Below are 54,324 nucleotides of genomic sequence, written 5' to 3'. Positions count from 1 at the left end.
AGGACGAGGAACTCGCCATCTCCGACCTCGAGGTTGAGCTTGTCCACAGCGGGGCGCGTGCCCCCGGGGTACAGGCGGGTTGCGTTGTCGAACGTGACGGACGCCATTTTGTTCTCCTTCACCGGCAGGTACGTGCCGGACGATCCGTAGTGAATGGAATGAGCGGGGGCTTTCCCGCGCGCCCACCGTCGGGCGTATCTCTCAGTATTACACGGCAACCTGACGGTTCCGTAAACGAGGGTGGACTTCGGGATGCTGTCACCCGCTGTGCGGGCCTGTCTGGGTTTTTCCCAGCCTGGATCGTTAGCATCGTCAACGGCCGCCTCCCCGGTGCGGCCGGGCCGGATCGGCCTCCGTCTGCCAAAGGGTTCCATGTCGAACGACGAGTCACAGAGCGCGCCCATCACGAGCGACCGCCGTGAAGCGGTGCGTGAGAAGGCGCTTCAGGTCCAGGCGCAGCAGTCCAGGGCGCGTGTCATCCGCACCGCCGCGATCGCGATCGCGATCGCGGCCGTCGTCGCTGTGACCGCGCTCGTCGTGACGTGGACGGTCGGCTCCGCCGCGTCCAAGCCGCTGCTGGATCCGGACAACGTGACCGACGACGGCGTCGTCGTGACGTCGGTGACCGGCACCACGATGGCCGACAGCTCCGCCGAGATGGGCGCGCCCGGCGCCGGGACCTCGAGCGAGACGCCGACCCCGACGCCGACCGAGACGCCGTCCCCCGAGGCATCCGCCACCGCCGCTCAGTCCGCCGTCGACATCCGCGTCTACGTCGACTACCTCTCGCCCGGGTCGCGCGACTTCCAGCTCGCGAATGCGCCGCAGCTGTCCTCGTGGGTCACCGAGGGCGCCGCGACGCTCTCGTACTACCCGGTCGCGATGCTGACCTCGAAGTCGAACGGGACGAAGTACTCGCTGCGGGCCGCGAGCGCCGCCGCCTGTGTCGCGACGCACTCGCCCGACACGTTCTTCTCCTTCACGCACACGCTGCTCGAGCAGCAGCCTGCCGTCGACTCCGACGGGCTCACGGACGAGGAGCTCGCCACGATCGCGCAGGCCGCCGGCGCGACCTCGCCCAAGGTCGTGCGGGCGTGCATCGAGGACGAGGACTTCGCCGCGTGGGCGAAGTCGGCCACGGACCGCGCGCTCGAGGGCATCCCCGGCACGGACGGCGTCGCGCTGCAGAGCACGCCGATGATCCTCGTCAACGGCAAGCCGTACGTCGGCGCGCTGGACGACCCGGCCGAGTTCTCGCAGTTCGTCCTGACGATCGCGAGCGACAGCTACTACAAGACGGCCAGCCCTACGCCCACGCCGACCCCCTGAGCCGCGCGTTCCCCTCGCGGCCGCCCGGCTAGACTGGGCGCTCTGCCGACCTGGCGCAATTGGTAGCGCACCCGACTTGTAATCGGGCGGTTACGGGTTCGAGTCCCGTGGTCGGCTCCATTTCTCGCCGGATGGGCAGTCGGCGCCGGACCGACATCCCTACCGCTCGACCATGAGCGCGCTGCCCATGAGTCGCTGCGGAGCGATGTGGATCGCGACGCGTCGCGGGTTCTCGCGCGGCTGGCGATACCGCGACGCGTAGAGCGCGACGGCCTCGGCCACAGCTTCCGGGTCGGTGTGGATGGTCGCCGTGCCTTGAAAGGTGATCCACTCGGGCCCGCCGAGCTGACTGACCGTGGCCGCCTCGTTCCGCTGGATGTTCCGCACCTTCTGGGAATCGCCCGACGTGATGATGCGGAGGATACCGCCGTGGTAGGTGAAGCCCACGGGCACGGAGTGGATCCCACCCCATGGCGCGAGGGTCGAGAGAGTCGCGAGGTGGCGCTCGCGGATGAACTCGAGTCCGGCAGACGTCAGTTCGCGCATGGTCTCACGGTAACCCGCGGGATTCTGGTTCACTGATGCGGGGATGCCTCGCTCCGCGCGGGGTCCGCGTCGACGAACCGGAGGGGACATGGTGCGAGCGACTCGACACCGGGCCCGCCGGCGTGGCCTCGATGCCGCGCAGAGCGAGTGGCGGCGAATGTTCTCGGGGTCGACCATCGCCACCCTCGTCATCGCGTGGGTCACGACGATCGTGTTCCTCACGGTCGGGCACGAGTGGGTGGTGCATCCGGCGAATGCGACGTTGGCGGTCGTCTGCTTCGTCGTCATCCTGGGCGCGATCATGGTGGCCGCGTTCGGAGTCGTCCACCATGCCGAGCACCTCGCCGAGAAGGTCGGCGAGCCGTTCGGAACGCTGATCCTCACACTGACGGTCGTGGTGATCGAGGTCGTCCTGATCGCATCGATCATGCTCGCGCCCAGCGGGTCGGCGACGATCGGACGCGACTCGCTCTTCGCGGTCATGATGATCATCGTCAACGGCGTCTTGGGCCTCACCATCCTCCTGGGCGCGCTGAAGTTCGGACCTCAGCGGTACAACATGGAGGGCGCATCGATCTATATCGCGATGATCGCCGCACTGTCGCTCGTGACTCTGGTGCTGCCCAGCTTCCTCACCTCCACCGGCGACGGCAGCCTCGTGCCGCTCCAGTCGATCGGCATCGCGGTGCTCTCGGCAGCGCTGTACGTCTTCTTCCTCTTCATGCAGACCGGTTCAGACCGGGCGCTGTACCTTCAGCCGCTTCCCGAGCGGGTGACGGCGGGCCTGGCCGGCGCCCCCGAGCCCGAGCATCCGAAGGTCACACGGGGCGAGCTGCTCACGCGTTCGGCCCTGCTCGTCGCCACGGTGCTGCCCATCGTCCTGCTCGCGCACGATCTCGGCATCCTGGTCGATCGTGGCATCGAGCTCACCGGAGCCCCGGCTGCCCTGGGCGGCGTGATCATCGCGATCATCGTGTTCACGCCGGAAGCGATCACCGCCGTCCGTGCCGCGCTGGCGAACGAGAATCAGCGCGCGCTCAACCTCGGCCTCGGCGCGTTCGTCTCGACTGTCGGCCTCACGATCCCCGCGATCCTCGTGATCGGCCTCGTGACGGGCCAGCCCGTGATCCTGGGGGAGTCGCCAGGCAACATGGTGCTCATCTGCATCACGCTCGTGATGACCGTGATCACGTACTTCGCGCCACGGACGACCGCCGTTCACGGCGCCGTGCACCTCATGCTGTTCGGGGTCTACGGTGTGCTGCTGTTCGCGCCGTGAGTGACCCGGCCGGGTGCCCTGCTCACGCGCGCCACGGCGTGAGACGCGGCCACCACCCCGGGACGTTGCGCCGGTACTCGAGATACTGCTCGCCGTAGGCGCGGGTGAGGGTCGGCTCCTCGTAGCCCTTCACGAAGGCGACGACCGCAGTGAGCGTGACAGCCGCGTAGACCACGAGCCACCCGCTCCCGAACAGGAGCGCCTGACCCAGGATGATCGCGAGCACTGCGAGGTACATCGGATTGCGCACGAAGCGGTACACCCCTCTCACGACCAGCGTGCGGGTCGGGGCGACGGGGGCAGGCGTTCCGCCGTGGACGGCGAACAAGGCGAACGCGGAGAGGAGGAACGCGACGCCGACGATGATGGCCGCCCACGCGATCGGCAGGACGAGCCACCCGGCACCGCCCCACTCGTGCGGCTGCCAGTCCGTGATGAGCCAGGGGATCAGACCCGCGACGATGCCCGGTGCGAGGAAGAGGAACACGATCGTCCCGATCCAGGCGCGCGCGAGCGAGGCGGAGTGGGCCACGCGCGCCAGACTAATCCCGAGGACCGGGCGGCGCGACGGTCGCGTCTGCGGCACTCGATGCCGAGGGGGAGCCCGCGGCCGTGATGCGTGCGACGGCCTGTTCGACCTCACGGGGATCGCGAGGCTCGGCGTCGAGGGCGCGGTGGATGGTGAGTCCTTCGACGAGCGCGTCGAGCATGCGCGCCGTCTCGGGGTCGAAGTGACGCTCGAGCGCCCAGCGGCTTCGTTCCATCCATGCGCTGGTGATCGAACGGAATGCGGGTTCGCGGGCGGCGAGGGTGTACAGCTCGTGGGACAGGACGAGCTCCCGATCGTCGCCGAACACATCCTCGAGGATGATCGCCACGACCGCCTGCCGCGCGGCGTCGACGTCGGGTGCGGCGGCCATACGGCGCTCGAATCTGTCGCTGATGGTTCTGGCGAACCGGGTGAAGGACTCCCGCAGGAGGTCGTCCATGCCGTCGAAGTAGTACGTCATCGCGCCGAGGGGGACCTCCGCTCGAGCGGCGACCTTGCGGTGCGATGTGCCGGCGACCCCGGAGGCCGAGATGACCTCCAGGCATGCGTCGATGATCCGGTCGCGTCGGTCGGGATCGTTCCGGCGGCCGAGCCGCGACCCGGGTGCGCGCTGATCGACGGGCATCGGACTACTCGATCGAACGGATGACGCGGGCGGGGTTGCCGACGGCGACGACGTTCGCCGGGATGTCCTTGGTGACCACCGAGCCGGCGCCGATCACGGAGTTCTCCCCGATGGTGACTCCTGGGCAGACGATGACGCCACCGCCGAGCCAGACGTTGTCCTCGATCGTGATGGGCTCTGCGGCCTCGAGCTTGTCCCGCCGCGGCTGCGGGTCGATCGGATGTGTCGGCGTAAGGAGCTGGACGTTGGGCCCGAGCTGACAGTCGGCCCCGATCGTGATGGCGGCCACGTCCAGGGCGGTGAGGTTGTAGTTGACGAAGGTGCGGTCGCCGACGTGGAGGTTCTCGCCGTAGTCCACGAACAGCGGCGGGTTGATGTGGGCGTCCTCGCCGAGCGTGCCGACCAGATCGGCGAGGATCGCCCGGGCCGCGGGATCGCCCGCGACCTCGGCGCGGTGGTAGTCGTCGGCGAGTCGGACTCCTCGTCTGTGCAGCCGTTCACTCTCCGGATCGTCGGCGATGTACAGGTCTCCCGCCAGCATCCGCTCCCGGTTCGTACGGGGATCCCCGGCGAAGTAGTGCGCTGTCATGCGATCAACCTACCTCAGACTGTGTACGGACGTACAGATAGTGTGTACGATCGTACCTGCGCGACCAGGTCGGTCGCGATCTCTCTGCCGACGCCCTGGGAAAGGCAACGTACCGAGCCGTGTATTCGCTCCTTCTGGCGATCATCTACGTCGCCTTCATCAGCCTCGGACTGCCCGACTCTCTCGTGGGCGCCGGCTGGCCCGTCATGCATCAGGACCTCGACGTGCCGGTCGCCTACGCCGGCATCATCACCATGATCATCGCCGGCGGAACGATCTTCTCGAGTCTCGCGTCCGAGCGCGTCACCCGTCGATTCGGCGCGGGCGTCGTGACGGCCGTCAGCGTCGGAATGACGGCGGCCGCGCTCGTGGGCTTCTCCACCAGCGGTTCGTTCTGGATGCTGTGCCTCTGGGCGATCCCGTACGGCCTGGGTGCCGGCGCGGTCGACGCGGCGCTGAACAACTACGTAGCCGTGCACTACGCCGCGCGACACATGAACTGGCTGCACGCCTGTTGGGGGCTGGGTGCGTCGATCAGCCCCTTCGTCATGAGCTTCGCCCTCTCGTCGGGCCTCGGCTGGTCCAGCGCCTACCTCATCATCGGGCTCATCCAGGTCGTCCTCACATTCGTGCTGCTGATCGGCATCCCGCTCTGGGGCAAGGTGAACCCCATCGTCCCGAGCGAGCCCGCGGACGCGTCCGACGGAGCGCACGAGGACGGCGATGAGCCTCCCGGACCCAGGAGCGCGCATGTCCCGCTCGCTCAGGCGCTGCGGATTCCCGGCGTCAGGCTGATCCTGACCGCCTTCTTCGCCTACTGCGCGCTCGAGAGCACGGCGATCCTCTGGGCATCGACGTACCTGGTCAGCGATCGCGGAGTCGCCCCGGCCACGGCGGCGGCTTTCGCCTCCCTGTTCCTGCTGGGCATCACGGCGGGGAGATTCCTGGCCGGCTTCGTCGCTGACAGGATCGGCGATCGGCAGATGATCCGCGGCGGCTTCGCGACGGTAGGGGTCGGCGTCGTGATGCTCGCGCTCCCGCTCGAGACGGATGTGCTCGCGCTGGTCGGACTCGTGGTCGCCGGGCTCGGATGCGCGCCGATCTACCCCGCCATCATCCACTCGACCCCGGTGAACTTCGGCCGCCGCAACTCGCAGGCCATCATCGGCATCCAGATGGCCGCCGCCTACACCGGCTCGACTCTCGTGCCTCCGCTGTTCGGTGCGATCTCGACGGGCACCGGAATGTGGATCTTCCCGGTCTTCCTCGGGGCGCTCGTGGCACTGGGCCTGCTCATGTCCGAGCGGCTCAACCAGCTCGTCGCGAGCCGCGCGCGCGTCAGGCAGCTCGACCAGCGGTGAGGCGCTCCGTCGCGCGGCATGACGGGATGCTGTCGCCGAGGACCGTCAGGGTTCGGACTCCGCCGTTTCGCCGCTACCCGCTGCCGTGACGGCTGCTCCCTCGATGAACGCGACATCGGAGTGGATGCCGACGCATAGCCGCGCCGCGCAGACGGAAGACCTTCTGCTCATCGGCGACGCCCAGATCCCCGTTCAAGAGCCCGGCCGGCGGCGCCGCCCGACCTAGGCTTCGGGAATGACGACGTCGAAGAAGGCGTCGCGCGGCTGGTCTGGGTCGGGGCCGCCGCGGACGCCCGTATCGAGGGAATCGATCCGTGTCAGCTCTTCGGCAGAGAGCTCGAAGTCGAAGAGGTCGAGGTTCTCCGCGATCCGCGCCGGGTTGGTGGACTTCGGGATGACGGACCGCCCCTGCTGGATGCCCCACCGCAGCATGACCTGTGGGGGAGTCTTCCCGTGGGCACGTGCGATCTCGCCGATGGCGGCGTCCTCCATGACGCTGCGGCGCTCATCGCCCCAGCCCGGATAGAACGTGATGCCGCCGATCGGCGACCAGGCCTGCGTGAGGACGCCGTGCGCGGCATCCGCCTGCTGGACGTCGGGCTGCGTGAAGTACGGATGCAGCTCCACCTGGTTGACAGCCGGAACGACGTCCGTCTCACGCAGCAGCGCATCGAGGTGGTGCGGCATGAAGTTGCTCACACCGATGGCTCGCAAGCGGCCGTCTGTCAGGAGGGTCTCGAGGGCTTTGTATGCGGCGATCGTCGTGTCGAATCGCGTCGGTGCGGGCTGGTGGAGGATGAGCAGATCCAGCGTCTGGACTCCGAGCTTGCCGACCGCCTTGTCGAAGGCGTGCAGGGTCTGGTCGTAGCCGTAGTCGCTGACCCACACCTTCGTCTCGAGGAAGATGTCGGCTCGGTCGAGGCCGGATCGCCGGATGCCTTCGCCGACCTCCCGCTCGTTGCGGTAGGCGGCAGCGGTGTCGATGTGGCGGTAGCCGACCCGCAGGGCCTCGGCGACGGCGGCCGCCGTCTCCGCGGGGGCGCTCTGGAAGACGCCGAGTCCGATGGCGGGCATCGTGACGCCGTTGTTGAGGGTGAGTTCGATCATGAGTCCTGCTCCTCCTGGGCGGATCGCCGAGTTTGCGGAATCCATGCAACCGCGGATCGCTCGACGACGGCAGTGACGGACGTTCCGGGTACCGGCAGTGCCCCTCACAGGCCCGCCCCGCCGAGATCCGGGCGGAGACCCCCGCTGAACGGGCCCGGCGCCTACGCTCGGGGTGTGCTCACCGATCGTGACATCGCCCGGTGGCGGCTGCGCTCCCAGCATCTGGCGGCACCTCTCGACCAGGCCGAGGACGTCGTCCGCTCTCTGCTGGCCGTGCAGGCGGAGAACCCGTCGCAATCCGCATGGGCGGTCGCGACCCGCACCCGCGAACCCAGCCGGCACGACCTCGCGGCACTGCTGTCGAGCGGGCAGGTCCTGCGGACGCACGTGCTCCGGCCGACGTGGCATTACGTGCACGCGGAGGACGTGGTGTGGCTCATCGAGCTGACGCGAGACCGGGTGCTGCCGACGGTGGACCAGCAGCTCAAGCCCCTGGCCGATCGCCTGCCCGCCCTGGAGGACGCGGTGGTGGACGTCCTGGGCGAATCGCCGGCCGGGACCCGGACGGAGCTCGCCGAAGCGCTCGCCCAGCGCGGGCACGAGCTGACCGGCATGCAGCTGATGCTCCTCGCGGCTCATCTCGAGCTGCACACCGTGATCGTCAGCGGTGCGCCCCGCGACGGCGAGCACACGTACGCCCTGTTCGCCGACCGCGTCCCCACCCCGCGTCGCCTCGAGCGCGACGAGGCACTCGTCGAGCTCGCGCTGCGCTACTTCACGTCGCACGGACCGGCCACCGAGCGAGACCTCGCGTACTGGGCGACGCTCACCCTCACCGACGTGCGGCGCGGGCTCGCGGGAGCCGCGGACCGGCTCGAATCGTTCGAGCACGACGACCGCACCTACTGGCACGCGCCGGGCGAGGCGCCGGCATCCTCGTCGCCCGCCGGCCATCTGCTCCAGGTCCTCGACGAGATGTACCGGGGCTATCAGGAGTCCCGCTGGGTCCTCGACGAGGCCGGGATGCTCGTGCGCGGGCGCGAGAGCGCGATCGGCATGGCACTCGTCGACGGCCAGCTGCTCGCGGGGATGAAACGGGCGGTCAACGCGAAGGCGGTCACGTTCGAGATCCGTCCCACGCGCCCGCTCGACCGCGGCGAGGCGGGGGCGATCGAGGGAGCCGCGGACCGCTACGCGCGGTATCTCGGCCTCGAGCCACGGATCCGGTGGATCGACCCCGCATGACGCGGTCAAGGACGGCATCCGTCCTCCGGCAGTATTGACGGGTGTCCCGCCGCCGCCTGCCCGCCTGGCTCGCAATCGGCGGCGCGGTCCTCGTCGGCGTCATGACGGCGGTGCAGGCCCGCATCAACGGCTCGCTCGGCGTCGCGCTCGGCGATGGATTCGTCGCAGCGGTCATCTCGTTCGGCTCGGGGCTCGCGATCCTCATCGTCCTGTGCGCCGTGCTGCCCGAAGGACGCGCCGGGATCGTCCGGCTCGCGAAAGGGGTCGGGAGCAGCATCCCGACCTGGGTGCTGCTGGGAGGCCTCGCCGGCGCGCTCACGGTCGCGACGCAAGGCCTGACCGTCGCCACGATCGGCGTGGCTCTGTTCACGGTCGGCGTCGTCGCGGGCCAGACCGTCAACGGCCTCGTGCTCGACCGCGTCGGGTACGGCCCGGCGGGGGTCGTCGCGGTCACGATGGGTCGCGTCGCCGGCGCAGGGCTCGTGCTGGTGGCCGTCGTGCTGTGCGTCACGGGGGAGGGCGTGTCAGGCGTGCCGTGGTGGATGCTGCTCCTGCCGTTCCTCGCGGGAGCCGGCATCGCCTGGCAGCAGGCCACCAACGGGCGGCTGCGGCAGGCCGTCGGGAGCCCCCTCGTCGCGACGTTCGTCAACTTCATCGGCGGCACGATCGCGCTGACCGTCGCGGCCGTGATCCACGTCGCGCTGGTGGGTGCTCCGGCGAGCGCCCCGACCGACCTGTGGCTCTACACCGGCGGAGCGATCGGGGTCGTCTACATCTTCCTGTCGGCCGCCCTCGTGCGGCACACGGGGGTGCTGCTGCTGGGGCTGGGCTCTGTCGTGGGCCTGCTCGCGACCTCGGTCGTGCTGGATGCTGTGTGGCCGCCGATCGCCGGGCCCTCGCTGCCGCTCGCCCTGGCGGCGGTCTTCGTCGCGCTGACGGGTGTCGTGACGGCCGTCGTCCCGTGGTCGCGACTGCGGCGGCGGACGCGCGGCTGATCCAGGGCGCCGACGTCGAGATGCCGGAACTTCGCGCATCTCGACGTCGAGACGCCAGAAGTTCTGGCTTCTCGGCGGCCGGGAGCCTCAGTGCTGCTTCGAGCCCGGCATCCGCGAGACGAACTTCGCGGCGTCGACCGGCTTGCGGTGCCCGCTGCGCTTGCCGTGGGGCTTGCCGCCGACGTAGAGCCAGCCGAGGAGGTCCTCGTTCTTGTCCAGGCCGTGCGCCTTGGCGACCGCCTTGCTGCGCGTGTAGCCGCCCGTCCGCCAGAACACGCCCCAGCCGGCCTCGTCGAGCAGGAGGCTCAGCATGTGGGCGACGCCCGAGGCGACCGCCTCCTGCTCCCAGCGCGGCACCTTCGAGCTCTTGCGCGGGCTCGACACGACGGCGATGAGCAGCGGCGCGCGCATGGGCTTCGATGAAGCCCCTTTGTGGCCCTCCGCCTTGTTGATGGCCCGGCCGAGCGCCTTGCGGTCATCTCCCCGCAGCTCGATGAGCCGCCACGGCTTGAGCGAGGAGTGGTCGGCGACGCGGCCTGCGGCCGAGACGTACCGGAGCAGCTCGGCATGGCTGGGAGCAGCATCCGTCACCTTCGACCACGAGCGCCTCGCCCGGGCCGATTCCAGCGCGCTGCTCATGAGTCGGCCGTGAACTCGAGCGAGATCGAGTTCATGCAGTAGCGGTCGCCGGTGGGCGTGCCGAAGCCGTCGGGGAAGACATGACCGAGGTGCGAGCCGCAGTTCGCGCAGCGGACCTCGGTGCGGACCATGCCGTAGGTCCGGTCCTCGATGAGCTCGACGGCCTCGGGGCGGATCGACTCGTAGAAGCTCGGCCACCCGCAGTGCGAGTCGAACTTCGTGCCGCTGCGGAACAGCTCCGCGCCGCACGCGGCGCACGTGTACAGACCCGCGCGGCTCTCGTCCAGCAGCTCGCCCGTCCACGGACGCTCCGTCGCCGCTTCCCGCAGAACGGCGTACTGCTCGGCGCCCAGCTGCTCGCGCCACTCGGCGTCGGACTTGTTGACTGCGTAGCTCATGACTTCTCCTTCATGCCCCCTCCATTCAACCCGAGCCGGGCCGCGTGCGCTCCGCACCTTCCTCCGGGTTCCCCGACAATGGGACACGTGACGACGGATCGGGATGCCGCGACCGCCCCGTCCGGCGCCTCGCCGGCCGCCCTGCGCGAGGTGCAGGAGCGCTACGCGAGGTTCGCGCGAGACGAGGCCCCGGGCCGCTCGGCACTCTACGAAGACTGGGCGCGGGGAGTCGCCGGCGACGACGGCACCGCCGCGCTCCTCGCCCGCATCCCGGCCGGGCGCCGCCAGCCGCCGCTCGTCTTCGCCGTGACCCGCCTGCTGGGGGCGCCACTCGCTCCCTTTCCGCAGTGGTCGGCGTGGCTCGCGCGCCATGCCGACGCCGTCGTGGCCGAGAGCGAGCGGCGCGGCCTCCAGACCAACGAGCCGCTGCGCTGCGCGGCGCTCCTGCCCGCGCTGAGCGCGATCGACGGTCCCGTCGCCCTCCTCGAGATCGGTGCGAGCGCGGGCCTGTGCCTGTACCCCGACCGATACTCGTACCGCTACTCGGGCGAGCGGACGGTTGTGCTCGACCCGGCCGCCGGCCGCTCGCGCGTCGTCCTGGAGTGCGAGCTGCGCGGGCCCCTCGCCGACCTCGTCCCACTGCGCATGCCCGAGGTGATGTGGCGCGCGGGGATCGATCTCGCCCCGCTGGATGCGACGGATGCCGCGGACCGGCGCTTCCTCACGACCCTCGTGTGGCCGGGGGAGGAGGGTCGCGCGGAGCGCATCGACGCCGCGCTCGACATCGTCGCGGCCGATCCGCCCGAGATCCTCGGCGGGGACGCGACCGACCCCGACGTGCTCGCGGCTCTCGCGGCACGCGCGCCGCGGGATGCGAGGCTCGTCATCACGACACCGGGCGTCCTCCCGCATGTCCCGCGCGCGGGGCGCGAGCGCCTCATCGCGGCGATCCAGGCGACCGACGCCGTGTGGATCACGATCGACCCGCCGGGACTCCACGACGCGTGGCATCCGGCGATCGACGCCTCGACGTGGAACGGCTTCGTGCTCGCCCTGGACGCGCGTCCGCTCGCGGCGGTGGATCCACTCGGGGCGTTCGTGGAGTGGCGCACGGGGGAGTCGCGGGTGCGGGGCTAGCGTGGGCCCGTGCCCCTCACCGACCGCGACCGCGCCATCCTCGACTTCGAGGCGGAGTGGCGCCGGCACGCGGGTGCCAAGGAAGAGGCCATCCGCGCGGATCTCGGCCTCGCCCCCGCGCGGTACTACCAGCTCCTCGGCCGGCTGATCGACACCGCCGACGCCCAGCAGCACGACCCGATGCTCGTCAAGCGCCTGCGGCGCATGCGGGATGCCGCGCGTCACGCCCACGGCGCGCGTTCGGCGGCCGAGCCCCGCTGAACGGCCGCCATTCGTCCGACAGGTAGCATTCTCTGGTGCCGAAATCGACCTACCCGAGGGATCGCTTCGACGACCTCCCCGTGGAGTCCGGTCGAGTCGGCGCGCACCGCGCCGAGAACCCCCACATGCGGGGCTGGGTCGTGTTCCTGTGGGCCGTGCTCGCGACGATCGTCCTGGTCACCATCGGCATCTTCGCGACCCTCATCGCGTCGGGACGGATCGAGCTCAACCCGAAGCCCGTCGCCACCCCGACGCCCGTGGAGACCGTCGCCGGCGTCGTCGACACGAGCTATTCGGTCCTCGTGCTCAACGCGACGCCGGAGGAGGGTCTCGCGACCCAGATGAAGGACCAGATCGTCGCCGCGGGCTGGCCGGTGGACTCCGTGACGGCGAGCGGCGCGGGCGTGACCGACTTCGCCGAGACGACCGTCTACTACGCCTTCCCCGAGGACGAAGCCGCCGCGCGCGGCCTCGCCGAGACCGTCCTCGGCGGGGCGCAGGTCGCGCAGAGCGACGTCTACCAGCCCACCGACGACCCTGCGACGGCCGACGTCGACGAGAGCACGACGAAGCAGCTCGTCGTCGTGATCGGCCTCGACCGCACGAGCAATCCGCCCAGCCCCTCGGCCTCGCCGACCCCCTGACGCGCCCGTTCGACCGCCGGTGTTTCGGCCGGGTAAACACTTCGCGGCACCTGTGTCAACAGATGACCTCTGCGCGATTGCGCGCTCTGAGCCGACCATACGATGGGCCCCAGTACACGGCTACACAGGAGTGATTCGAAATGACGCAGGGCACTGTCAAGTGGTTCAACGCCGAGAAGGGCTTCGGCTTCATCACGGTTGCGGAGGGCCAGGACGTCTTCGTGCACTACTCGAACATCGACATGAGCGGCTTCCGCGTCCTCGAGGAGGGGCAGCGCGTGGAGTTCACGGTCGGCACAGGGCAGAAGGGCCCGCAGGCCGAGTCGGTCCGCGTCGTGGCGTGAGACGACGGGATGCCGCGGCATCCCGCCTCGCAACCTGACTCCGACACCCCGGAGGGCTTCGGCCCCCCGGGGTGTCGCCATGTTTCGGCGCCGCTCGCGCGGCTTGCACTCACCATGTGCGAGTGCCAGAATGGGTTAGCACTCAGTATCAGTGAGTGCTAAGACCAAGCCAACGTCCGGGAGGGACGACACACACATGGCAAAGATCATCGCTTTCGATGAGGAGGCCCGTCGCGGTCTCGAGCGCGGCCTCAACACTCTGGCGGACGCCGTCAAGGTGACGCTGGGCCCCCGCGGTCGCAACGTCGTTCTCGAGAAGAAGTGGGGCGCCCCCACGATCACGAACGACGGCGTCTCGATCGCCAAGGAGATCGAGCTCGACGACCCGTACGAGAAGATCGGCGCGGAGCTCGTCAAGGAGGTCGCCAAGAAGACCGACGACGTCGCCGGTGACGGCACGACGACGGCCACCGTCCTCGCCCAGGCGCTCGTCCGCGAGGGCCTGCGCAACGTCGCCGCAGGCGCCGACCCGATCTCGCTCAAGAAGGGCATCGAGAAGGCTGTCGCCGCCATCACGGCGGAGCTGCTCGCCTCGGCCAAGGAGGTCGAGTCCAAGGAGGAGATCGCCGCGACCGCGTCCATCTCGGCCGCTGACCCGACGATCGGCGACCTGATCGCCGAGGCGATCGACAAGGTCGGCAAGGAGGGCGTCGTCACGGTCGAGGAGTCGCAGACCTTCGGCACCGAGCTCGAGCTCACCGAGGGCATGCGCTTCGACAAGGGCTTCATCAACCCCTACTTCGTCACGGACCCGGAGCGCCAGGAGGCCGTCTTCGAGGACCCGTACATCCTCATCGCGAACCAGAAGATCTCGAACATCAAGGACCTTCTGCCCGTCGTCGACAAGGTGATCCAGGACGGCAAGGAGCTCGTCATCATCGCCGAGGACGTCGAGGGCGAGGCGCTCGCGACGCTCGTGCTCAACAAGATCCGCGGCATCTTCAAGTCGGCCGCCGTCAAGGCCCCCGGCTTCGGCGACCGCCGCAAGGCGCAGCTGCAGGACATCGCGATCCTCACGGGTGGCCAGGTCATCACCGAGGAGGTCGGTCTCAAGCTCGAGAACGCCACCCTCGACCTGCTCGGCCGTGCGCGCAAGGTCATCATCACCAAGGACGAGACCACGATCGTCGAGGGTGCCGGTGACGGTGCGCAGATCGAGGGTCGCGTGACCCAGATCCGCCGCGAGATCGAGAACACCGACAGCGACTACGACCGCGAGAAGCTCCAGGAGCGCCTCGCCAAGCTCGCCGGCGGCGTCGCCGTCATCAAGGCGGGCGCGGCCACCGAGGTCGAGCTCAAGGAGCGCAAGCACCGCATCGAGGATGCCGTCCGCAACGCGAAGGCGGCCGTCGAGGAGGGCATCGTCCCCGGTGGTGGCGTCGCGCTCATCCAGGCCGGCAAGAAGGCCCTCGAGGGCCTCGAGGTCTCGGGTGACGAGGCGACCGGTGCCAACATCGTGCGCGTCGCGATCGAGGCTCCGCTCAAGCAGATCGCCCTCAACGCGGGTCTCGAGCCCGGTGTCGTCGCGAACAAGGTGTCGGAGCTGCCGACCGGCCACGGCCTCAACGCCGCGACCGGCGAGTACGGCGACCTGTTCCAGCAGGGCATCATCGACCCCGCCAAGGTGACGCGCTCGGCGCTGCAGAACGCCGCGTCGATCGCCGGCCTGTTCCTTACGACCGAGGCCGTCGTCGCCGACAAGCCCGAGAAGGTCTCGGCTCCGGCCGGCGACCCGACGGGTGGCATGGACTTCTGAGTCCGCCTCGCGCCAGCGAACCGCACGAAGGCCCCCTCCTCACGGAGGGGGCCTTCGTCGTCTCGGGGTTCGGTGGCCGCGATTCCACGGATTGGCGGCCCACGCGGTGGATCAGCGCCCACTGAACGCCAGGATCAGCGGAACAGGGCCATCGATGCCTGCTCGGCTTCCGCGTACTGGCGACCGGCGACCGAGAGCGCGTGGTTGATGCCGGCGAGCGCCTCCTCCACCTGTCGCTGAGTCGCGCGCCACTGGTCGAGCGCGCCCTGGAACGCGATCGCGGCGCCGCCCGACCACGTGGATTGGAGATGGGTCAGCTGCGCGAGCATCGAGTGCGTCTCGCCCTGGATGCGCTCGATCGTGCCGCGCACCGAGCCGGTGGCGGCGAAGACGGCGTCGCTGTCGACGGAGAAGACGGCCATGGGAAACCTCCTGGGGTCAGGGTGAAGGGACCCGGGACACGCTACGGACGCGGGGAGCGGCATCCCGCCCCCGCGTCGAGGATGTGCGGTCGGGGACTGCCCGCGCGGCCTGTGGAGGAGACGGGTCAGGCGTCGTGGCGCAGGCGGGGGATCGGCTGCGTCGGGAAGCTCGCGCGCTCGGCGGCGATCGCCTCCATCGCGAGCGGCAGCGCCACGCGGAACGTCGCACCGCCGCCCGGCGTGTCGACGACGTCGACGCCGCCGTGCAGCGCCTCGACGATCGATGCGACGATCGAAAGGCCCAGGCCCGTGCCGCCGGTCTCCCTCGCGCGGGACGTGTCGGCGCGCCAGAAACGCTGGAAGATCTTCTCCTTGATCTGGTCCGGCACGCCCTCGCCATGGTCGATGACCTCGATCCAGCCGGTCTCGGCGCTGGGGTCGATGCCGATGCGCAGCTCGATGGGGGAGTCCTCGCTCGTGAAGCGCCGCGCATTGCCGAGCAGGTTGGCGACGACCTGCCGGATGCGGTTCTCGTCGCCGAGCACGAGGGGCGGCGTGGCCGGGTCGCCCATCGTCGCACCGAGGTCGACGGGGGCGACGGGAGGCGTCGGACCCGCCGAGGGCGTCTGGACGGCGGGGACCGGCTTCGGTCGCCTCCGCAGGAGCGACAGCGTGCCGCCTGCTCGGCCGATCGACGGCCGGCCCGCGCCTCCCCGTCGCGTCTTCGGGGTCTCGGGTTCGGGTGCCAGGGGCTCGGATCCGGCATCGCTCGCCGGCCGCGACTCCGGGATCGTCGTGTCGATGACCGTGACCGGGCGATGCGGAGACGCCGCGCGCACGTCCATCGCGGCATCCCGCGCGACGGGGCGCAGATCGACGGGGGCGATGACGACGTCACGGCGCTCGTCCAACCGGGCGAGAGCGAGAAGGTCCTCCACGAGCAGGCCCATGCGCTTGGCCTCCGACTCGATGCGATCCATCGCCTGCGCGACGTCGTCGTCGCCGTCGATCGCGCCCATGCGGTACAGCTCCGCGTAGCCGCGGACCGTCACGAGCGGCGTGCGCAGCTCGTGGCTCGCGTCGCCGATGAAGCGTCGCATCTGCCGGACCGTCGCATCGCGCTGCGAGAGGGCGCCGTCGATGCGGTCGAGCATCGCGTTGATGGCCGTCTTGAGCCGCCCGACCTCGGTCGTCGTGGGCTCGATGTCGGTCATGCGCTGACCGAAGTCGCCCGCCGCGATCGTCATGGCCGTCGACTCGACCTGGCCGAGGCTGCGGAACGTGAGCGTGACGAGCCACCGGGTCAGCAACGCGCCCGCGATGATCGTGATGAGGGCCAGGATGCTGTAGATGCCGAGGTAGGTCGTCACGACGCGGTTGATGGGTGCGATCGGCATCGCGACCAGCTGCGTGTAGAGGGCGCTCGCGCCGGCCGGCTGGAGGACGTCCGTGCTCGCGTGGAACACCGAGCCGCCGTCCTCACCGGGAATCTCGAACGGCGTGAGTCCCCGTTCCTGCGTGCGCTGGAGCGTGATCGTCTCGGGATAGTCGGGCTGGACGGCATCCTCGTCGCCGCCCGCGCTGATGATGAAGTCGCCCTCCGGCCCGTAGATCGCCACGAAGTAGTCCGTCGCGGCGTCGGGCTTCCTCTTGAACGAGACGTCGCCCGCGGAGACCTCGATCTCGAGGACGGCGTTGACCGCGACATCCGTCGATGTCAGCTGCTGGAGCTGCTCGTCGAGACTGACGATGAGGGCGTTGCGGAGGAACGCCATCGTGCCGATCCCCGCCGCGACGAGCCCTACGACGAGGAGGGCGACGGTGACGCCGGTGACCTTCGCGCGCAGGCTGATGCCGCGCCACCAGCGCGTGACGGCATCGGACTTCTTCGCCAGGGCGCTCGCCTTCCCCTCGCGCCGGTCAGGCGGTCTTGCCCGCCTTCAGCATGTAGCCGAAGCCGCGCTTGGTCTGGATGAGGGGCTCGGTCGAGTGCGGGTCGATCTTACGGCGCAGGTAGGAGATGTAGCTCTCGACGATGCCCGCGTCGCCGTTGAAGTCGTACTCCCACACGTGGTCCAGGATCTGCGCTTTCGACAGCACCCGGTTGGGGTTGAGCATGAGGTAGCGCAGGAGCTTGAACTCCGTGGGGGACAGGTCGATCGAGACGTCGCCGACGACCACGTCGTGGGTGTCCTGGTCCATCGTCAGCTCGCCGGCGCGGATGACCGATTCCTCGTCGGCCTGCATCGTGCGGCGCAGGATCGCCTGGATGCGCGCCACGATCTCGTCGAGGGAGAAGGGCTTCGTGACGTAGTCGTCGCCGCCGGCGTTGAGGCCCGTGATCTTGTCCTCGGTCTCGTCCTTCGCCGTGAGGAAGAGGATCGGAGCCGTGTAGCCGGCGCCGCGGAGCCGCTTCGTGACGCTGAACCCGTTCATGTCGGGGAGCATGACGTCGAGGATGATGAGGTCGGGCTCCTCCTCGAGAACGGCCGAGATCGTCTGGGCGCCGTTGGACACGGCCCTCACCTGATACCCCGCGAAGCGGAGGCTCGTGATGAGCAGGTCGCGGATGTTCGGCTCGTCGTCGACGACCAGGATGCGCGGTGCGGTCATGCGTTCATTATGGCGAGGTAATCACGCCGGGGTTGGGATATCGGGCGGGAAGGGCGGCTCCGCGTCACTGCGCACGCGGCCGCACGGCGACGCAGCAGTGGCCGTCGCGCGGCTCGAGGAGCGATTCGCGGGGGTCGCCCGCGCCCTCGGCGAGCCCCGAGACGAACGAGACGTTCGCGGCGCACACGAGCGAGGTGTGGGCTGAGGCGAGGGCGTGGAACGGGCAGTTCTCCAGCCGCACGCCGTGCGCGCCGTCGTCCGCGGGCTCGAACCCGCACCGCGTGAGCGCCTCCGTGAGATCGGCGCTGCGGGCGCCCAGCTCGACGCCCGTGGCGTGCGCCTCGGCTGCCAGCGCGTCGCGCACGGGCACGCCGTCGACCTCCGAGCGCTCGATCGCCGACGCCAGCAGGTCGCCCGCGAGCTCGTAGTGCCGCTCAGGGACGCTCCCCACGACATCGGCGGATGCCGCGGCGTAGAGCTTGGACGGACGCCCCGCGCCGGGACCGCTCCGACCCGAGAGACGCCGGTACGAGACCGTCACGAGGCCCGCGTCGGCGAGGCGGTCGAGGTGGAAGGCGGCGGTGCTGCGCGGGATGCCGACGAGATCGGCTGCCTCGTCCCGCCCCACGGGACGGTCCGTCGTCAGGCGATACAGGCGCCGGCGGACGGGGTCGTCGAGCGCCGCGATCGCGTCGATGCGATTGAGGGCCACCATGGGGCGAGTATAGCTCTAAAAGCAAGAGTCATTGACAAAAGAAACTTCCCGATCTAGCCTCGCGATCAACAGGCGAAGGGATCACCGATGACTCCGTCGGGCGCAGCGAGACTCCACCCGGTCGACTCCGCGATCGACGCCGATCGCGCCGCGGACGCCGTCGCCGATCTGCTGCGCGCGCTGGGGCGCGATCTCGATGACGAGCACCTCGCCGACACGCCTCGGCGCGTGGTGGCAGGACTGCTCGAGCTGCTCGAGCCCCAGCCCTTCGCCATGACGTCGTTCCCGAACGACGAGGGCTATCACGACCTCGTGCTGGTCCGCGGCATCCCGTTCACGTCGCTCTGCCGCCACCACCTGCTGCCGTTCCGGGGCGTCGCGCACGTGGGCTATCTCCCGGGCGATCGCATCGTGGGGCTGTCGAAGCTCGCGCGCGTCGTCGACTGGTTCGCACGCGACCTGCAGGTGCAGGAGCGGCTCACGATGCAGATCGCCGACCATCTCGACGTGACCCTCGCGCCGCGCGGTGTCGGGGTCGTCATGACGGCGGAGCACCTGTGCATGTCGGCGCGCGGCATCCGCGCGCAGGGCGCGGCGACCGTCACGACGGCGTTCACGGGCGAGGTGGCGGACGACCCCGGAATCCGGGCACGATTCATGCAGGCGGCGCACGAGGAGGACACATGGCGCACTACGTGATCGTGGGCGGAGGGCTCGCCGCAGGCACGGCGGTCGAGACGCTCCGCGACGAGGGCTTCGACGGCGACGTGACGGTCGTCGCGGCGGAACAGCATCCGCCCTACCAGCGCCCGCCCCTGTCCAAGGGGTACCTGCAGGGCGAAGAGGGGACGGATGCTGTCATCCTGCATCCCGCCGACTGGTACCGCGACGGGCGCGCCGAGCTGCGCACCGGCGTCGCGGCCATCGCACTCGACCCGGCGGCGCACCGCCTCGAGCTCGAGGACGGCTCGAGCCTGACCTACGACGCGCTGCTGCTCGCCACCGGCTCGTCGCCGCGGCGGCTGCCGCTCGAGGGGGCCGACCTCGCCGGCGTCCGGATGCTGCGGACGATCGACGACTCGGACGCGCTCGCCGCGGAGCTGCGCGGCGGCGGCAAGAGGCTCGTGCTCATCGGTTCGGGGTGGATCGGGATGGAGGTCGCGGCGACGGCCCGCAGCCTCGGCAACGAGGTGACGGTGCTCGAGCGCGATCCGATCCCGCTCGCGGCGGCGGTCGGCGACGAGATGGGGGCGGTCTTCCGCGATCTGCACCTCGAGAAGGGCGTCGATCTGCGGCCCTCGGTCCAGGTCGAGCGGATCACAGGATCCGACCGGGCCGAGGCGGTCGTCGTGGGCGGCGAGGAGGTGCCGGCCGACCTCGTCGTGATCGGCGTCGGCGCCGTGCCGAACGTCTCGCTCGCCGAGGACGCGGGGATCACGGTGGACAACGGCATCCGGACCGGCTCGGCGCTGCGCACGAGCGCTTCCGACGTCTACGCCGCGGGAGATGTCGCGAACGCCTACCACCCGGTCATCCAGCGGCACCTGCGCAGCGAGCACTGGGACAACGCCCTCAAAGCGGGCGCGGTCGTGGCACGGTCGATGCTCGGGATGCCGGCGTCCCACGATTCGATCCCGTACTTCTACACCGACCAGTTCGACCTTGGGATGGAGCTTTCGGGCTACCCGCCGCTCATGAAGGACGCGCAGCTCGTCACGCGCGGCGATGTCGCAGGGCGCGAGTTCATCGCCTTCTGGCACGACGGGAAGCGCGTGGTGGGCGCGATGAACGTCAACGTCTGGGACGTGCAGGACGACTTGCAGAAGCTCATCCGCGACGCGAAGCCCGTCTCGCCCGACGAGCTGCGCGACGAGTCGGTCGACCTCGAGCGGCTCGCGGCCTCGTGACGGGCGGGCCGCGCATCGACCATCCCGTGCGCACGTTCGGCGGGCGCACGATCGACTTCTCCCGGCGCATCGCCGTCATGGCGATCGTCAACCGCACCCCGGACTCGTTCTACGACCGCGGGGCGACGTTCGCGCTCGACGCGGCCGTCCAGGCGGGACGGGATGCTGCGGCCGCCGGCGCCGAGATCATCGACGTCGGCGGGGTCCCGTTCGCGCCGGGCGCGCCGCTGCCCATCGACGACGAGATCGCCCGCGTCGTCCCGGTCGTCGAGGCGCTCGCGCCCTACATCGCGGTGAGCGTCGACACGTTCCACCCGGAGGTGGCGCGCGCCGCGATCGACGCGGGTGCGAGCATCGTCAACGACACGACGGGGCTGCGCGATCCGCGGATGGCGGACGTCGTGGCCGCCGGCGACGCGACGGTCGTCATCGCCCACAGCCTCGCGGCGCCGAGGACGCAGCACCCGCTCCCGCACTACGACGACGTGATCGGAGACGTCGCGGGCTTCCTCGAGTCCCGGCGCGACCTCGCGCTCGAGCGCGGCGTGCGGCCGGACCGCATCATCCTCGACCCGGGGCACGACCTCAACAAGAACACGCTGCACTCGCTCGAGCTGACGCGGCGCTTCGGCGAGCTGACGCAGCTCGGGGGAGTGCTCCTGGCCGCCGTCTCGAACAAGGACTTCATCGGCGAGAGCCTCGACCGCGAGCGCGCGGAGCGGCTGTCGGGGTCGATCGCGGCCGCCGTGTACTGCGCCGTGCAGGGTGCGCGGATCATCCGCGCCCACAACGTGCGCGAGACCGTCGACGCGCTGCGCATGATCGAGGCGATCGAGGGCTGGCGTGAGCCCGCCTACCTCCTGCACAACACGCGGCCGGAGGGCAACTCGTGACCCCGTCGCGCGACGAGCTGTTCGAGATCTACGCTCTGCCGGATCGGGACGAGACGCGCGTGCGCATGAACTTCGTCGAAAGCGCCGACGGCGCCGTCACGTTGCGGGGACGCAGCGGCGGGCTCGGCGGCGAGACGGATCGCGCCGTCATGGAGGTGATGCGGACCCTGTGCGACGTCGTGGTCGTCGGCGCCGGCACCGTCCGCGCCGAGGGGTACGGCGGGCTCGAGCTGTCGGAGGCGGATGCCGCGTGGCGGCGCGAGCGAGGACTTGCGCCTCAGCCGCGCCTCGCGGTCGTGTCGCGGTCGCTCGGCCTCACCCCCGACGACGAGGTCTTCACGGATGCTGTCACCCGGCCCATCCTCGTGACCCGCGCCGACGCGCCCGAGGAGCGGCGTTCGGCGCTCGCCGAGGTCGCCGATCTGCTCGTCTGCGGCCGCGCGTCCGTCGACCTCGCCGCGATGCTGCGGGAGTTCGCGGCGCTCGGACTCACCCAGGTGCTGTGCGAGGGCGGCCCGCACCTGTTCGGCTCGCTGCTCGAGGCGGATCTCGTCGACGAGGTATGCGTGACTCTCGCGCCGCGGTTCGTCGGGGGACAGGCGGGCCGCATCGTGCGCGGCGCGCCCGAGGCAGATCGTCGCTTCGAGCTCGCCCGGACGTTCGCCGACGACGAGGGCTTCGTCTTCCTCCGCTACGCCCGGTAGAACTCAGGTCGCGAGGCAGCCGCGGACTGCGACCTCGACGCTCTCGCGCACGGGAGCGTTGGGATCGACGCTCAGGCGGTGGAGGATGAGGCCGTCGCCGAAGGCCATGAAAGCACGCACCGCGTTGTCGGGATGCGGTGTGCCCAGCTCGACGAGCAGGCCGAGGGTCCACGCCGCCATCCCTTCGCGCTGGAGGCGCATAGGCGCGAACAGCTCCGGGTCGGACGCCATCTCGAGGAACAGCGCGTAGCGCGCGCGGGTCCGTATCGCGTACGGGCCCGTCAGCAGCTCGATGCCCTGAGTGAACAGGTCGACGAACCCGTCGACGTCCTCGAAAGGCTGCCCGAGGACGCCGGACAGGTCCCGCGCCTCGTTCTCAGCGATCCATGCCGCGACGCCCGAGAGCAGGGCGGCGCGGGTACGGAAGTGGTTGGAGGTCGAGCCGCGTGGGAGCCGTGCCTGCGCATCGACCCGTGCGTGGGTGAGCGCTCTGATGCCGTGCGTCCCGACGAGTTCGACGGCGGCGGCAAGTGCCCGTTCGCGGGTCGTAGTCATCGTCGGGAGCCTATCTCTTCCACGGAACTATGACTGTAGTGACATGGCACTACGTCCGTAGTAGATTGACGTGATGACCGAGACGACCGCTATCCGCTCGCGCACGGTCACCGCGAACGGACTGCGCATGCATGTGACGGAATCGGGTGCCGGAGCACCCGTGCTCATGCTTCACGGGTTTCCGCAGAGCGCGCGGGAGTGGGCGCCCGTCATGTCGGCTCTGTGCGAGCGCGCGCACCTGATCGCACCCGACCTCCGCGGCGCCGGCGAGACCGAAGCGCCGGCGTCCGGATACGACTCGGCGACGGTGAGGCGCGATGTCATTTCGCTCCTCGATCGTCTGGGTCTGGATCAGGTCGATCTCGTCGCCCACGACTGGGGTGCACTCGTCGGCTTCGACCTCTGCCTCGACGCCCCGGGGCGTATTCGCCGCTTCGTCGCGATCGCCGTGCCCGCCCCGTATTTCCGCATGAATCGCGCGCTCGTCGTGGGACTCATGAAGGCGATGCCGCATCTGTGGTTCCAGTGGGCGGTCGCGACGCCCGGCCTCGGGCCCATGCTCCTCTCCCGCGGTCGACAGCGGCTCGCGCGCTACATACTCCGCCTATCCGAGATCCGGCCCAAGGGGGAGGCGGATGTCTCGGCATATCTTGAAGCTCTGCGCGATCCCGCGCGGGCACGAGCCGCCTCGAAGCTGTACCGCGGCCTCATCCTCCCCGGGTTCATGAAGGCCCTGCGGGGCGCCTACCTCGGCCGCGTGCTGCACACCCCGACGCTCGTCCTGTTCGGAGCGGACGACGCGCTTCTGCCGAAGGACGCGCTCGAGGTCAACCCCGACGACGCACCGCACACGACGGTGGAGTTCGTCCCCCGCGGAGCGCACTACCTCGTCGACGACAACCCCGAAGCGGTCACGCGGCGGATCGCCGAGTTCCTGTTCCCGTAGCGATCAGGCCGCGACCTGGTCGGCGTCGAGGATCGTATAGCTGTAGCCCTGCTCGGCGAGGAACCGCTGGCGGTTCTGCGCGAAGTCCTGGTCGACGGTGTCGCGCGCGATGAGCGTGTAGAAGCTCGCGGTGTTGCCCGACTGCTTCGGCCGCAGCAGTCGGCCGAGGCGCTGCGCCTCCTCCTGCCGCGATCCGAACGAGCCCGACACCTGGATGGCGACGGATGCCTCGGGCAGGTCGATCGAGAAGTTCGCGACCTTCGACACGACGAGGACGTCGATGGAGCCCTCGCGGAACGCCTGGTAGAGCTGCTCGCGCTCATCGACGGGCGTTGCTCCCGTGATCTTCGGCGCGTTCAGGGCTTCGGACAGGATGTCGATCTGGTCGAGGTACTGCCCGATCACGAGGATGCGCTCGCCTGCGTGGCGCTCGACGAGATCGCGCACGACGCCGATCTTCGCGTGGGCCGTCGCGGCGAGGCGGTAGCGCTCTTCGTCGGCGGCCGCCGCATACTCGAGCCGGTCGCCGGCCGGCAGGTCGACGCGCACTTCGTAGCAGGCGGCGGGGGAGATGAAGCCCTGCGCCTCGATCTCCTTCCAGGGAGCGTCGAACCGCTTGGGGCCGATGAGGCTGAAGACGTCGCCCTCGCGGCCGTCCTCGCGCACGAGGGTCGCGGTGAGGCCGAGGCGCCGACGAGCCTGCAGGTCGGCGGTGAGCTTGAAGACCGGCGCGGGGAGCAGGTGCACCTCGTCGTAGACGATGAGGCCCCAGTCGAGCGCGTCGAGCAGCGCGAGGTGGGCGTACTCGCCCTTCCGCTTGGCCGTGAGGATCTGGTACGTCGCGATCGTGACGGGCTTGACCTCTTTGACCTGGCCCGAGTACTCGCCGATCTCCTCCGGCGTGAGCGACGTCCGCTTGAGCAGTTCGTCGCGCCACTGCCGCGCGCTCACGGTGTTCGTCACGAGGATGAGGGTCGTCGTCTTCGTGTCGGCCATCGCGGCCGCGCCGACGAGGGTCTTGCCGGCGCCGCAGGGGAGCACGACGACTCCCGAGCCGCCGTCGCTGAACTTGTCGACCGCGAGGCGCTGATAGGGCCGCAGGTTCCAGCCGTCCTCCTCGAGATCGATGGGATGCGGCGTCCCCGGCGTGTAGCCGGCACGGTCCTCCGCGGGCCACCCGATCTTCAGGAGCTCCTGCTTGATGTGCCCGCGCGCCCACGCGTCGACCTGGAAGGCGTCGGGGGAGGGGCGGCCGATCAGCAGGGGCTGGATGCGCTTGTTCTTCGAGACTTCGGCGAGCACCGCGGCATCCGTCGATCGAAGGATGAGGGCGCCCTCGTCGTCGCGCTCGATGACGAGGCGGCCGTAGCGGCCGACCGTCTCGCGGATGTCGATCGACACCGACGGCGGCACGGGGAAGCGCGACCAGTTGTCGAGCGTCGCGAGCATGTCGTCGGCGTCGTGGCCCGCCGCTCGGGCGTTCCAGAGTCCGAGGCGCGTGATCCGGTACGTGTGGATGTGCTCGGGCGCGCGCTCCAGCTCGGCGAAGATCGCGAGCTCGTGGCGCGCGCTTTCCGCGTCCGGATGGGCGACTTCGAGCAGCACCGTCCGGTCGCTCTGCACGATGAGAGGGCCGTCAGCCATAGCGGTCTAGTTTACCGGGCGCCGCAGGCCCCGGCATCCGCTCGTCCCCGCCGCAGACGCGCCGGCCGCCCCGATCCACAGGTCAACCACGGATCTGCAGGTCGAATCGGCGCGATCCCGCCTCCCGATGCGTGGTCGACCTGACGATCCGCGGTGGGTCAGGCCGGGCGCACGCTCACGATGCTCGAGACGGGGAGCGTCCGCTCGATGTCGGCGCTCCGGTCCCGCCCGCGCAGGCGGCCGCCGCCGAGACCCGTCGCCTCGAGCGTGAACGAGCGCTCCGCGCCGTCGGGGAGGCGCACGACCACGGCGATGATCGAGCGGGCGCGCACGGCCTGCTCGAGTTCGCGGCCCAGCCACGCGGCATCCGAATCCGTGCCGTGCGTCTCGCGCAGCCGGGCGACGAGCGGGGCGTACGAGTGCACGGGGCCGTCGGCCTCGGTGCGACGCGGCGCACGACGTCGCACGATCGGGGCGGGCGCGCCGTACTCGTCGAGCGCGACGACGGGGTATCGCGCGTCGGCGAGCGACCAGTACACGACGTCGCGCCCCGCGCGCGTGATGAGCTGGCGGCCGTCGCGCACGAGACCCAGCGGCCGCAGCGCCTGGTCGACGGAGATCGCGTCGAGCACGCTCGGCTCGGTGCTCGTGATCGCGGTGTTGCCGTTGCCGTCGACGCCGACGCGGACGAGACCGTGGCGGGCGGCCGTGCTCGTGATGAGGTACTCGAGGGGCTGGGGGATGCCGGTCAGCGAGAGCTGCGCGAGGAACTCCCGGACGGACTCCGCCGACTCGCCCTCCGTCATCCCCGCGACGAGAGACTCCGCCGTGAACCGGTACGTGGATGCCTGGGCCCGCGACTCGCGGACCGCGATGCGTCGAAGGCGCAGGTCGAGCGCCGGCGCGAGAGGCCCGGGCGCGATCGCCGACAGGTCGGCCTGGAGGTAGATGCGGTCGATCTCGGCCGGGAGGAACCCGGCCAGTCCTGCGGCGTCGGCCCCCTCGCCGCGTCGAAGGCTCGCGGCCCACGCGGGCTCGTCGCCCTCGGGCGTCACAAGGCCCCAGCGCTCCGCGAGCCGTCGCTGCCGCGCGGCGATCGCGGGCCATTCGGGGTCGAGGGGGTAGCGCTGCGGCCACGCGGAGAGCGGAAGGAAGCCACCCTCGGGTGTGCGCAGCCCGGGGCGCAGGCTCGCCCGCAGTCCCTCGACGACATCGGCCCAGCGCGTCGTGGTCACCGCCCGCAGCCAGGCGTCGGCGGCCTCGCTCACGGTCCACTCGCGGTCGGTCCCGTCGATGAGTCCCGCGGCGGAGGCAGCCGCCACGAGATCGTCGAGGTCTTCCGGCGAGTCGATCGCCCCGGCATCCGTCAGCCGCTTGCGGTCCGCGGCGCTGACAGGTCCGGCGCCCGTGCGGGAGAGAGGCGTGTGCTGCGTCGCGATCAGGAGGTCGGCGAGCGCCCCGATCGATCCGAACGCGCGCTCGGCGGCCGCTGCGGATGCCGACGGATCGGCGGGCGTCGGCTGCTCGGGAGCGGCATCCGTCTCGAACGCCTCCGGCGCCGCCGCAGCCGCCGCCGCGACGCGCTCCGCGATCGCGGGATAGGGCTCACCCGCGGCATCGACGAGCGCGAGCGGCTCGACGAGGGGGCGGTCCTCGTCGGTCACGCCGTTCGAAAGGGCGACGAGCGCGGGACGCGGGAGGCGCACGAGCGCGCGATCGACGGACGCTGCATCCAGGAGCGCGTCGGCGGCGTCGAAGAAGTCGTGCCAGGGGACGGTCGGCGAGACGGAGCGCAGCGCGAAGGTCTCGGCCAGCGCCGCATCGTCGCGGGTCGCCAGCCACATCGCGAGCGACCGCTCACCGGTGGTCATCTCGGTCGCCTATGCCCCTTTGTTGGCACGTGAGCGTCGCACGAAGCTGACGATGAGCAGGGCGATGATCAGGATGAAGGCGATCGGCAGCGCGATGAGGGGCAGCACGACGACGAGGGGCCAGACGCCCGTGCTGAAGTCGCTGACCCCGAGCGGACGCGCGAGGATGACCGCGAAGAAGCAGACGATCGACACGATCGTGAGGCCGAGTGCCATGTAGGCGAGGATGCGATCGATCCGCCGGACGGGCAGATCCGGGCCGCTGTTGCGCGTGCTCATCCGCATCAGCCTACCGGGTGCGGGCGGTGCCGTAGGCTTGGGGGAGGGCCCATTGGTCCGCATTCCGTCATGCCCGCCGAGCGCGGGCTTTTCCACAGCGAGGTCATTCCATGCCCACCGGCAAGGTCAGGTTCTACGACGAGGCGAAGGGGTTCGGCTTCATCACGACTGATGACGGCCAGGACGTCTTCCTGCACGCCACTGCCCTTCCGGCCGGCTCTCCGGCGCCCAAGCCGGGCGCCCGGCTCGAGTTCGGCGTGGCCGACGGCAAGCGCGGCCTGCAGGCGCTCTCGGTCCGCGTGCTCGAGGCGCCCGTGAGCCTCGCCAAGCGCGCGCGCAAGCCCGCCGACGACATGGCGATCATCGTGGAAGACCTCGTGAAGGTGCTCGACGACATCGGCGGCGACCTGCGTCGCGGCCACTACCCGAGCAGCGGCCACACCAAGAAGGTCGCGGCGATGCTCCGCAAGGTCGCGGATGACCTGGACGCCTGACCCCTCCGCACAGGAGCCTGTCGCGCTGGCCGACGAGCCGGCCGCGCTCGACGGCGACGCCGTCGCGCCGGATGCCGAGCACTCCGAGGTCGAAGCGGGGGAGTCGGGGTCCGAGGACGCGGTCGACGGTCCCGATGCCGAGCCGGGCGATTCGGGTGAGCCCGTCGCCGACGAGCCCGTCGCCGACGAGCCCGACGCCGAGCCGGTCGAGCCCGAGTCCGCGCCCGAGCCGGTCGAGCCCGATGAGCGCCTGCTCTCCGCGCACGACCTCGCGCTCGCCGCGCTGCGCGAGATCACTCCCGAGGCGACGATCGGGGATGCCGCGGGGTACACGCTCGAGGACGGCGGCGTCGTCTCGCTCCGGTTCGAGAACAGGCTCGCGGGCTATCCGGGCTGGTTCTGGACGGTGACCGTCGCGCGCGTGCAGGACGCCGATCCGACCGTGCTCGAGCTCGAACTGCTTCCCGGGACCGATGCGCTCCTGGCCCCTGAGTGGGTGCCGTGGGCTGTGCGCCTCGCGGACTACCAGGCCGCGCAGGCTGCGCTCGCCGAAGAGGCCGACGCCGAGGACGACGAGGACTCCGACGAAGACCTCGAGGACGTCGACGATCTCGACGCGTCCGACTTCGACGACGACGGCTCGCCGATCCTGCACGCGGGAGACGTCGACGGTGTCGACATCGACGAGCTCGCCGATGCCGTCATTCCAGCCGACACCGGCTCGGACGAGGACGACTTCGACGATGAAGACGAAGACGAAGACGACGAGGGCTTCGACGACGACTCGGACGACGATGAGCCGTACGGCGACGACTTCGAGGAAGACGACGACGACGCCCTGGACCTCGACGCTGGGCTGGACGACTCGCCGGCCGACGACGACGAGGACTTCGGCGACGACTTCGGGGTCGACTCCGACGAGGACGACCTCGACGCCTCGGACTTCCCCGAGACGGAAGAGTCCGAGAAGGCCTAGGCCTTCCGCAGGTCCGGGACGTTTCGTCTCGGGCGCTGCGCGCCCTCGCTCAACGACCGATGCCTGCCGGTCGTTGAGCGAGCGAAGCGATACGAAACGCGCCGATTCCGGCGCACACCGCAGCCCAGTCAGTCCTTCGCACGCGGTGACGACGCCACAGGGTCGGCGACGCGGAACCGCGCGCTCAGGAGCGACTCCTCACGTGACGACGGTCCGACGAGAAGCTCGAACTCGCCGGCCTCGACGAGGCGCTTGCCGTGGGCGTCGACGATCGTGCAGTCCGCTACGGGGAGCGACAGCTCGACCGTCACGCTCTCGCCCGGTTCGAGGTCCAGGTGGCGGTACCCCTTGAGCTCCTTGTCGGCCCAGCTGACCGACGTCACGGTGTCGCGCACGTAGACCTGCACGATCTCGCGTGCGGGCCGGTCGCCGGTGTTGCGCAGGTCGACGAGGGCGCGCACGGTGTCGTCGCCATCGAGGTCGGCCTCGACGATGCGCAGGTCCGAGTACTCGACGGTCGTGTACGAGAGGCCCTCGCCGAACGCGAAGGCGGGGCTCTGCGTGAGGTCGGCGTAGCGGTCGCCGTGCTGGCCGCGGATCTGGTTGTAATAGATCGGCAGCTGCCCCGCGTGGCGGGCGAACGAGAGCGGCAGGCGCCCGCTCGGCTCGATGAGACCCAGCAGGAGTTCCGCGATCGCCTGGCCTCCGCGCATTCCGGGGTTCGCGGCCCACACGAGCGCGGCGGCATCCATCACAGCCTTCGGAAGCACGTGCGGCTTGGAGGCGAGCAGCACGACGACGAGGGGAGTCCCGGTCGCCGCGAGGGCTTCCAGCAGCGCGACCTGTCCACCGATGAGCTCGAGGGTCGCCGTCGAGCGGCCCTCGCCGACGAGCTCGATGCGGTCGCCGACGACCGCGACGACGTAGTCGGCACCCTCGGCCGCCGCGACGGCCCCGGCGATGAGATCGGCGTCCGGTGCCATCGGCACGACCACCTGGGGGCGCGGCTGCCCGTCGGGGAAGAACGCGCCCTGCGGGTCCTCCTCGAGGGTCAGGATGCCGGCACCCTCCGCGTGCGTGATCTCCCAGTCCGCGGGCGCATGCGCGCGCAGGCCGTCGAGCACCGTCGAGATCATCGCGCGCGGGTGCCCGTCCGGGATCCAGTCGACCTGCCCCGACGATCCGGCCCAGTCGCCGAGCTGCGTCTGCGCGTCGTCGGCGAGCGGGCCGACCACGGCGATGCGGCGGGCGCCCGAGGCGGGGGCCACAGCGCGCCCGGAGGCGTCGGCGGTGAGCCCGCCCGCGAGCGGGAGCGTCCCGTCGTTGCGCAGGAGCACGAGCGACCTCCGCGCGGCCTCGAGGTTGAGCGCCGCGTGCTCGGCCGAGCCGACGGTCGCCGCGATGCGCTCACGATCGGGCAGGCGCGGGTCCTCGAAGAGGCCGAACTCGAACTTGAGCAGCAGGATCCGCGCGACGGCGCGGTCGAGCGCGTCCTCGGTCATGAGACCCTGCGCGAGAGCGTCCAGCGCACCCTGGAAGAAGCCGGGCGTCGTCATGATCATGTCGTTGCCGGCGAGCACGGCCGCCGCTGCCGCGTGCGCGTAGTCGGGCTGGACCTTCTGCTCCCACACCATGCGACCGACGTTGTCCCAGTCGGTGATGAGCGTTCCCGTGTACCCCCACTCACCGCGCAGCACATCGTTCAGCAGCCAGTCGTTCACCGTGATCGGCACGCCGTCGGTCGTCTGGTAGCCGAGCATGAAGGTGCGGCATCCCTCCTTCGCCACTCGCTCGAAGGGAGGCAGGAACCACGACCGCAGCTTGCGCCGCGAGATGTCGGCCTCGCTCGCGTCGCGTCCGCCCTGCGTCTCGGAGTAGCCCGCGAAGTGCTTCGCGGTGGCGAGGATCGCCGTGGGGTCGTCCAGTCCGCCGCCCTGGTAGCCGCGCACCATCGCCGAGGCGAGCTCGCCGATGAGGAACGGGTCCTCGCCGAACGTCTCGTCGATGCGCCCCCAGCGCAGATCGCGCGCGATGCACAGGACGGGCGAGAACGTCCAGTGGATGCCGGTCGCCGAGACTTCAACGGCGGTCGCCCGTGCGACGCGCTCAGCGAGCGAGGCATCCCATGACGCCGCCATGCCCAGCTGGGTCGGGTAGATCGTCGCGCCCTCCCAGAAGGAGTGCCCGTGGATGCAGTCCTCGCCGACGAGGAGGGGGATCTGCAGACGCGTCGAGAGCGTCAGCTCGCGAGCGCGCAGGACCTTCTCGGGTGAGGCGTGCAGGATCGAGCCGGCGTGCATGCGCACGACCTGATCGGCGAGGTCCTCCCGGGCGTCGAGCTGGAGCATCTGGCCGATCTTCTCCTCGACCGTCATCCGCTCGAGGAGGTCGGCGATGCGGTCGGCGACGGGCAGCGAGGCGTCGAGGTAGTCCGGACGGGTGGCGGTGGTCACACGTTCTCCTGGATGTTCATGTCGGTGCGCACGGCGGTGACCGTGTCGTTCACGTTCATGCCCTTCTTCTTCAGGGCGCGGGCGCGCTCGCCGGCGGATCGCAGGCGCGGGTTGACGTACTCGTCGATGCCGAAGTTGATCAGCGAGAGAGCCACGCCGATGGCGGCGATGCACAGGCCCGGAGGCATGAACCACCACCACTGGCCCTGGCGGAACGCGCCCTGCGCGCTCGCCCAGTTGAGGATCGTGCCCCAGTTGTAGGTCGTCACCGGGATGATGCCGATGTACGACAGGGTTGTGAGCCCGATGATCGCGGCGGTGACGGTGCCCACGAAGCTCGCGGCGATGAGCGCCATGAGGTTCGGGAGCATCTCGACGGTGATGATCCGCCGGAGAGGCTCGCCGTTGGCGCGCGCGGCCTGGATGAAGTCGCGGCTGCGCAGCGACATCGTCTGGGCGCGCAGCACGCGCGCGCCCCACGCCCAGCCGATGAGGCCCAGCACTCCGGCGATGAGGATGAGGGGCGGGTCCTCGAACATCGACGCCACGATGATGATGAGCGGGATGCCGGGGATCACGAGGAAGACGTTCGTGAGAGCCGACAGGCCCTCGCCGCGCCACCCGCGGAGGTATCCGGACAGCACGCCGACGACGATCGCGAGGACCGTGGCGATGAGTGCGGCAAGGAACCCCACCACGATGACGCCCCGCGTGCCGTGGATGACCTGGCTCAGGACGTCCTCGCCGATGTGCGTCGTGCCCAGCCAGTGCGCCGCCGACGGCGGCTGGAAGCGCGCGGTGTTGTCGACCTTGGTGGGCGAGTACGGGGCCAGCACGTCGGCGAAGACCGCGACGAGCACGAAGAACCCGAGGATCGACAGGCCCGTGATCGACTTCTTGTTGCGGAACATCGCGAACGCCGAGCCGAGCTTCGACCAGAAGGTCGGCTTGCGGGGCGCTTTCCCGGCCGGTGCCGGCTTGCGGACGGTGGCGGTGGCCGGCGTGTTCGCCGCGCGCTGCTGAATCGTGTCGCCTGCGATCGTGTTCATGTTCAGGCCTCCGTCTGGCGCGTGCGCGGGTCGAGGAATGCGTAGGCGACGTCGGCGAGGAGGTTCGCGAGGAGCACCGAGATGGTGATCACGAGGAACACCCCCTGCATGAGGGCGTAGTCCTTCGCGTTCGTGGCGTCGAGGAGGAGCTTGCCGACGCCGGGATAGCTGAACACCACCTCCATGACGATCGTGCCGCCGACGATGAAGCCGAGCGCGAGGGCGAAGCTCTGGATCTGGGGGAGCACGGCGTTGCGCGCGGCATACCGCCAGAGAACCCGGTCGTTCGGCAGACCCTTGGCCTGCGCGACGGTGACGTAGTCCTCGTCGAGCACCGTGAGCATCATGTTGCGCATGCCCAGCATCCAGCCGCCCAGCGAGGCGATGATGATCGTCGCCGCGGGCAGGAAGCCGTGATGCAGCACGTCGCCGATGAACTCCCACGAGAGTTCCGGCACGGCTCCGACGCCGTAGGCCTTGCCGATCGGGAACCACCCGAGCGCGACCGAGAACACCGCGATCGCCAGGAGGCCGAGCCAGAAATAGGGGATCGTGCTGAAGAAGGTCGTGATCGGGATGAGGATGTCGAGCCGGCTGCCGCGACGCCACCCGATGATCGCACCGCCGACGGTGCCGATCGTGAAGGCCAGGAGCGTCGCGAAGCCGACGAGGGCGATGGTCCAGATGAGGGACTGGCCGACGACCTCGGTCACCGGCCGCATGCCGTGCAGGAGCGAGATGCCGAGGTCTCCGCGCAGGAGGTGGCTCCAGTAGTCCAGGTACTGCTGCCAGAGCGGCGTCTCGGAGTCGAGTCCGAGCATGGCCCGCAGCGCGTCGGCCGCCTCGGGAGAGACGTTGCGGTTGCGGGCGAGGTACGCGCTGACCGCGTCGCCCTTCATGAGGCGCGGCAACAGGAAGTTGATCGTGATGGCCGCCCACAGCGTGAACAGATAGAACAGGGCACGGTTGCCGAGGAAGCGCCACGGGACGCGGATGCCGCCTTTGACGGCGCTCGTCGCGGTCGTGCCGGCTTCGATCGCGTCGAAGTCCGGGGAGAGCTGGGGGGCGACGGCGCTCACTTCTCACCTCCGAGGATGCCGGCTGCGTGCGCGAAGTAGGTGTCGGGATCGGGCGATGCCGCGCGCAGCTCTTGGGTGTAGGGACTCTGGGGATTGAGGATGACGTCGTCGGCCGGGCCGTGCTCGACGATGCGCCCCTGGTTGAGGACGATGATCTCGTCGCTGAAATGGCGCGCGGTCGCGAGGTCGTGCGTGATGTACAGCACCCCGAGGCCGTGTTCGCGCTGCAGGTCGGAGAGCAGGTTCAGCACTCCGAGTCGGATCGACACGTCGAGCATCGAGACCGGCTCGTCGGCCACGAGCAGCTTGGGGCGGGATGCCAGTGCACGGGCGATCGCGACGCGCTGGCGCTGGCCGCCGGAGAGTTCGTGCGGCCGGCGGTCGATGACGGCGTCGGCATCGAGGCGGACGCGGCTCAGGAGCCGGTGGACCTCGTCGTCGAGCTGCTCCTTCGGCACGACCCGATCGAGCTGGAGCGGTCGCTGGATGGCGTAGCGGATCGTGTGGTACGGGTTCAGCGAGGCGAACGGATCCTGGAAGACCATGCGCAGCTGCTGGCGGTAGGTCCGCAGCGCTTTGCCTCGCCGGGGGATCGGCTGGCCGTCGAACCGGACTTCGCCGCTCGTGGGCCACTCGAGCTGGGTGAGGATCTTGGCGATCGTCGACTTGCCGCTGCCCGACTGGCCGACGAGGCCGATCGTCTGGCCCGAGTGGAGCGTGAAGCTCACGTCATCGAGCGCCTTGATCTGTCCCGCGCCGCGGACGGTGTACGCCTTGGTGACGGCGTCGAATTCGAGGACGGTCATCGCCTGACCACCCCTCTCTCGCCGGTGAGTCTGGGGAAGGAAGCGAGGAGCGTCCGGGTGTACTCGTCCTGCGGGTCGGTCCAGACGCGTTCGGCGGTGTCGAGTTCGACGATCGCTCCTTCGCGCATGATCGCGATGCGATCGCTGATCTCCAGGAGCAGCGGAAGGTCGTGCGTGATGAAGATGACCGAGAATCCGAACTCGTGGCGAAGCTGCGAGATCTGACGCAGGATCTCGCGCTGGACCAGCACGTCGAGTGCGGTCGTCGGCTCGTCCATCACCATGAGCTGCGGGCGCAGCGCGAGCGCCATGGCGATCATGACGCGCTGGCGCATGCCGCCTGACAGCTCGTGCGGGTACGAGCGGTAGCGCTGCGCGCCGACCTTGACGATCTCGAGGAGCTCGATGACAGCGGCGCGGCGCTCCGAGCGCGAGAGGTTCGGGCGGTGGACCTCGAACACGTCCTCGAGCTGCGAGCCGATCGTGGCGACCGGATTCAGCGAGTTCATCGCGCCCTGGAAGACCATCGAGATCTTGTCCCAGCGGAATCGGCGCATCTCCTCGGCATCGAGGCCGTTGATGTCGACATCCTCGCCGCTCGCGTCGTGGAAGACGACGGACCCGCTCGTGATGACAGCCGGGGGCTTGAGCAGGCGCTGGATGCCGTAGGCGAGCGTGGTCTTGCCGCACCCGCTCTCGCCGGCGAGTCCGAGGATCTCACCCCGCTGGAGTTCGAGGGAGACGTTCTTGACCGCGCGCACGGGGGGATCGACGTCGTAGACGATCGAGAAGTCGCGGACGGAGAGCAGCGAATCTCTCATGAGTGCTGAATCGCTTTCGTGAGGGCTGACGAGGGCGGGACGGATGCCGCAGCAGCAGTGCTGACGAGGGCGGGACGGATGCCGCAGCAGCAGTGCTGACGAGGGCGGGACGGATGCCGCAGCATCCGTCCCGCCAGCGGTGTGTCAGGACGCGGGCTGCAGCTTGGTCAGGATCTGCACGATCGCCGGCTGAGTCGGGTCGGCCGAGGCGTACTGGTCGCCTTCCGACGGCCACCCGACGTAGTTGCGGGTGTTGAACTCGCCGAGGAGCGGGTGCGCACCGAGCGGGATGACGGGGACGTTCTCCACGAACGCCTTCTGGATCACCGCGAGGGCGGCCTCACGGTCGGCGTCGGAGGACGCGTTCGCGTAGGTGTTCAGCGCGTCGGTGACGGCGGGGTCGTCGAAGCGTCCGAAGTTGAAGGACGCCTTGTCGTCGACGATCCACTTCGGGTCCATCGCGGACGTGTAGAGGCCGTAGGCGTTGCCGGTGTCCTCGAGCCAGTGGATGATCGCCTGGAACGTGCCCTCCTGGCGTGCGGCATCCCATCCGCCCCAGTCCGGCTGGTCGACCTTGACCTCGATGCCGAGGCCCTCCTTGAGCTCTTCGGCGATGAGCGCCTGCTCGGTGTTCCAGTCGCTCCAGCCCGCGGGGACCGAGATCGAGAACGTGACAGGCTCGCCGTCGGGGTCGACGAGGGCGTCGCCGTCCCATGTGTAGCCGGCATCGGTCAGGATCTGACGGGCCTTGTCGACGTCGACCTCGTAGTTCTGGCCGGCGTACTCGGGGATGATCTCGTCCTCGAGCAGCGCGCCGAGACCGGTCACGCTCCAGATCGCCTCGCTCGCTCCTTCGCGGGCGATGTCGACGTAGGCCTGACGGTCGATCGTCCACGCGAGCGCCTGACGCAGCGCCGGGTCGTTGAACGGCTTGGTCTGCAGGTTCATGAAGAGCGTCCCCGCGCCCGCCGTCGGCGAGGCGAGGAACTTGTTGTCGGGGTCGGCCGACAGGTAGCTGTCCTGGATCTGCGGGATGAACGCCTGCGCCCAGTCGGCCTCGCCCGTCGCGAGCGCGGTCGTCAGCGCCGCGTTGTCGCCGTACGAGACGTAATGCAGCTCGGGCACGGCCAGCTCGCCGCCCCAGTAGTCGGGGTTCGCGGTGAGGTTGACCGACTCCGTCGTCCACGAGTCGAGCACGTACGGACCCGTACCGACGACCTGGCCCTCGCCGGTGACCGGGTCGGTGTTCGGGTCCGCGATGTCCTTCCAGACGTGCTCCGGCACGATCTGGAAGTGGAGCACACGCGCCTGCTGGGTGTACTTCGAGCTGTTGAAGTCGATCGTGACGGTGTCGCCGTCGACGCTGACGCTCTTGAGGTCGAGTGCGTTGGTGTCGTTGAGCTTGCCGTCGAGCACCTGGTTGAACGAGAACGCGATGTCGTCGGCGGTGAAGTCCTCGCCGTCGCTCCACTTGACACCGCTGCGCGCGACGGCCGTGAGCTGGGTGTAGTCGTCGTTCCACGTCACGGACTCCGCGAGCCAGGGGGTGGTTCCGAGGTCGCCGGTCGGGTTGACGAGTGCGAGGGACTCGAAGATGACCTTGCCGTAGCCGTACTTCGCGGCCGACGAGTCGCCCAGGTAGGGGTTGTTCGACTCCGTGGTGATCGCACCGTCGGGCTTGGCGATCGTGAGGGCCGCTCCAGTGGATTCGGCGTCGTCGCCGCCACCGCTCGCGCAGCCGGTGAGCACAAGCGCCGCGGCCACGCCGGCGGCAGCGAGGGTTGTTCTGAGCCTCATTGCTTCTCCTTGATGTGAGCACGACATCGTGTCTCCGGGGTGACGACGACGTCGATGGGTGATTGCCGGATCAACTTACAATCAAGTAAGTAATGTTTGCAACTATCCTGTTCCCGGACGCAGGAACCGCACCTGCGTAAACTCGCAGGCGCCGGCGAAGACCCACCGGAGACGCCGAGACCAAGGAGCGCGCACCGAATGACCGGACAGCGTCGGCAGCCGCGTTCGCGCCCCGAGACCCTCGTCCGCAGACGCGAGATCCTCGACGCGGCCGTCGAGATCTTCGGCAGCAAGGGCTTCGCAGGCGGCACGCTGCAGGAGATCGCCGACCAGGTCGGCATGACCCACGCGGGGATCCTCCATCACTTCGGGTCGAAGCACGAACTGCTCCTCGAGGTGCTGCAGCACCGCGACGACACCGACGTGGCCGACCTGGAAGAGCAGCACATCCCGGACGGCATGCCGCTGTTCCGGCACCTCGTGCGCACAGCCTTCGTCAACGCCCACCGCGCGGGCATCGTGCAGGCCTACGCCGTGCTGTCGGCCGAGTCGGTGACCGACGACAATCCCGGTCGCGAGTTCTTCGAGAAGCGCTACCGCACGCTGCGGTCGGAGGTCGCCCACGCATTCGCGGTCGCGTGCGAGGAGCGCGGCGTGACCGAGCCCGCCACCATCGGCTACGCGTCGGCGAGCATCCTGGCCGTCATGGACGGCCTGCAGGTGCAGTGGCTGCTCGATCCGGATGCCGTCGACCTCGCGCGGGCATCGGAGTTCGCGATCGAGGCGATCGTCTCCTCAGTCCTCTCGCCGGCCCCGTCGCCGCTCGGCGAGGATCCGGCCCCGGACGAGCTCGTCCGCTAGACCCGGCTTGTCGTGGCGTCGAACCGGCGCCCGGCGTCCGCCTCGCCCTCGGTCGTTGAGCGAGCGAAGCGGTCGTTGAGCGAGCGAAGCGAGACGAAACGCGCCGAACCCTCGCGCAGCCTCAGCCCAGGCGCTCGACCGTGTAGTCGATCGCGCGGATCAGCTGGCGGACGTCGTCGGGGTCGATCGACACGAACGTCGCGACGCGCAGCTGGTTGCGACCGAGCTTGCGGTACGGCTCGGTGTCGACGATGCCGTTGGCGCGGAGGCTCTTGGCGACGGCCGCGGCATCCACCGACTCGTCGAAGTCGATCGTGACGACGACGGGGGAGCGGTCGGCGGGGTCGGCGACGAAGGGCGTCGCGAAGGCGGATGCCTCGGCCCAGTCGTAGAGAGCCTGCGACGACTCGTGCGTCCGGGCGTCGGCCCACTGGAGGCCGCCGTTGCCGTTGATCCACTCGAGCTGGGAGTCCAGCAGCGCGAGCGTCGCGATGGCGGGGGTGTTGAGCGTCTGGTTGAGGCGCGAGTTGTCGACCGCGTTCTTGAGGCTGAGGAATTCGGGGATGTACCGGCCGGACGCGGCGATGCGCTCGATGCGCTCGATCGCGGCGGGGGAGACGGCGGCGAACCACAGGCCGCCGTCCGAGCCGAGGTTCTTCTGCGGCGCGAAGTAGTAGACGTCGGTCTGCGAGACCGAGAAGTCGATGCCGCCCGCAGCGCTCGTCGCGTCGATGACGGTCAGGGCGCCTTCGTCGCCGGCGACGCGGACGATGTCGGCGGCCACGCCCGTCGACGTCTCGTTGTGCGGCCACGCGTATACGTCGACACCTTCGACGGCCTCGGCCGCCGAGCGCCCGCCCGCGGGGGCTTCTCGCACGTCGGGGGCCTCGAGCCACGGCGCCTTCGCGGCGGAGGCGAACTTTCCGCCGAACTCGCCGAAGACGAGGTTCTGGCTGCGCTTCTCGATGAGGCCGAACGCCGCGGCATCCCAGAAGGCGGTCGATCCGCCGTTGCCCAGGATGATCTCGTAGCCGGTCGGAAGGCGGAACAGATCGGCCAGGCCCGCGCGCACGCGGCCCACGAGGTCCTTCACGGGCGCCTGGCGGTGCGACGTCCCCAGCAGCGCCGAGAGCGGGCCCGTCAGAGCCTCGACCTGTGCGGGGCGGACTTTCGACGGACCGCATCCGAAGCGTCCGTCGGCGGGCAGGATCTCGCGGGGCAGGGCGACGTGCGACATGGGTCCGATTCTAGAGTTGCGCCCCGATGCGGCCCATTCGTGTGACGGATCCGGTGTCGGGGCGCATTGGTAGGCTGAAAAGTCCCCGTCCGCGCCCCTCGAGGATGCCTGAATGACCGATCTCATCGACACCACCGAGATGTATCTGCGCACCATCCTCGAGCTGGAGGAGGAGGCGATCATCCCGCTGCGCGCCCGGATCTCGGAGCGACTCGGCCATTCCGGCCCGACGGTCTCGCAGACGGTCGGGCGCATGGAGCGCGACGGGCTCGTCGTCGTCTCCGACGACCGCCGCCTCGAGCTCACCGACGCCGGCCGGCAGAAGGCCGTCGACGTCATGCGCAAGCACCGCCTCGCCGAGCGGCTCCTCTCCGACGTCATCGGGCTGGACTGGGCCTACGTCCACGAGGAGGCGTGCCGCTGGGAGCACGTCATGAGCGAGCAGGTCGAGCGCCGGCTCGTCGAGCTGCTCGGGCACCCGACCGAGTCGCCGTACGGCAACCCGATCCCGGGTCTCGACCAGCTCGGCGATGTGCCCGCCCGGACGTTCGATCAGGGCGTCGTGGGGCTCGTGCGTCACCTCAACGAGGTCGGTCAGCCCGTGTCCGGCACGATCCGCCGCCTCGCCGAGCCTGCCCAGGTCGACCCCGAGCTGCTCCAGCAGCTGAAGGCCGCAGGCGTCGTGCCCGGTGCCAAGGGAGGCTTCCGCTACAGCGAGGGCTACGTGCTCGTCGAGATGGACGGCAGCGACGAGGCCCTCGAGCTCCCGGTCGAAGTGGCCGCGCACATCTTCCTCGTCGACGAACGGGTCTGAGTCGCGCCGATAAGTTGCCAGCGTGACATATTCGTTACCTTCGGGTAGCCTCGAAGGGTCCACCTGGCGAGAAGCCCGCCGACGGACCCCGCACGGATTGCCTCCCCGGCTCGTCGTCTGCGCGGTGAAGCCCGCATCAAGTGCCCCGAACACCCAGTGCTGACGAGCCAGCGCCCCGGCGCAGAGGCGCCGGAGGACAGTTTGGCTGAAGAGAACGAGACACCTGTCGACGAGTCGTCACAGGAGCACCCGACGGGTGTCGCGAAGCGGACTCGCGCGCGCGGAATCGCCGCGCGCCGAACGAAGCCTCGCCGCCCCGCTCGCGTCGCTTCCTCATCGGCGTCCCCGCGCGCCAAGGCGCGTCCTCTGCGCACCCTCGTCATCCTCAGCATGGTCGGCGGCCTCGTCGCAACCGTCGCGCTTCCCGCGTACGGTGCGTGGCGCGCGCCCGCCGAGGCGGCAGTGACGCTGCAGCAGGTGGCCGCCGACGACGCGCAGTCCCTCGTCGTCGCCTCCGACGCGACCTCGCAGAAGCTCGACCGCGGCAGCTACTCCGCGACGACGCCGGAAGAGATCGCGAAGAAGAAGGCGCAGGAGGCCGCGGCCGCACGGGCCCGCCAGCTCGCAGCGGCAGCAGCGGCTGCGGCTCAGTCCCAGTCTCAGACCGTCTACAGCATGAACCTGTCGATGACGGCACCCGGTTCGGGCGAAGTGCGCTGGCCCGTGTCGGGCTTCACGTACGCGAGCTACAACCTCTTCCGCGCGCCGGGCCGACCGAACCACAACGGGTTCGACATGGTCGCCCCCGCCGGCACGCCGATCTTCGCCGCGGCCGCAGGCGTCGTCCGAGTCTCGCAGGAGAGCTACAACGGCTACGGCGTCGCGGTCACGATCGACTCCGTCGTCGGCGGCCAGCCGGTCTCGACCCTCTACGGTCACATGACGTACGGCAGCCGTCAGGTCGTGTCAGGCCAGACCGTCGCGGCCGGCCAGCTCATCGGCGCGGTCGGCAGCACGGGCAGCTCCACGGCGAACCACCTGCACTTCGAGGTGCGCGTCAACGGCGGCCTCGTCGACCCGCTCGCCTGGCTCCAGGCCAACGCCGGCTGACCCTCCGAGCCGGGTCGAGCCGGCTGTGCTGCGCCCAGGTTTCAGCGACACGCCACCGTGCGTTCATGGCGCCGGACGACCCTCCCTCCCGCGCGGTGCATTAGCCTGAACCTGACGCTCTGAGAAACAGAGGGGGAGCTGATGGACGCCACGCCACGCATCCGCACCATGGACGCGCTCGGCCTGCTCGTCCTTCGGCATCACATGAGCGGATGCCACGGCACGTCCGTGGCGCCGAGGCGCTGTCTGTAGACAGCGCCTTTTTTCATGCCTCTCGACCTCCCGGAACGCCGCGTGAGTCGAATAACCGAGAAGCCGTCCCGGCCGTTCGAGAGGATGAGGAATGCGCACGCTGGTGCTGAATGCGGGCTATGAGCCGCTCGCCATCGTGTCGTTCAAACGAGCCATCGTGCTCGTCATGAACGACAAGGCGACCGTCGTCGAGCACGTCGACGGGGAGCCGATCTGGGGGACGAGACAGGCGTGGGACCGCCCCGCCGTCATCCTCCTGACGCGCTATGTGCGCGTGCCCGGGGGACGCCACATCCCCGTGACGCGAAGAGGCGTGCTGCGGCGTGATGCCCACCGCTGCGGCTACTGCGGCAAGGCCGCGTCGACGATCGACCACATCCTGCCCCGCTCGCGCGGCGGCGGCGACTCGTGGGAGAACCTCGTCGCGTGCTGCCTGCGCTGCAACAACGTCAAGGGCGATCGCACGCCGCAGGAGATGGGCTGGGACCTGCGCATCGCGCCCCGCCCGCCGCACGGCGCGCAATGGACTGTCCGCGGCACTGACCGGACCGACCCGCGCTGGGAGCCGTATCTCGAGCTCGCCGCCTAGCTTGAGCGTTCGGTTGGCGCGGATCGACAGCATCCGATCTCATTCTGTGGATCTGCGACAACCGGAGGCCTGACGCCCGGCGCGTTTCGTCTCGTCGCTTCGCTCCTCGCTCGACGACCGAGACTGCGTGACCTCACTCCACGGTCGTTGAGCGAGCGTAGCGAGACGAAACGCGCCGGCGCACTCACGGCCGGTCGAGGAGTGCCAGCCAGCGCGTCAGGATGGGCTCGATCGCCTCGACATCCGCCGCGCCGAGCTCGTCGAGCAGGTGGTGCTCGTTCGTCATGTGCGCCGTGAAGGCCTCGTCGATCAGGGCCCTGCCCGCGGGCGTCAGCCGGATGACCCGGCGGCGGGCATCGGATGCCTCGACCCGGCGCTCGACGAGTCCCCGAGCCTCGAGGCGGTCGACGCGCTTGGTCAGGCCGCCCGTCGTCACGAGCGTGTGATCGGCGAGCTCTCCGGCCGCCCGCTCGTAGGGCGCTCCCGCACGGCGCAGAGTCGCCAGGACGTCGAAGTCGCCCTCGCTGAGCCCGTGCTGGGCGTAGACGGCCGTGAGGCGCTCGGTCAGCTCGAGCGCGACGCGGTGAAGGCGTCCGATGACGCCCTGCGGCGACACGTCGAGGTCGGGGCGCTCGCGCTGCCAGGCCGCTTGGATCTGGGCGATCCGGTCACCGTCGTCGGTCATGAAGCGATCGTAGCGCCAAATATCTTCCCGGTAAGATAAAGTATCTTCCATGGAAGATAAGCGGCTCCGGTGGATCCTCGTGACGGCGCTCGCGCCCATCGCGTGGGGGAGCACCTATGTCGTGACGCGCCAGCTGCTGCCGGCCGACTCCCCACTGTGGGGCGGCGTGCTGCGTGCGCTTCCCGCCGGGCTGCTCGTCCTGCTGATCGCGCGCCGGCTGCCCCGCGGATCCTGGTGGTGGCGATCGCTCGTGCTGGGCACGCTCAATGTCGGCGGATTCTTCGTGCTCGTCTACATCGCGGGGCAGCGCCTTCCGTCGAGCCTCGCGGCGACGGTGATGTCGACATCCGCCATCACCCTGATGCTCTTCGCGTGGCTCCTGCTGCAGCAGCGCCCGCGTCTGGCCGCACTCGTCGGCGCGGCGGTCGGGCTCATCGGCGTCGTGATCCTCGTGGGCGTCGATCCGGGCGGAGTCGACGGCTGGGGCATCGCGGCGTCGCTCGGCGCGATGCTGTCATCGTCGTTCGGGTTCGTCCTCACGTCGCGGTGGGGCTCGGACGTGCCGGCCCTCCCGATGACGGCGTGGCAGCTGCTCGCCGGCTCGATCGTGCTCCTCCCCGTCGCCGTGCTCGTCGAGGGCCCGCCTCCCGTCTTCACGCCGACGTCGACGCTCGGGTTCGCCTACATCGCGATCATCGGCACCGCCGTCGCCTACGTCGCGTGGTTCACGGGCCTGCGCCGGCTCCCGGCCGAGGTCGTCGGGCTCGTGGGGCTGCTCAATCCGGTGACGGGCGTGATCCTCGGCGTCGCGCTCGCGGGGGAGGCCTTCGGAATCGTCCAGGCCGTCGGTGTCGCCCTCGTCCTCGCGGGCGTCGCCGCGGGTGCCGTCGTGCGCAAGAAGCCGGATGCCGTCCTGCCGCGTCACCCCGAGTTGCCGCGCCGCAGAACGGCAGTGAAGCGACGGGCAGCGGCGGTGACAGTCGGGCCCACGCGCCCAGAGGCTCGCGGCAACGCGCCAGCGGTGCCGTGAGGGGGCGTGGGGACCGTTCGCACCTCGACGCTGTGATGGGATGGGCGAGTGACCCGAGCACTCCTCATCATCGACATGCAGCGCGCCTTCGACGACCTCGACTTCTGGGGGCCGACCGCCAACCCGGACTGCGAGGCGAACGTCGAGGCGCTCATCGCGACGTGGACGCGCTCGGGTGAGCCGATCGTCGTCGTACGGCACGACTCGGTGTCGCCTGGGTCGCCGCTGAGTCCCGCGAGCCCGGGCAATGCTCTCGTCGACGCCGTCGCGGCGGTCGAGCCCGCGCTGTCGGTCTCGAAGAGCGTCAACTCCGCCTTCTACGGCGACCCCGACCTGCACGCGTGGCTGGGGGAGCAGGGGGTCGGCGAGCTCGTCGTCTGCGGCATCCAGACCAACATGTGCGTCGAGACGACGGCGCGCATGGCGGGCAATCTCGGCTACGACGTGACGGTCGTGCTCGACGCGACGCGCACCTTCGATCTGACGGCGGATGTCGCGGGTCTGGGCACCGTGACGCGCTCGGCTGCCGAGCTCATGGCGGCGACGGCGCTCGTCCTGCAGGAGGGCGGGTTCGCGAAGATCGCGACGACGGCGGAGATCGCCGGCTGAACCCTGGCTCCGCCCTCGCGAATGTCGGAGGGTGGAGATAAGTTCGATCGCATCATTGAACGGATAGAACATGTGTTCTATTCTGTGGAGGTGAGGGCGATCGTGCGGAACGAAGCGCTCCGGCAGGAGCAGGGTGGCGAGGTGCGGCGTCTGCGGGCGCAGCTCGAGCGTCTCCAGGGGCGACGGCTCGAGGCGCCGGTGCTGCCGACGCATCCCGCGTTCACGTCGCTGCTGCCCGGGGGAGGGCTGCGTCCCGGGGCGGCGTACTCGCTCGGACGCTCCGCGTCGCTCCTGCTCGCGCTCGTGTCGCGCCCCTCGCAGGACGGCTCGTGGTGCGCTGTGATCGGCATGCCCGAGCTCGGCGCCGAAGCCGCCGAATCGCTGGGCGTCGACCTCGGCAGGCTCGTGCTCGTACCCGATCCGGGGCCGCGGTGGCTCGCCGTCACGGCGACGATCGCCGAAGTCGCGCCCGTCGTCGCGGTCCGGCCGCCGACCAAAGCCGCCGACGGCGAGATCGCGAGGCTCGCGGCGCGGCTGCGCGACCGGGGGACGGTGCTGCTCGTGCAGGGACCGTGGCCGCAGTCCGAGGCGACGCTCGACGTCGGCGACCCCGAGTGGACGGGGCTCGGCAGCGGCCACGGCTATCTCGAGAGCCGGGCCGTGACCGTGACCTCCTCGAGCCGGCGCTGGCCGCGGGCGCGGAGCGAGCGGATGCTGCTCCCCGGCCCGCAGGGCGAGGTCGCCCTCGTCCAGGCTCCGGTCGCCGAACTTCCGGTCGCTCCCTCGGTCGCACCCGCTCCCTCCGCTCTTCCTTCGGTCGTTGAGCGCCCTTCGACAGGCTCAGGAACCGCGATTCTGCGAGACGAAACGCCCCGGACCTCCGGGCAACCGCGACCCGAGCCCGCCCGGCCCGAGCAGCCCAGACCCGAGCCCGCCCGGCTTGAAGTCCGCGAGGCGACCTTCGCGCAGGAGGAGTTCGACGAGCGCCTGCGCACCGCTATGCGCGTACTGGAGGCGGTGGGCTGACATGCCGCCCGTACGCTTCGAAGCGCGACCCGACGCATCAGTCCGCAGCCTCGTGCTGTGGTTCCCGGATTGGCCGGTCACGGCTCTCGCGCGCGAGGGCGCCGTCGATCCGGACGCCCCGGTCGCGGTGTTCGAGCGCAACGAGGTCGTCGCGTGCTCCGCCGCGGCGCGTGCGGAGGGCGTGCGGCGCGGCCAGCGCCGCCGCGACGCGCAGGCGCGCTGCCCGCGGCTCACCGTGATCCCCGCCGACGCGATGCGGGATCATCGCGTGTTCTCGCCCGTCGTCGCGCGCATCGAGGAGCGCGCTCCGGGAGTGCAGATCGTGCGCGCGGGGCTGTGCGCGCTGAAGGCGCGAGGGCCTGCCCGCTACTACGGCGGCGAGACCGAGGCGGCGTGCATGCTGCTCGAGTCGCTGAGCGGGCTGGGCATCGAGACCGCGCGCGCGGGCGTCGCCGACGGCCCGTTCACCGCCGAGCAGGCGGCCCGGGCCGGCACGCGTCCCGACGATCCGGTGTGCATCGTGCCCTCCGGCCATGCGGCGGACTTCCTCGAGCCGCTGCCGATCGCCCTGCTCGACGACGCCTCGCTCGGCGGCGGCCCGGAGTTCGTCGGGCTCCTCGCGCGGCTCGGCGTGCAGACGCTCGGAGAGTTCGCGGCGCTCGAGCAGGACCGCGTGCGCGAGCGGTTCGGCGATCACGGCATCCGCCTGCACGCCCTCGCCTCGGGGCGCGATCCGCGCGCCGTCGCCCCCCGCACACCGCCGCCCGAGCTGCATCGCGAGGTCGCCTTCGAGCCGCCTCTCGAGCTCGCCGACCAGGTCGCGTTCGGCGTGCGGCTCGCCGCCGACGACTTCATCGCGGGCCTCGGCGCCGTCGACCTCGTGTGCACCGAGCTGCGGGTCGAGCTCACAGGCGACCGCGGAGAGCGCAGCGAGCGCGTGTGGCTGCATCCCGGCGCGTTCGACGCGGCGGGAGTCGTCGACCGCGTGCGCTGGCAGCTGGGGGAGGATGCCGAGGGCCTCCGCAGCGGCGTCGCGCTCGTGCGGATCTCGCCCGAGGCGGTGGACGCGGCATCCCATCACGCCCCCGCGATCTTCGGCGCGGCGCCCGAGGAGCGCGTCCACCACGCCCTCTCGCGCGTGCAGGCGATGCTCGGTCACCGCGGCGTCCTGACGCCCGCCGTCGGGGGAGGGCGATGGCTCGCCGAGCGGCAGGTGCTCGTGCCGTGGGGCGACCGCGCCGTGGTCGCGAAGGAGCGCTCGCGGCCCTGGCCCGGGAGCCTGCCCGATCCCCTGCCGGCATCCGTCTTCTCGCCGCCTCCGTCCGTCCAGGTGAGGTCGTCGATGGACGGCCCCGTCGCGGTCGACGAGCGAGGCCGCCTGACGGCCCACCCCGCCGTCCTGATCGAGGGCGCCCAGCGCCGCGCCATCACGCAGTGGGCGGGACCGTGGCCCATCAGCGAGCGGGGATGGGATGCTGTCCGAGCCCGCCGCGCCCACCGGTTCCAGGTCGTCGACGCCGACGGCGCCGCCTGGCTCCTCGTCTGCGAGGACGGCCGCTGGACCGCGGAGGCCCGCTATGACTAGGGGCGCCTGATGGGCTTCGACAACCCGTCCGTCCCGTGGTCCGAGATCGAGCGGCTCCTCAGCGACCGCCGTCGCCCCACAGGCCGCCCCGCCGGCGCCGACGGCGGCGACAGCCCCGCGTGGTCGCACAAGCGCGGGCCCTACGTGGCCCCGCACATCGACCGACCGGGCGACGCCGTGCCCTACGCCGAACTGCACGCGCATTCGACGTACTCGTTCCTCGACGGGGCCTCGTCTCCCGAAGAGCTCGCCGAAGAGGCCGAGCGCCTGGGCCTGCACGCCCTCGCGATCACCGACCACGACGGGTTCTACGGCATCGTCCGCTTCGCCGAGGCCGCCGAGTCCCTCGAGGTCAAGACCGTGTTCGGCGCCGAGCTGTCGCTCGAGCTCCCGCAGCCGCAGAACGGCGAGCCCGATCCGGTCGGAACGCATCTGCTCGTCCTCGCGCGGGGGGAGGAGGGCTACCACCGCCTCGCCGCCGCCCTCACGCACGCGCAGCTGCAGGGTGCCGAGAAGGGCCGGCCCGTCTACGACCTCGATGAGCTCTCGATGCAGGCGGGCGACGACTGGGCCGTGCTGACCGGATGCCGCAAGGGCACCGTGCGGCACGCGCTCGCGGCGGAGGGTCCCGCGGGTGCCGCGCGCGAGCTCGACCGGCTCGTCGCGCTGTTCGGGCGGGATGCTGTCCACGTCGAGCTCATCGACCATGGCAATCCGCTCGACACGCGCGACAACGACGTGCTCGCGGCGCTCGCCGCCGAGCGGGGCCTGCCCCTCCTCGCGACGAACAACGTGCACTACGCCGTGCCGCAGCGCGAGCATCTCGCGGCCGCCGTCGCGGCGGTGCGCGCGAACCGAGGACTCGATGAGCTCGACGGCTGGCTCCCCGCCCACGCGGGGGCGCACCTGCGCTCGGGGGCCGAGATGGCCGAGCGCTTCGCGCGCTATCCCGGCGCGGTCGCGCGCACCGTGACGCTCGCCGACGAGCTCGCCTTCCCCCTCCGCCGGGCCAAGCCGGCGCTCCCGAAGCAGGAGGTGCCCGAGGGGCACACGCCCATGTCGTATCTGCGCGAGCTCGTGTGGGCGGCGGTGCCGCGCAAGTATCCCGACCTGACCGAGGACCAGGGCAAGCGCATCGAGAAGGAGCTCGGGGTCATCGAGCTGAAGGATTTCCCGGGCTACTTCCTGATCGTCCACGGCATCGTCCAAGAGGCGCGGAGTCGCGGCATCCTGTGCCAAGGGCGTGGTTCGGCGGCCAACAGCGCGGTCTGCTATCTGCTCGACATCACGGCCGTCGACTCCATCGCGTACGACCTGCCGTTCGAGCGGTTCCTGTCGTCGCTGCGCGATGAGGAGCCCGACATCGACGTCGACTTCGACTCCGACCGGCGCGAAGAGATCATCCAGTGGGTCTACGCGAAGTACGGGCGAGAGCGCGCGGCGCAGGTCGCGAACGTCATCCAGTACCGGCCCAAGAACGCCGTGCGCGACATGGCGAAGGCGCTCGGGCACTCGCCGGGTCAGCAGGACGCCTGGTCGAAGCAGGTCGAGGCGTGGGGCGCCTCCCTGTCGACGGGCGAAGGACACGACATCCCCGATCAGGTCATCGAGTACGCGTCCGAGCTGCTGAAGGCGCCGCGGCATCTCGGCATCCACTCCGGCGGGATGGTGCTGACCGACCGGCCCGTCGGCGAGGTCGTGCCCATCGAGCATGCGCGCATGGAGAACCGCACGGTCATCCAGTGGGACAAGGACGACGCCGCATGGATGGGTCTGGTCAAGTTCGATCTTCTGGGATTGGGGATGCTGGCCGCCCTGCAGTACTGCTTCGACATGGTGCGCGCCTCGACGGGGGAGGACTGGGAGCTCGCGACGATCCCCAAGGAGGAGAAGGCGGTCTACGACATGCTGTGCCGCGCCGATTCGATCGGCGTCTTCCAGGTCGAGTCGCGCGCGCAGATGGGCCTGCTTCCGCGCCTGCAGCCGCGGCGGTTCTACGACCTCGTCGTGCAGATCGCGCTCATCCGCCCCGGGCCCATCCAGGGCGGCGCCGTGCACCCGTTCGTCCGCCGCAAGCTCGGGCGCGAGCCGATCACGTACGCCCACCCGAAGCTCGAGCCCGTGCTCGAGCGCACGCTCGGCATCCCGGTGTTCCAGGAGCAGCTCATGCAGATGGCCGTCGCCGTCGGCGAGGTCAGCGGCGAGGACGCCGACCTGCTGCGCCGCGCGATGGGGTCCAAGCGCGGGATCGAGCGGATCGACTCGCTGCGCGAGAAGCTCTACGAGGGCATGGCCCGCAACGGGCTCGTGGGACAGGCTGCCGACGACATCTACGCCAAGATCCAGGCGTTCGCGAACTTCGGCTTCGCGGAGTCGCACTCGCTGTCGTTCGCGCTCCTCGTGTACGCCAGCTCGTGGATCAAGCTGCACTATCCGGGCGCGTTCCTCGCGGGGCTGCTGCGCGCGCAGCCGATGGGCTTCTACTCGCCCGCGACGCTCGTCGCCGACGCCCGCCGGCACGGCGTCGAGGTGCTGCGCCCCGACCTGCTGCTCTCCGGCGCCGAGGCCACCCTCGAACCCCTCGCCCCCGAGCTTGTCGAGGGGTCGAACCCCAACCCCCCACCCAACTCCCGGTCGTTGAGCGAGGAGCGAAGCGACGAGACGAAACGCCTCGGACCCGCGGGCAACGTCGTTTCGTCTCACTTCGTTCGCTCAACGACCGAGGGCCTCCCCTCCTGCCTCGACCGCCACCAGCCACCGGTCGGTGACTTCGACCTCACCGCGCCCGACGAGTCCGCCGCGCACCGCCGTGACGGCGCGTTCGCCGTCCGGCTCGGCCTCGCGGGCGTCAAGGGCATCGGGTCCGCGGTCGCCGAGCGCATCGTCGCCGAGCGCGAGGCGTCAGGGGCTTACCGCGACATGCGCGACCTCGTCCGGCGCACAGGGGTCACGGCGGTCCAGCTCGAGTCGCTCGCGACCGCCGGTGCCTTCGACTGCCTCGGCCTCACGCGCCGCGAGGCGATCTGGCTCGCCGGATCCGCGGCGCAGGACCGCGCCGAGTACCTCCCGGACTCGCTCATCTCGGTGCAGCCCCCGCTCTTCCCCGATCCGACGAGCTACGAGCGCCTCGCGGCCGACCTGTGGGCGACGGGTGTCTCGACCGACGACCACCCCATGACGCACTACCGCTCGGGCCTGGATGCCCGCGGCGTCCTGACCTCGCACGAGCTGCGCGAGCACGAGACGGGCAGACGCATCGAGGTCGCGGGACTCGTGACGCATCGGCAGCGGCCGGCGACAGCATCCGGAGTCACCTTCATCAACCTCGAGGACGAGCACGGACTCGTCAACATCGTGTGCTCGGTCGGGGTCTGGAACCGCTACCGCCGAGTCGTGCGCGATTCTCCCGCCCTCATCGTGAGAGGGATGCTGGAGCGCTCGGTCGAGGGCGTCACGAACCTCCTCGCCGATCGGTTCGAGGACCTCCGCGTCGGCGTCGATCACCGCTCGCGCGATTTCCGGTGAGGGGAGGGGCTACCTGAGCCTGAAGCCCGCGACCTCGAGCACGAGGAACGCGACGACGACGAAGAGGAGACCTGTGTAGAGGAGGTCCTCGACCCAGTCGATCAGCCCCGGCTTGCGCTCGAGCATGATGACGGGGTTGTAGTAGAACACCGACACCAGCACGACGAGCGCCGAGAAGACGAGGCCCACCCACGCGGCGAACGAGACTCCGGTGAACAGCAGCACGATCACGATCGCCGCGACGAGGTAAAGCCAGAGGTCCTGGATCAGGAACGCCGGGAGCGAGTCATGTCGTGAGGTGCCGGCTTTCGCGGTGGCCCGCCACAGTTCGTACGCCAGCGAGATCGTGAATGCGACGACCAGCAGCCATGCCGACAGCGTCTCCAGCAGACTCGGATGCACATGCCCTCCCGGTGACAGTAAATCGATGCCGCGGGATTGCGGTCAAGCATCGCGTGGGCCTCGCATGCCCAGGGCAGCATGGCCCAGACTGTTCGCGTGAGAGCCGTCGTCTACGACCGGTACGGGTCGGCCGCGAACCTGCGTCTCGAAGAGCTTCCGACCCCCGAGCCGGGGCCGCGCGACGTGCTCATCGAGGTCGTCGCGACGTCGATCAACCTGAGCGACTGGGAGGCGCTCACTGGTCGCCCCGGCTACGCACGGATCGGCGGGCTCTTCGCGCCGCGTCGCCGTGTGCTCGGTTCCGACATCGCGGGGCGTGTCGCCGCCGTCGGCTCGGACGTCGCGGAATTACGCGTCGGCGACGAGGTCTACGGCGACAACCTGCAGCTCAAGGGCGGCTTCGCCGAGTACGCGATCGCGCCGGCGTCGATGCTCGCGGTCAAGCCGGCCGGACTCTCGTTCGCCGATGCCGCCACCCTCCCGCAGTCCGGCGCCATCGCGGTCCAGGCGGTCGCGCGGGCGAAGCCGGGGGAGCGGATGCTGATCAACGGCGCCGGCGGAGGCACTGGCTCCCTCGCCATCCAGCTCGCGAAGGCCGCCGGCATCCACGTCACGGGGGTCGACACGGCCGCGAAGCTCGACCTCATGCTCGAGCTCGGCGCCGACGACGTCATCGACTACCGCGCGGCGGACTTCACCCGCACCGGTCCGTACGACGTCGTGATCGACCTCGTCGCGCACCGCTCCGTGTTCGCGTACCGGCGGGCTCTCGCACCGGGCGGGCGGTACTTCATGGTCGGCGGGTCGACGCGAGCGCTCTTCCGCCTGCTCACCCTGGGGACGATCGTCGGGATGCTGTCGCGCACGCGCCTCGGCGTGCTCTTCGTGCGCGAGGGTCCGGCCCACTTCACACCGGTGGCGGACAGCATCCTGAATGGTGACGTGCGAGTGCGGATCGACAGCATCCATCCCCTCGAGAACGTGCCGTCCGCGCTCGAGCGCCACGGTGAGGGCCGAGCGCTCGGCAAGATCGTCGTCGCTGTCCGCGACGAGTGAAGGCCTAGAAGATGTTGGGGTCGACGTCCACCGGGGCGACCGGCTCGAGACCCGGGAAGTTGCGTTCGAAGTCGTCCCGGAAGCGCTGATCCTCTTCGAGAGCAGGGTCGTTGTCGATCACCGGGACGAAGAGCCCGTTTATCGCGGCTCGGACGGCTCCGGCCGCGGACCACATGTTGCCGGGCTTGATCGTTCCGTTGAGCGGGTCGAGGACGGCGAAGTCGCCGTTGCGGACGTCCCAGATCTTGAGGTCGCAGCCGTAGGTGCGCAGCAGCGGATTGAGCTCGTTGAGGGTGATCTCCTGCCAGTCGTCCTGGATCCGCATGATGTTCTTGATCTTCTCGAACGGGTCCTGACTGATGAAGTGGCGGAATATGCCTGGCCCGAGGGCGCAGAGGAATACCTTGCCACGTGACCTGATCTTCAGTGCGATCATGTCGTCGTCCTCCACTCTTGTCGGTGATGCGATGCGGCCGGCGAAGGCGGCGCCGCCTGCGTTCAGTTCGAAATCGACGAGGTCCGACTGCCAGGCCTTGCCGGTCCAGAGGCTCGCGTGGACGTGTGAGTCGTAGTGCCTGTCCTCGCCCTCCCCGCTGCCGCCGCTTCGGCCCAGGAGGGAACCTCGGACGACGGTGGCATTGAGTTCGACGAGCACTTCCGACAGATGCAGGTACCGGACGGTCCTGCCGTCCTTGAGCGAGACCCGCACGTAGCGTCCCATGGCGCCGTCGTTGGTCCGCTTGATGTCGTCGACGGTTCCCTCTTCGGCGGCGAGGATGTCCGTCCCGTAGGCGGCCGCATAGTCGACGCCTGGTTCCGGTGAGTCTCTGTCCAGGTGCTCCTGGAATGACCCGAACCTGCTGACGGGCGCGCCGCACGGTCGTTGCAACATGGCGATGCTCTCCCTTCGCGATGGGAAAGTGCGATGTGCGCATCCCTGGCCCCCGGTCACGGATGCTGTCAGCCGACACGATACGACTGTCCGGGCGTCTTCGGTATAGGGGCGCCGGTTCGTTGCGGGCGCGCGAGTGTCGGGGGAGTGGGAGCGTCACCGTAGACTGGATGCCGCCAGCCTCTGTAGCTCAATGGAAGAGCAGTTCCGTCCTAAGGAAACGGTTGGGGGTTCGAGTCCCTCCAGGGGCACTGCCTGTTTTGTGCTCTGACCAGGGATTCTTGTTTGGTCAGACCACTCAAGAATCGGTTTTTGCCCGTTTTTTGCCCGCATTCCAAGAATTTCGGCAAACCGAAAACGGCTCCTTCAACGGCCTGCACAGGACGTCTGAGAGCACCGAAATCGAACGTTTCGGGCGAAATCTGCCTCGTCGAAAAGCTGAGCAATCTGCTCTCTGGGCTACTGCGGTCGGGCGTAGCGAGTCTGCGGTGCTGACGGCAGCGCCACCAATGGCATCTGGTCGTTCAGTCGCGTCGCGACGGCATCCAGATCGTCGTCGAAGAGATCTGCGTAGGTGTCCAGCGTCATTGCGGCGGACGCATGTCCGAGCATCCGCTGCACGGCCTTCACGTTCGCCCCCGAGCTGATCGCGAGCGATGCGGCGGTGTGACGGAGGTCGTGCGGAGTGAGCCGCGGGATCGACGGATCGAACTCCTGCGCGCGCCGAACCGCGTTCGCGAACCATCCCTTGTTGCCCGAGTTGCGCATGTGATTGACCCCGTCACCGAACAGCAGACCTTCGGGGCCCTTGCCGGCGCACGCCTGCTCGATCATCGGCGCGAGCCGCTCGGGGTAGGGGACCGAGCGCTTCTCGTGCGTCTTGGGCGTGCCGACGTGGATCTCGTACGCGATCATGACCGCGTTCTCTTCGATGACGAAGCGCCGGCGCAGTCGGTTCACGCTGCGCACCCGCAGCCCGGTCGCCTCGCCCCAGCGCAGGCCCGTATACGCCAGCGTCAGGACGAGCGTCGGGTACGCGGAGCACGCCGCCAGCGTCGCGACCTGGTCGTGCGAGAGGTAGACGCGACGCTTGCCAGGTCCGTGACGAGGGAGGTTGCGCACATGCCGGGCTGGATTGCTCGCGAGGCGGCGATCGTCAATGGCGACGTCGAGGATGCCGGCGAGGACTCCGAGCGCTCGAAGAACGACCGTGCGCGACTTCTGCGTCGCAAGGTCGGACACCCAATCCTGGACTTCCGAGCGCCGGATCGACGAGATCTCCCTGTCGGCCCAGACCGGGGCGACATGGTTCTTCCACGCCCGCTCGAGCGTCATGTAGTACGAGGGCTTCGACATCGGCGGCTGCTTGGATCGCAGCCAGCTGTCCGCGAACATCCGGACAGGGACACGCGACGAAGACGGATCGATGTACTCGCCCTTCGACTTCGACACCGTGACCATCGAGAGGTACAGCTTCGCTTCGCGCATCGTCGTGAAGCCGCGCTTCTCCGCCTCGGTGCGATCAGGCTTGCGATACCGCACGCGATAGCGGCGGCCCTTCGCCGTTTCGTACGGGGTGATGCTGCCCATCTCGACCTCCGCTCACGCCGGCTCGACGGTCAGTATCGGGCCAGTGTCGGACACTCAAGCGACCGCGTCAACGTCGCCGAAAGCGGATGCCGGGCGATGCTGGAGAACGTCGCCAAGTGTCGGTGGTGGGGGAGCGGATGCCTCCCTCCGACGCCGAGAGTGTAGCGATCGG

54 protein-coding genes, 2 tRNA genes and 1 pseudogene are annotated in these 54,324 nt (G+C 70.0%); 30 read left to right on the top strand and 27 right to left on the bottom strand.

Annotation, left to right across the window (positions count from 1 at the left end; genetic code table 11):
* A pseudogene (locus ABZ477_RS14815) lies at positions 1 to 107 on the bottom strand (sugar ABC transporter ATP-binding protein); the annotation flags it as partial.
* 265 nt (positions 108 to 372) lie between these two features.
* Between ABZ477_RS14815 and ABZ477_RS14810 the strand changes: the two are divergent.
* Entirely contained in the window at positions 373 to 1,329 is a 957-nt protein-coding gene (locus ABZ477_RS14810) for a thioredoxin domain-containing protein (protein WP_360134550.1), read from the top strand.
* Between the two features lie 44 nt (positions 1,330 to 1,373).
* Positions 1,374 to 1,449: transfer RNA gene (locus ABZ477_RS14805), tRNA-Thr, on the top strand.
* 39 nt (positions 1,450 to 1,488) lie between these two features.
* Here the strand turns inward: ABZ477_RS14805 and ABZ477_RS14800 are convergent.
* Positions 1,489 to 1,875, bottom strand: coding sequence for a PPOX class F420-dependent oxidoreductase (locus tag ABZ477_RS14800; protein ID WP_360134546.1), 387 nt, complete (start codon positions 1,873 to 1,875; stop codon positions 1,489 to 1,491).
* A gap of 157 nt (positions 1,876 to 2,032) precedes the next feature.
* Here ABZ477_RS14800 and ABZ477_RS14795 point away from each other — a divergent pair, with 157 nt between their 5' ends.
* Positions 2,033 to 3,154, top strand: a complete 1,122-nt coding sequence (locus ABZ477_RS14795) for a calcium:proton antiporter (RefSeq protein ID WP_360134543.1) — start codon at positions 2,033 to 2,035, stop codon at positions 3,152 to 3,154.
* Between the two features lie 22 nt (positions 3,155 to 3,176).
* On the opposite strand, the gene ABZ477_RS14790 is transcribed toward ABZ477_RS14795, so the two are convergent.
* Genes ABZ477_RS14790 through ABZ477_RS14780 form a run of 3 tightly spaced genes read right to left on the bottom strand, consistent with a single transcriptional unit; the run spans position 3,177 to position 4,918 of the window.
* Positions 3,177 to 3,686 carry an isoprenylcysteine carboxylmethyltransferase family protein gene (locus ABZ477_RS14790; protein WP_360134540.1) on the bottom strand — a complete coding sequence of 170 codons (510 nt, stop codon included), beginning with the start codon at positions 3,684 to 3,686 and terminating at the stop codon, positions 3,177 to 3,179.
* 10 nt (positions 3,687 to 3,696) lie between these two features.
* Positions 3,697 to 4,329 (bottom strand): TetR family transcriptional regulator, encoded by a 633-nt coding sequence (locus ABZ477_RS14785; RefSeq protein WP_360134537.1) that lies wholly within the window; start codon positions 4,327 to 4,329, stop codon positions 3,697 to 3,699.
* A gap of 4 nt (positions 4,330 to 4,333) precedes the next feature.
* Positions 4,334 to 4,918 (bottom strand): sugar O-acetyltransferase, encoded by a 585-nt coding sequence (locus ABZ477_RS14780; RefSeq protein ID WP_360134534.1) that lies wholly within the window; start codon positions 4,916 to 4,918, stop codon positions 4,334 to 4,336.
* A 119-nt stretch (positions 4,919 to 5,037) separates the two neighbouring features.
* Between ABZ477_RS14780 and ABZ477_RS14775 the strand changes: the two genes are divergently transcribed.
* Both ABZ477_RS14775 and ABZ477_RS14770 read left to right on the top strand, forming a co-directional pair.
* A complete protein-coding gene (locus tag ABZ477_RS14775) occupies positions 5,038 to 6,279 on the top strand; it encodes an MFS transporter (protein WP_360134531.1) in 1,242 nt (413 codons plus the stop codon).
* A 103-nt stretch (positions 6,280 to 6,382) separates the two neighbouring features.
* Positions 6,383 to 6,505 carry a hypothetical protein gene (locus ABZ477_RS14770; RefSeq protein ID WP_360134528.1) on the top strand — a complete coding sequence of 41 codons (123 nt, stop codon included), beginning with the start codon at positions 6,383 to 6,385 and terminating at the stop codon, positions 6,503 to 6,505.
* On the opposite strand, the gene ABZ477_RS14765 is transcribed toward ABZ477_RS14770, so the two are convergent.
* Positions 6,502 to 7,386 carry an aldo/keto reductase gene (locus ABZ477_RS14765; RefSeq protein WP_360134525.1) on the bottom strand — a complete coding sequence of 295 codons (885 nt, stop codon included), beginning with the start codon at positions 7,384 to 7,386 and terminating at the stop codon, positions 6,502 to 6,504. The genes ABZ477_RS14770 and ABZ477_RS14765 overlap by 4 nt on opposite strands.
* 174 nt (positions 7,387 to 7,560) lie before the next feature.
* Between ABZ477_RS14765 and ABZ477_RS14760 the strand changes: the two genes are divergently transcribed.
* The gene (locus tag ABZ477_RS14760) at positions 7,561 to 8,631 is read left to right on the top strand and encodes a winged helix DNA-binding domain-containing protein (RefSeq protein ID WP_360134522.1); all 1,071 of its coding nucleotides are present in this window, start codon (positions 7,561 to 7,563) and stop codon (positions 8,629 to 8,631) included.
* 41 nt (positions 8,632 to 8,672) lie between these two features.
* Positions 8,673 to 9,626, top strand: coding sequence for a DMT family transporter (locus tag ABZ477_RS14755; RefSeq protein WP_360134519.1), 954 nt, complete (start codon positions 8,673 to 8,675; stop codon positions 9,624 to 9,626).
* A gap of 87 nt (positions 9,627 to 9,713) precedes the next feature.
* On the opposite strand, the gene ABZ477_RS14750 is transcribed toward ABZ477_RS14755, so the two are convergent.
* Positions 9,714 to 10,265 carry a nitroreductase family protein gene (locus ABZ477_RS14750; RefSeq protein WP_360134516.1) on the bottom strand — a complete coding sequence of 184 codons (552 nt, stop codon included), beginning with the start codon at positions 10,263 to 10,265 and terminating at the stop codon, positions 9,714 to 9,716.
* Positions 10,262 to 10,663 carry a peptide-methionine (R)-S-oxide reductase MsrB gene (msrB, locus tag ABZ477_RS14745; RefSeq protein WP_360134513.1) on the bottom strand — a complete coding sequence of 134 codons (402 nt, stop codon included), beginning with the start codon at positions 10,661 to 10,663 and terminating at the stop codon, positions 10,262 to 10,264. Before msrB ends, ABZ477_RS14750 begins: the two co-directional genes overlap by 4 nt.
* Positions 10,664 to 10,741: 78 nt before the next feature.
* On the opposite strand from msrB, the gene ABZ477_RS14740 reads away from it, so the two are divergent.
* The 5 genes from ABZ477_RS14740 to groL all read left to right on the top strand — a co-directional run bounded on the left by ABZ477_RS14740 (position 10,742) and on the right by groL (position 14,865).
* Positions 10,742 to 11,800 (top strand): DUF2332 domain-containing protein, encoded by a 1,059-nt coding sequence (locus ABZ477_RS14740; RefSeq protein ID WP_360134510.1) that lies wholly within the window; start codon positions 10,742 to 10,744, stop codon positions 11,798 to 11,800.
* Between the two features lie 9 nt (positions 11,801 to 11,809).
* On the top strand, positions 11,810 to 12,061 hold the full coding sequence (locus tag ABZ477_RS14735; RefSeq protein ID WP_360134507.1) for a DUF3263 domain-containing protein: 252 nt from the start codon (positions 11,810 to 11,812) through the stop codon (positions 12,059 to 12,061).
* 35 nt (positions 12,062 to 12,096) lie between these two features.
* Positions 12,097 to 12,705 (top strand): LytR C-terminal domain-containing protein, encoded by a 609-nt coding sequence (locus tag ABZ477_RS14730; protein ID WP_360134504.1) that lies wholly within the window; start codon positions 12,097 to 12,099, stop codon positions 12,703 to 12,705.
* A gap of 140 nt (positions 12,706 to 12,845) precedes the next feature.
* On the top strand, positions 12,846 to 13,049 hold the full coding sequence (locus tag ABZ477_RS14725; protein ID WP_360134501.1) for a cold-shock protein: 204 nt from the start codon (positions 12,846 to 12,848) through the stop codon (positions 13,047 to 13,049).
* A gap of 196 nt (positions 13,050 to 13,245) precedes the next feature.
* Positions 13,246 to 14,865 carry a chaperonin GroEL gene (gene groL / locus ABZ477_RS14720; RefSeq protein WP_360134498.1) on the top strand — a complete coding sequence of 540 codons (1,620 nt, stop codon included), beginning with the start codon at positions 13,246 to 13,248 and terminating at the stop codon, positions 14,863 to 14,865.
* Positions 14,866 to 14,999: 134 nt separating this feature from the next.
* On the opposite strand, the gene ABZ477_RS14715 is transcribed toward groL, so the two are convergent.
* From ABZ477_RS14715 to ABZ477_RS14700, 4 genes are all read right to left on the bottom strand, one after another.
* Positions 15,000 to 15,287: a WXG100 family type VII secretion target gene (locus ABZ477_RS14715; protein ID WP_360134495.1), complete on the bottom strand. Its 288-nt coding sequence runs from the start codon at positions 15,285 to 15,287 to the stop codon at positions 15,000 to 15,002.
* A gap of 125 nt (positions 15,288 to 15,412) precedes the next feature.
* Positions 15,413 to 17,062, bottom strand: a complete 1,650-nt coding sequence (locus ABZ477_RS14710) for an ATP-binding protein (RefSeq protein ID WP_360134492.1) — start codon at positions 17,060 to 17,062, stop codon at positions 15,413 to 15,415.
* Between the two features lie 145 nt (positions 17,063 to 17,207).
* On the bottom strand, positions 17,208 to 17,900 hold the full coding sequence (locus ABZ477_RS14705; protein WP_360134489.1) for a response regulator transcription factor: 693 nt from the start codon (positions 17,898 to 17,900) through the stop codon (positions 17,208 to 17,210).
* A 64-nt stretch (positions 17,901 to 17,964) separates the two neighbouring features.
* Positions 17,965 to 18,615 (bottom strand): helix-turn-helix domain-containing protein, encoded by a 651-nt coding sequence (locus ABZ477_RS14700; protein WP_360134486.1) that lies wholly within the window; start codon positions 18,613 to 18,615, stop codon positions 17,965 to 17,967.
* A gap of 87 nt (positions 18,616 to 18,702) precedes the next feature.
* Here ABZ477_RS14700 and folE point away from each other — a divergent pair, with 87 nt between their 5' ends.
* Genes folE through ABZ477_RS14680 form a run of 4 tightly spaced genes read left to right on the top strand, consistent with a single transcriptional unit; the run spans position 18,703 to position 22,119 of the window.
* Positions 18,703 to 19,314, top strand: coding sequence for a GTP cyclohydrolase I (gene folE, locus ABZ477_RS14695; protein WP_360134483.1), 612 nt, complete (start codon positions 18,703 to 18,705; stop codon positions 19,312 to 19,314).
* On the top strand, positions 19,299 to 20,522 hold the full coding sequence (locus ABZ477_RS14690) for an FAD-dependent oxidoreductase (RefSeq protein WP_360134481.1): 1,224 nt from the start codon (positions 19,299 to 19,301) through the stop codon (positions 20,520 to 20,522). Before folE ends, ABZ477_RS14690 begins: the two co-directional genes overlap by 16 nt.
* Positions 20,519 to 21,415: a dihydropteroate synthase gene (folP, locus tag ABZ477_RS14685; RefSeq protein WP_360134478.1), complete on the top strand. Its 897-nt coding sequence runs from the start codon at positions 20,519 to 20,521 to the stop codon at positions 21,413 to 21,415. The genes ABZ477_RS14690 and folP overlap by 4 nt, the downstream gene beginning before the upstream one ends.
* Positions 21,412 to 22,119, top strand: coding sequence for a pyrimidine reductase family protein (locus tag ABZ477_RS14680; RefSeq protein WP_360134475.1), 708 nt, complete (start codon positions 21,412 to 21,414; stop codon positions 22,117 to 22,119). Before folP ends, ABZ477_RS14680 begins: the two co-directional genes overlap by 4 nt.
* 3 nt (positions 22,120 to 22,122) lie before the next feature.
* Here the strand turns inward: ABZ477_RS14680 and ABZ477_RS14675 are convergent, their stop codons facing one another.
* Positions 22,123 to 22,674: a TetR family transcriptional regulator gene (locus tag ABZ477_RS14675; RefSeq protein WP_360134472.1), complete on the bottom strand. Its 552-nt coding sequence runs from the start codon at positions 22,672 to 22,674 to the stop codon at positions 22,123 to 22,125.
* A gap of 73 nt (positions 22,675 to 22,747) precedes the next feature.
* Between ABZ477_RS14675 and ABZ477_RS14670 the strand changes: the two genes are divergently transcribed.
* Positions 22,748 to 23,620 carry an alpha/beta fold hydrolase gene (locus tag ABZ477_RS14670; protein ID WP_360134469.1) on the top strand — a complete coding sequence of 291 codons (873 nt, stop codon included), beginning with the start codon at positions 22,748 to 22,750 and terminating at the stop codon, positions 23,618 to 23,620.
* Between the two features lie 3 nt (positions 23,621 to 23,623).
* On the opposite strand, the gene ABZ477_RS14665 is transcribed toward ABZ477_RS14670, so the two are convergent.
* The 3 genes from ABZ477_RS14665 to ABZ477_RS14655 form a co-directional block, all read right to left on the bottom strand.
* Positions 23,624 to 25,264: a DNA repair helicase XPB gene (locus ABZ477_RS14665; RefSeq protein ID WP_360134466.1), complete on the bottom strand. Its 1,641-nt coding sequence runs from the start codon at positions 25,262 to 25,264 to the stop codon at positions 23,624 to 23,626.
* Positions 25,265 to 25,422: 158 nt separating this feature from the next.
* Positions 25,423 to 27,135, bottom strand: a complete 1,713-nt coding sequence (locus tag ABZ477_RS14660) for a helicase-associated domain-containing protein (protein ID WP_360134463.1) — start codon at positions 27,133 to 27,135, stop codon at positions 25,423 to 25,425.
* 9 nt (positions 27,136 to 27,144) lie between these two features.
* Positions 27,145 to 27,414, bottom strand: a complete 270-nt coding sequence (locus tag ABZ477_RS14655; protein ID WP_360134460.1) for a multidrug ABC transporter ATPase — start codon at positions 27,412 to 27,414, stop codon at positions 27,145 to 27,147.
* A gap of 110 nt (positions 27,415 to 27,524) precedes the next feature.
* On the opposite strand from ABZ477_RS14655, the gene ABZ477_RS14650 reads away from it, so the two are divergent.
* On the top strand, positions 27,525 to 27,908 hold the full coding sequence (locus tag ABZ477_RS14650) for a cold shock domain-containing protein (RefSeq protein ID WP_360134457.1): 384 nt from the start codon (positions 27,525 to 27,527) through the stop codon (positions 27,906 to 27,908).
* The gene (locus ABZ477_RS14645) at positions 27,892 to 28,884 is read left to right on the top strand and encodes a DUF3027 domain-containing protein (RefSeq protein ID WP_360134454.1); all 993 of its coding nucleotides are present in this window, start codon (positions 27,892 to 27,894) and stop codon (positions 28,882 to 28,884) included. Before ABZ477_RS14650 ends, ABZ477_RS14645 begins: the two co-directional genes overlap by 17 nt.
* 128 nt (positions 28,885 to 29,012) lie before the next feature.
* Here ABZ477_RS14645 and ABZ477_RS14640 read toward each other — a convergent pair whose 3' ends face one another.
* The 6 genes from ABZ477_RS14640 to ABZ477_RS14615 all read right to left on the bottom strand — a co-directional run bounded on the left by ABZ477_RS14640 (position 29,013) and on the right by ABZ477_RS14615 (position 36,889).
* Positions 29,013 to 31,337 (bottom strand): glycoside hydrolase family 3 N-terminal domain-containing protein, encoded by a 2,325-nt coding sequence (locus ABZ477_RS14640; protein WP_360134451.1) that lies wholly within the window; start codon positions 31,335 to 31,337, stop codon positions 29,013 to 29,015.
* Entirely contained in the window at positions 31,334 to 32,386 is a 1,053-nt protein-coding gene (locus ABZ477_RS14635) for an ABC transporter permease (RefSeq protein WP_360134448.1), read from the bottom strand. The genes ABZ477_RS14640 and ABZ477_RS14635 overlap by 4 nt, the downstream gene beginning before the upstream one ends.
* A gap of 2 nt (positions 32,387 to 32,388) precedes the next feature.
* Positions 32,389 to 33,465, bottom strand: a complete 1,077-nt coding sequence (locus ABZ477_RS14630) for an ABC transporter permease (RefSeq protein WP_360134445.1) — start codon at positions 33,463 to 33,465, stop codon at positions 32,389 to 32,391.
* Entirely contained in the window at positions 33,462 to 34,271 is an 810-nt protein-coding gene (locus ABZ477_RS14625) for an ATP-binding cassette domain-containing protein (protein ID WP_360134442.1), read from the bottom strand. The genes ABZ477_RS14630 and ABZ477_RS14625 overlap by 4 nt, the downstream gene beginning before the upstream one ends.
* Positions 34,268 to 35,092: an ABC transporter ATP-binding protein gene (locus ABZ477_RS14620; protein ID WP_360134439.1), complete on the bottom strand. Its 825-nt coding sequence runs from the start codon at positions 35,090 to 35,092 to the stop codon at positions 34,268 to 34,270. Before ABZ477_RS14620 ends, ABZ477_RS14625 begins: the two co-directional genes overlap by 4 nt.
* A gap of 144 nt (positions 35,093 to 35,236) precedes the next feature.
* A complete protein-coding gene (locus ABZ477_RS14615) occupies positions 35,237 to 36,889 on the bottom strand; it encodes an ABC transporter substrate-binding protein (RefSeq protein WP_360134436.1) in 1,653 nt (550 codons plus the stop codon).
* Positions 36,890 to 37,087: 198 nt separating this feature from the next.
* Here ABZ477_RS14615 and ABZ477_RS14610 point away from each other — a divergent pair, with 198 nt between their 5' ends.
* A complete protein-coding gene (locus tag ABZ477_RS14610; protein ID WP_360134433.1) occupies positions 37,088 to 37,750 on the top strand; it encodes a TetR/AcrR family transcriptional regulator in 663 nt (220 codons plus the stop codon).
* 121 nt (positions 37,751 to 37,871) lie between these two features.
* Here the strand turns inward: ABZ477_RS14610 and serC are convergent, their stop codons facing one another.
* On the bottom strand, positions 37,872 to 38,987 hold the full coding sequence (gene serC, locus ABZ477_RS14605) for a phosphoserine transaminase (RefSeq protein WP_360134430.1): 1,116 nt from the start codon (positions 38,985 to 38,987) through the stop codon (positions 37,872 to 37,874).
* A 112-nt stretch (positions 38,988 to 39,099) separates the two neighbouring features.
* Between serC and ABZ477_RS14600 the strand changes: the two genes are divergently transcribed.
* From ABZ477_RS14600 to ABZ477_RS14590, 3 genes are all read left to right on the top strand, one after another.
* On the top strand, positions 39,100 to 39,801 hold the full coding sequence (locus ABZ477_RS14600; RefSeq protein WP_360134427.1) for a metal-dependent transcriptional regulator: 702 nt from the start codon (positions 39,100 to 39,102) through the stop codon (positions 39,799 to 39,801).
* A gap of 390 nt (positions 39,802 to 40,191) precedes the next feature.
* Complete coding sequence (locus ABZ477_RS14595; RefSeq protein WP_360134424.1) at positions 40,192 to 40,911, top strand: M23 family metallopeptidase; 720 nt, start codon at positions 40,192 to 40,194, stop codon at positions 40,909 to 40,911.
* Between the two features lie 343 nt (positions 40,912 to 41,254).
* Complete coding sequence (locus ABZ477_RS14590; protein WP_360134421.1) at positions 41,255 to 41,752, top strand: HNH endonuclease; 498 nt, start codon at positions 41,255 to 41,257, stop codon at positions 41,750 to 41,752.
* Positions 41,753 to 41,936: 184 nt separating this feature from the next.
* Here ABZ477_RS14590 and ABZ477_RS14585 read toward each other — a convergent pair whose 3' ends face one another.
* A complete protein-coding gene (locus ABZ477_RS14585) occupies positions 41,937 to 42,437 on the bottom strand; it encodes a MarR family transcriptional regulator (RefSeq protein ID WP_360134418.1) in 501 nt (166 codons plus the stop codon).
* A 49-nt stretch (positions 42,438 to 42,486) separates the two neighbouring features.
* Here ABZ477_RS14585 and ABZ477_RS14580 point away from each other — a divergent pair, with 49 nt between their 5' ends.
* The 5 genes from ABZ477_RS14580 to ABZ477_RS14560 all read left to right on the top strand — a co-directional run bounded on the left by ABZ477_RS14580 (position 42,487) and on the right by ABZ477_RS14560 (position 50,212).
* A complete protein-coding gene (locus tag ABZ477_RS14580; RefSeq protein ID WP_360134415.1) occupies positions 42,487 to 43,467 on the top strand; it encodes an EamA family transporter in 981 nt (326 codons plus the stop codon).
* Between the two features lie 48 nt (positions 43,468 to 43,515).
* Positions 43,516 to 44,076 carry a cysteine hydrolase family protein gene (locus ABZ477_RS14575; protein WP_360134412.1) on the top strand — a complete coding sequence of 187 codons (561 nt, stop codon included), beginning with the start codon at positions 43,516 to 43,518 and terminating at the stop codon, positions 44,074 to 44,076.
* A 90-nt stretch (positions 44,077 to 44,166) separates the two neighbouring features.
* Entirely contained in the window at positions 44,167 to 45,102 is a 936-nt protein-coding gene (locus tag ABZ477_RS14570; protein WP_360134410.1) for a hypothetical protein, read from the top strand.
* 1 nt (position 45,103) lies between these two features.
* On the top strand, positions 45,104 to 46,687 hold the full coding sequence (locus ABZ477_RS14565) for a DNA polymerase Y family protein (RefSeq protein ID WP_360134407.1): 1,584 nt from the start codon (positions 45,104 to 45,106) through the stop codon (positions 46,685 to 46,687).
* A 9-nt stretch (positions 46,688 to 46,696) separates the two neighbouring features.
* A complete protein-coding gene (locus ABZ477_RS14560; protein ID WP_360134405.1) occupies positions 46,697 to 50,212 on the top strand; it encodes an error-prone DNA polymerase in 3,516 nt (1,171 codons plus the stop codon).
* 9 nt (positions 50,213 to 50,221) lie between these two features.
* Here the strand turns inward: ABZ477_RS14560 and ABZ477_RS14555 are convergent, their stop codons facing one another.
* Positions 50,222 to 50,614 carry a hypothetical protein gene (locus tag ABZ477_RS14555; RefSeq protein WP_360134402.1) on the bottom strand — a complete coding sequence of 131 codons (393 nt, stop codon included), beginning with the start codon at positions 50,612 to 50,614 and terminating at the stop codon, positions 50,222 to 50,224.
* Between the two features lie 96 nt (positions 50,615 to 50,710).
* Between ABZ477_RS14555 and ABZ477_RS14550 the strand changes: the two genes are divergently transcribed.
* Positions 50,711 to 51,670, top strand: coding sequence for an NAD(P)-dependent alcohol dehydrogenase (locus ABZ477_RS14550; RefSeq protein ID WP_360134399.1), 960 nt, complete (start codon positions 50,711 to 50,713; stop codon positions 51,668 to 51,670).
* Positions 51,671 to 51,674: 4 nt separating this feature from the next.
* Here ABZ477_RS14550 and ABZ477_RS14545 read toward each other — a convergent pair whose 3' ends face one another.
* The gene (locus ABZ477_RS14545; protein WP_360134396.1) at positions 51,675 to 52,562 is read right to left on the bottom strand and encodes a M23 family metallopeptidase; all 888 of its coding nucleotides are present in this window, start codon (positions 52,560 to 52,562) and stop codon (positions 51,675 to 51,677) included.
* A 179-nt stretch (positions 52,563 to 52,741) separates the two neighbouring features.
* Between ABZ477_RS14545 and ABZ477_RS14540 the strand changes: the two genes are divergently transcribed.
* Positions 52,742 to 52,813: transfer RNA gene (locus tag ABZ477_RS14540), tRNA-Arg, on the top strand.
* Positions 52,814 to 53,021: 208 nt separating this feature from the next.
* Here the strand turns inward: ABZ477_RS14540 and ABZ477_RS14535 are convergent.
* Positions 53,022 to 54,152, bottom strand: coding sequence for a tyrosine-type recombinase/integrase (locus ABZ477_RS14535; RefSeq protein WP_360134393.1), 1,131 nt, complete (start codon positions 54,150 to 54,152; stop codon positions 53,022 to 53,024).
* Positions 54,153 to 54,324 lie beyond the last annotated feature (172 nt).

This window comes from Microbacterium sp. NPDC019599 (assembly GCF_040632175.1).
Taxonomy (GTDB): domain Bacteria; phylum Actinomycetota; class Actinomycetes; order Actinomycetales; family Microbacteriaceae; genus Microbacterium.
This window is presented reverse-complemented; position numbering and strand designations above follow the sequence as displayed.

Coding starts and splice junctions, on each gene's coding strand:
- ABZ477_RS14810 (WP_360134550.1), top strand. CDS start 373: ATGTCGAACGACGAGTCACAGAGCGCGCCCATCACGAGCGACCGCCGT.
- ABZ477_RS14800 (WP_360134546.1), bottom strand. CDS start 1,875: ATGCGCGAACTGACGTCTGCCGGACTCGAGTTCATCCGCGAGCGCCAC.
- ABZ477_RS14795 (WP_360134543.1), top strand. CDS start 2,033: ATGTTCTCGGGGTCGACCATCGCCACCCTCGTCATCGCGTGGGTCACG.
- ABZ477_RS14785 (WP_360134537.1), bottom strand. CDS start 4,329: ATGCCCGTCGATCAGCGCGCACCCGGGTCGCGGCTCGGCCGCCGGAAC.
- ABZ477_RS14780 (WP_360134534.1), bottom strand. CDS start 4,918: ATGACAGCGCACTACTTCGCCGGGGATCCCCGTACGAACCGGGAGCGG.
- ABZ477_RS14770 (WP_360134528.1), top strand. CDS start 6,383: ATGAACGCGACATCGGAGTGGATGCCGACGCATAGCCGCGCCGCGCAG.
- ABZ477_RS14765 (WP_360134525.1), bottom strand. CDS start 7,386: ATGATCGAACTCACCCTCAACAACGGCGTCACGATGCCCGCCATCGGA.
- ABZ477_RS14750 (WP_360134516.1), bottom strand. CDS start 10,265: ATGAGCAGCGCGCTGGAATCGGCCCGGGCGAGGCGCTCGTGGTCGAAG.
- msrB (WP_360134513.1), bottom strand. CDS start 10,663: ATGAGCTACGCAGTCAACAAGTCCGACGCCGAGTGGCGCGAGCAGCTG.
- ABZ477_RS14740 (WP_360134510.1), top strand. CDS start 10,742: ATGGGACACGTGACGACGGATCGGGATGCCGCGACCGCCCCGTCCGGC.
- ABZ477_RS14725 (WP_360134501.1), top strand. CDS start 12,846: ATGACGCAGGGCACTGTCAAGTGGTTCAACGCCGAGAAGGGCTTCGGC.
- groL (WP_360134498.1), top strand. CDS start 13,246: ATGGCAAAGATCATCGCTTTCGATGAGGAGGCCCGTCGCGGTCTCGAG.
- ABZ477_RS14715 (WP_360134495.1), bottom strand. CDS start 15,287: ATGGCCGTCTTCTCCGTCGACAGCGACGCCGTCTTCGCCGCCACCGGC.
- ABZ477_RS14710 (WP_360134492.1), bottom strand. CDS start 17,062: ATGGCGTTCCTCCGCAACGCCCTCATCGTCAGTCTCGACGAGCAGCTC.
- ABZ477_RS14705 (WP_360134489.1), bottom strand. CDS start 17,900: ATGACCGCACCGCGCATCCTGGTCGTCGACGACGAGCCGAACATCCGC.
- ABZ477_RS14700 (WP_360134486.1), bottom strand. CDS start 18,615: ATGGTGGCCCTCAATCGCATCGACGCGATCGCGGCGCTCGACGACCCC.
- folE (WP_360134483.1), top strand. CDS start 18,703: ATGACTCCGTCGGGCGCAGCGAGACTCCACCCGGTCGACTCCGCGATC.
- ABZ477_RS14690 (WP_360134481.1), top strand. CDS start 19,299: ATGGCGCACTACGTGATCGTGGGCGGAGGGCTCGCCGCAGGCACGGCG.
- ABZ477_RS14675 (WP_360134472.1), bottom strand. CDS start 22,674: ATGACTACGACCCGCGAACGGGCACTTGCCGCCGCCGTCGAACTCGTC.
- ABZ477_RS14670 (WP_360134469.1), top strand. CDS start 22,748: ATGACCGAGACGACCGCTATCCGCTCGCGCACGGTCACCGCGAACGGA.
- ABZ477_RS14665 (WP_360134466.1), bottom strand. CDS start 25,264: ATGGCTGACGGCCCTCTCATCGTGCAGAGCGACCGGACGGTGCTGCTC.
- ABZ477_RS14660 (WP_360134463.1), bottom strand. CDS start 27,135: ATGACCACCGGTGAGCGGTCGCTCGCGATGTGGCTGGCGACCCGCGAC.
- ABZ477_RS14655 (WP_360134460.1), bottom strand. CDS start 27,414: ATGAGCACGCGCAACAGCGGCCCGGATCTGCCCGTCCGGCGGATCGAT.
- ABZ477_RS14650 (WP_360134457.1), top strand. CDS start 27,525: ATGCCCACCGGCAAGGTCAGGTTCTACGACGAGGCGAAGGGGTTCGGC.
- ABZ477_RS14645 (WP_360134454.1), top strand. CDS start 27,892: ATGACCTGGACGCCTGACCCCTCCGCACAGGAGCCTGTCGCGCTGGCC.
- ABZ477_RS14635 (WP_360134448.1), bottom strand. CDS start 32,386: ATGAACACGATCGCAGGCGACACGATTCAGCAGCGCGCGGCGAACACG.
- ABZ477_RS14625 (WP_360134442.1), bottom strand. CDS start 34,271: ATGACCGTCCTCGAATTCGACGCCGTCACCAAGGCGTACACCGTCCGC.
- ABZ477_RS14620 (WP_360134439.1), bottom strand. CDS start 35,092: ATGAGAGATTCGCTGCTCTCCGTCCGCGACTTCTCGATCGTCTACGAC.
- ABZ477_RS14615 (WP_360134436.1), bottom strand. CDS start 36,889: ATGAGGCTCAGAACAACCCTCGCTGCCGCCGGCGTGGCCGCGGCGCTT.
- ABZ477_RS14610 (WP_360134433.1), top strand. CDS start 37,088: ATGACCGGACAGCGTCGGCAGCCGCGTTCGCGCCCCGAGACCCTCGTC.
- serC (WP_360134430.1), bottom strand. CDS start 38,987: ATGTCGCACGTCGCCCTGCCCCGCGAGATCCTGCCCGCCGACGGACGC.
- ABZ477_RS14600 (WP_360134427.1), top strand. CDS start 39,100: ATGACCGATCTCATCGACACCACCGAGATGTATCTGCGCACCATCCTC.
- ABZ477_RS14595 (WP_360134424.1), top strand. CDS start 40,192: ATGGTCGGCGGCCTCGTCGCAACCGTCGCGCTTCCCGCGTACGGTGCG.
- ABZ477_RS14590 (WP_360134421.1), top strand. CDS start 41,255: ATGCGCACGCTGGTGCTGAATGCGGGCTATGAGCCGCTCGCCATCGTG.
- ABZ477_RS14585 (WP_360134418.1), bottom strand. CDS start 42,437: ATGACCGACGACGGTGACCGGATCGCCCAGATCCAAGCGGCCTGGCAG.
- ABZ477_RS14580 (WP_360134415.1), top strand. CDS start 42,487: ATGGAAGATAAGCGGCTCCGGTGGATCCTCGTGACGGCGCTCGCGCCC.
- ABZ477_RS14565 (WP_360134407.1), top strand. CDS start 45,104: ATGCCGCCCGTACGCTTCGAAGCGCGACCCGACGCATCAGTCCGCAGC.
- ABZ477_RS14560 (WP_360134405.1), top strand. CDS start 46,697: ATGGGCTTCGACAACCCGTCCGTCCCGTGGTCCGAGATCGAGCGGCTC.
- ABZ477_RS14545 (WP_360134396.1), bottom strand. CDS start 52,562: ATGTTGCAACGACCGTGCGGCGCGCCCGTCAGCAGGTTCGGGTCATTC.
- ABZ477_RS14535 (WP_360134393.1), bottom strand. CDS start 54,152: ATGGGCAGCATCACCCCGTACGAAACGGCGAAGGGCCGCCGCTATCGC.